At 59.3% G+C, this 57,113-nt stretch carries 49 protein-coding genes and 2 pseudogenes (2 of these 51 only partly in view); 30 read left to right on the forward strand and 21 right to left on the reverse strand.

Going from position 1 to position 57,113, the window contains the following annotated elements; translation table 11 throughout:
- From ACMDCR_RS23875 to ACMDCR_RS23895, 5 genes are all read right to left on the reverse strand, one after another.
- Window positions 1–412: the beginning of an MBL fold metallo-hydrolase gene (locus ACMDCR_RS23875; protein WP_413989019.1), read on the reverse strand. The gene continues 554 nt to the left of window position 1, outside the view; only the first 412 of its 966 coding nucleotides appear in the window; it begins with the start codon at window positions 410–412; the stop codon falls past the left edge of the window.
- Between the two features lie 277 nt (window positions 413–689).
- Entirely contained in the window at window positions 690–1,382 is a 693-nt protein-coding gene (locus tag ACMDCR_RS23880; protein WP_413989020.1) for a response regulator transcription factor, read from the reverse strand.
- The gene (locus ACMDCR_RS23885) at window positions 1,379–1,756 is read right to left on the reverse strand and encodes a response regulator transcription factor (protein WP_413989021.1); all 378 of its coding nucleotides are present in this window, start codon (window positions 1,754–1,756) and stop codon (window positions 1,379–1,381) included. The genes ACMDCR_RS23880 and ACMDCR_RS23885 overlap by 4 nt, the downstream gene beginning before the upstream one ends.
- Before the next feature lie 2 nt (window positions 1,757–1,758).
- Window positions 1,759–2,400: a response regulator transcription factor gene (locus ACMDCR_RS23890; protein WP_413989022.1), complete on the reverse strand. Its 642-nt coding sequence runs from the start codon at window positions 2,398–2,400 to the stop codon at window positions 1,759–1,761.
- Entirely contained in the window at window positions 2,397–4,805 is a 2,409-nt protein-coding gene (locus tag ACMDCR_RS23895) for an MASE1 domain-containing protein (protein WP_413993703.1), read from the reverse strand. The genes ACMDCR_RS23890 and ACMDCR_RS23895 overlap by 4 nt, the downstream gene beginning before the upstream one ends.
- A gap of 752 nt (window positions 4,806–5,557) precedes the next feature.
- Here ACMDCR_RS23895 and ACMDCR_RS23900 point away from each other — a divergent pair.
- The 3 genes from ACMDCR_RS23900 to ACMDCR_RS23910 all read left to right on the forward strand — a co-directional run bounded on the left by ACMDCR_RS23900 (window position 5,558) and on the right by ACMDCR_RS23910 (window position 9,935).
- Window positions 5,558–7,072, forward strand: a complete 1,515-nt coding sequence (locus ACMDCR_RS23900; RefSeq protein ID WP_413989023.1) for an efflux RND transporter periplasmic adaptor subunit — start codon at window positions 5,558–5,560, stop codon at window positions 7,070–7,072.
- A complete protein-coding gene (locus tag ACMDCR_RS23905) occupies window positions 7,069–8,688 on the forward strand; it encodes a DHA2 family efflux MFS transporter permease subunit (RefSeq protein ID WP_413989024.1) in 1,620 nt (539 codons plus the stop codon). Before ACMDCR_RS23900 ends, ACMDCR_RS23905 begins: the two co-directional genes overlap by 4 nt.
- A 530-nt stretch (window positions 8,689–9,218) precedes the next feature.
- Complete coding sequence (locus ACMDCR_RS23910) at window positions 9,219–9,935, forward strand: nitroreductase (RefSeq protein WP_413989025.1); 717 nt, start codon at window positions 9,219–9,221, stop codon at window positions 9,933–9,935.
- Between the two features lie 592 nt (window positions 9,936–10,527).
- Here ACMDCR_RS23910 and ACMDCR_RS23915 read toward each other — a convergent pair.
- The gene (locus tag ACMDCR_RS23915; RefSeq protein ID WP_413989026.1) at window positions 10,528–11,898 is read right to left on the reverse strand and encodes a porin; all 1,371 of its coding nucleotides are present in this window, start codon (window positions 11,896–11,898) and stop codon (window positions 10,528–10,530) included.
- A gap of 1,195 nt (window positions 11,899–13,093) precedes the next feature.
- On the opposite strand from ACMDCR_RS23915, the gene ACMDCR_RS23920 reads away from it, so the two are divergent.
- Window positions 13,094–13,756 carry a class I SAM-dependent methyltransferase gene (locus ACMDCR_RS23920; RefSeq protein ID WP_413989027.1) on the forward strand — a complete coding sequence of 221 codons (663 nt, stop codon included), beginning with the start codon at window positions 13,094–13,096 and terminating at the stop codon, window positions 13,754–13,756.
- Between the two features lie 164 nt (window positions 13,757–13,920).
- Complete coding sequence (locus ACMDCR_RS23925) at window positions 13,921–14,073, forward strand: LysR family transcriptional regulator (protein WP_413989028.1); 153 nt, start codon at window positions 13,921–13,923, stop codon at window positions 14,071–14,073.
- 108 nt (window positions 14,074–14,181) lie between these two features.
- On the opposite strand, the gene ACMDCR_RS23930 is transcribed toward ACMDCR_RS23925, so the two are convergent.
- A complete protein-coding gene (locus ACMDCR_RS23930) occupies window positions 14,182–14,517 on the reverse strand; it encodes a hypothetical protein (protein ID WP_413989029.1) in 336 nt (111 codons plus the stop codon).
- A 427-nt stretch (window positions 14,518–14,944) separates the two neighbouring features.
- Here ACMDCR_RS23930 and ACMDCR_RS23935 point away from each other — a divergent pair, with 427 nt between their 5' ends.
- From ACMDCR_RS23935 to ACMDCR_RS23965, 7 genes and pseudogenes are all read left to right on the forward strand, one after another.
- Window positions 14,945–15,973: a LacI family DNA-binding transcriptional regulator gene (locus ACMDCR_RS23935; RefSeq protein WP_413989030.1), complete on the forward strand. Its 1,029-nt coding sequence runs from the start codon at window positions 14,945–14,947 to the stop codon at window positions 15,971–15,973.
- Window positions 15,970–16,761 carry an SDR family NAD(P)-dependent oxidoreductase gene (locus tag ACMDCR_RS23940; protein ID WP_413989031.1) on the forward strand — a complete coding sequence of 264 codons (792 nt, stop codon included), beginning with the start codon at window positions 15,970–15,972 and terminating at the stop codon, window positions 16,759–16,761. Before ACMDCR_RS23935 ends, ACMDCR_RS23940 begins: the two co-directional genes overlap by 4 nt.
- A gap of 159 nt (window positions 16,762–16,920) precedes the next feature.
- A complete protein-coding gene (locus ACMDCR_RS23945; protein WP_413989032.1) occupies window positions 16,921–17,889 on the forward strand; it encodes an ABC transporter permease in 969 nt (322 codons plus the stop codon).
- Window positions 17,886–19,403 (forward strand): sugar ABC transporter ATP-binding protein, encoded by a 1,518-nt coding sequence (locus ACMDCR_RS23950; RefSeq protein WP_413989033.1) that lies wholly within the window; start codon window positions 17,886–17,888, stop codon window positions 19,401–19,403. Before ACMDCR_RS23945 ends, ACMDCR_RS23950 begins: the two co-directional genes overlap by 4 nt.
- Window positions 19,400–20,371: an ABC transporter permease gene (locus ACMDCR_RS23955; RefSeq protein WP_413989034.1), complete on the forward strand. Its 972-nt coding sequence runs from the start codon at window positions 19,400–19,402 to the stop codon at window positions 20,369–20,371. Before ACMDCR_RS23950 ends, ACMDCR_RS23955 begins: the two co-directional genes overlap by 4 nt.
- Window positions 20,372–20,427: 56 nt before the next feature.
- A complete protein-coding gene (locus ACMDCR_RS23960; RefSeq protein WP_413989035.1) occupies window positions 20,428–21,414 on the forward strand; it encodes a sugar ABC transporter substrate-binding protein in 987 nt (328 codons plus the stop codon).
- A 140-nt stretch (window positions 21,415–21,554) separates the two neighbouring features.
- A pseudogene (locus tag ACMDCR_RS23965) lies at window positions 21,555–21,815 on the forward strand (DDE-type integrase/transposase/recombinase); the annotation flags it as partial.
- 193 nt (window positions 21,816–22,008) lie between these two features.
- Here ACMDCR_RS23965 and ACMDCR_RS23970 read toward each other — a convergent pair.
- Window positions 22,009–22,776 carry a FadR/GntR family transcriptional regulator gene (locus ACMDCR_RS23970; RefSeq protein WP_413989036.1) on the reverse strand — a complete coding sequence of 256 codons (768 nt, stop codon included), beginning with the start codon at window positions 22,774–22,776 and terminating at the stop codon, window positions 22,009–22,011.
- A gap of 297 nt (window positions 22,777–23,073) precedes the next feature.
- On the opposite strand from ACMDCR_RS23970, the gene ACMDCR_RS23975 reads away from it, so the two are divergent.
- From ACMDCR_RS23975 to ACMDCR_RS24045, 15 genes are all read left to right on the forward strand, one after another.
- On the forward strand, window positions 23,074–23,937 hold the full coding sequence (locus ACMDCR_RS23975; RefSeq protein WP_413989037.1) for an ABC transporter permease: 864 nt from the start codon (window positions 23,074–23,076) through the stop codon (window positions 23,935–23,937).
- Window positions 23,938–23,941: 4 nt separating this feature from the next.
- On the forward strand, window positions 23,942–25,450 hold the full coding sequence (locus ACMDCR_RS23980; RefSeq protein ID WP_413989038.1) for a sugar ABC transporter ATP-binding protein: 1,509 nt from the start codon (window positions 23,942–23,944) through the stop codon (window positions 25,448–25,450).
- A complete protein-coding gene (locus ACMDCR_RS23985; RefSeq protein ID WP_413989039.1) occupies window positions 25,447–26,451 on the forward strand; it encodes an ABC transporter permease in 1,005 nt (334 codons plus the stop codon). Before ACMDCR_RS23980 ends, ACMDCR_RS23985 begins: the two co-directional genes overlap by 4 nt.
- Window positions 26,452–26,515: 64 nt before the next feature.
- Window positions 26,516–27,520: a sugar ABC transporter substrate-binding protein gene (locus tag ACMDCR_RS23990; RefSeq protein ID WP_413989040.1), complete on the forward strand. Its 1,005-nt coding sequence runs from the start codon at window positions 26,516–26,518 to the stop codon at window positions 27,518–27,520.
- Window positions 27,521–27,597: 77 nt separating this feature from the next.
- Window positions 27,598–28,476 carry a substrate-binding domain-containing protein gene (locus tag ACMDCR_RS23995; RefSeq protein ID WP_413989041.1) on the forward strand — a complete coding sequence of 293 codons (879 nt, stop codon included), beginning with the start codon at window positions 27,598–27,600 and terminating at the stop codon, window positions 28,474–28,476.
- A gap of 32 nt (window positions 28,477–28,508) precedes the next feature.
- Entirely contained in the window at window positions 28,509–29,624 is a 1,116-nt protein-coding gene (locus ACMDCR_RS24000) for a mandelate racemase/muconate lactonizing enzyme family protein (protein ID WP_413989042.1), read from the forward strand.
- Window positions 29,625–29,673: 49 nt separating this feature from the next.
- Window positions 29,674–30,477, forward strand: coding sequence for an SDR family NAD(P)-dependent oxidoreductase (locus ACMDCR_RS24005; protein WP_413989043.1), 804 nt, complete (start codon window positions 29,674–29,676; stop codon window positions 30,475–30,477).
- Window positions 30,478–30,494: 17 nt separating this feature from the next.
- Window positions 30,495–31,328: an amidohydrolase family protein gene (locus ACMDCR_RS24010; protein WP_413989044.1), complete on the forward strand. Its 834-nt coding sequence runs from the start codon at window positions 30,495–30,497 to the stop codon at window positions 31,326–31,328.
- 33 nt (window positions 31,329–31,361) lie between these two features.
- The gene (locus ACMDCR_RS24015) at window positions 31,362–32,360 is read left to right on the forward strand and encodes an ABC transporter permease (protein ID WP_413989045.1); all 999 of its coding nucleotides are present in this window, start codon (window positions 31,362–31,364) and stop codon (window positions 32,358–32,360) included.
- 68 nt (window positions 32,361–32,428) lie between these two features.
- On the forward strand, window positions 32,429–33,463 hold the full coding sequence (locus ACMDCR_RS24020) for a sugar ABC transporter substrate-binding protein (RefSeq protein ID WP_413989046.1): 1,035 nt from the start codon (window positions 32,429–32,431) through the stop codon (window positions 33,461–33,463).
- Window positions 33,460–34,983, forward strand: a complete 1,524-nt coding sequence (locus ACMDCR_RS24025) for a sugar ABC transporter ATP-binding protein (RefSeq protein WP_413989047.1) — start codon at window positions 33,460–33,462, stop codon at window positions 34,981–34,983. The genes ACMDCR_RS24020 and ACMDCR_RS24025 overlap by 4 nt, the downstream gene beginning before the upstream one ends.
- Before the next feature lie 1,128 nt (window positions 34,984–36,111).
- Window positions 36,112–37,698: an alpha/beta fold hydrolase gene (locus tag ACMDCR_RS24030; protein ID WP_413989048.1), complete on the forward strand. Its 1,587-nt coding sequence runs from the start codon at window positions 36,112–36,114 to the stop codon at window positions 37,696–37,698.
- A gap of 159 nt (window positions 37,699–37,857) precedes the next feature.
- Window positions 37,858–38,244, forward strand: a complete 387-nt coding sequence (locus tag ACMDCR_RS24035; protein WP_413989049.1) for a carboxymuconolactone decarboxylase family protein — start codon at window positions 37,858–37,860, stop codon at window positions 38,242–38,244.
- Window positions 38,245–38,303: 59 nt separating this feature from the next.
- Entirely contained in the window at window positions 38,304–38,666 is a 363-nt protein-coding gene (locus tag ACMDCR_RS24040) for a nuclear transport factor 2 family protein (protein ID WP_413989050.1), read from the forward strand.
- Between the two features lie 97 nt (window positions 38,667–38,763).
- Window positions 38,764–39,060 carry a putative quinol monooxygenase gene (locus ACMDCR_RS24045; protein WP_413989051.1) on the forward strand — a complete coding sequence of 99 codons (297 nt, stop codon included), beginning with the start codon at window positions 38,764–38,766 and terminating at the stop codon, window positions 39,058–39,060.
- Between the two features lie 412 nt (window positions 39,061–39,472).
- Here the strand turns inward: ACMDCR_RS24045 and ACMDCR_RS24050 are convergent.
- The 3 genes and pseudogenes from ACMDCR_RS24050 to istA all read right to left on the reverse strand — a co-directional run.
- A pseudogene (locus ACMDCR_RS24050) lies at window positions 39,473–40,165 on the reverse strand (NAD(P)/FAD-dependent oxidoreductase); the annotation flags it as partial.
- Between the two features lie 66 nt (window positions 40,166–40,231).
- Window positions 40,232–41,026, reverse strand: a complete 795-nt coding sequence (istB, locus tag ACMDCR_RS24055; protein ID WP_413989052.1) for an IS21-like element helper ATPase IstB — start codon at window positions 41,024–41,026, stop codon at window positions 40,232–40,234.
- Window positions 41,016–42,539, reverse strand: coding sequence for an IS21 family transposase (gene istA, locus ACMDCR_RS24060; protein WP_413989053.1), 1,524 nt, complete (start codon window positions 42,537–42,539; stop codon window positions 41,016–41,018). The genes istB and istA overlap by 11 nt, the downstream gene beginning before the upstream one ends.
- Before the next feature lie 51 nt (window positions 42,540–42,590).
- On the opposite strand from istA, the gene ACMDCR_RS24065 reads away from it, so the two are divergent.
- Together ACMDCR_RS24065 and ACMDCR_RS24070 are read left to right on the forward strand one after the other, a co-directional pair.
- Window positions 42,591–45,509, forward strand: coding sequence for an efflux RND transporter permease subunit (locus ACMDCR_RS24065; protein WP_413989054.1), 2,919 nt, complete (start codon window positions 42,591–42,593; stop codon window positions 45,507–45,509).
- 884 nt (window positions 45,510–46,393) lie between these two features.
- Window positions 46,394–46,744, forward strand: a complete 351-nt coding sequence (locus tag ACMDCR_RS24070) for a YciI family protein (protein WP_413989055.1) — start codon at window positions 46,394–46,396, stop codon at window positions 46,742–46,744.
- A gap of 275 nt (window positions 46,745–47,019) precedes the next feature.
- On the opposite strand, the gene ACMDCR_RS24075 is transcribed toward ACMDCR_RS24070, so the two are convergent.
- The 7 genes from ACMDCR_RS24075 to ACMDCR_RS24105 form a co-directional block, all read right to left on the reverse strand.
- Complete coding sequence (locus ACMDCR_RS24075) at window positions 47,020–48,150, reverse strand: Gfo/Idh/MocA family protein (protein ID WP_413989056.1); 1,131 nt, start codon at window positions 48,148–48,150, stop codon at window positions 47,020–47,022.
- An 81-nt stretch (window positions 48,151–48,231) separates the two neighbouring features.
- Complete coding sequence (locus ACMDCR_RS24080; protein ID WP_413993704.1) at window positions 48,232–49,050, reverse strand: sugar phosphate isomerase/epimerase family protein; 819 nt, start codon at window positions 49,048–49,050, stop codon at window positions 48,232–48,234.
- A gap of 95 nt (window positions 49,051–49,145) precedes the next feature.
- On the reverse strand, window positions 49,146–50,216 hold the full coding sequence (locus ACMDCR_RS24085) for an ABC transporter ATP-binding protein (protein ID WP_413989057.1): 1,071 nt from the start codon (window positions 50,214–50,216) through the stop codon (window positions 49,146–49,148).
- Between the two features lie 106 nt (window positions 50,217–50,322).
- Window positions 50,323–51,162, reverse strand: coding sequence for a carbohydrate ABC transporter permease (locus tag ACMDCR_RS24090; protein WP_413989058.1), 840 nt, complete (start codon window positions 51,160–51,162; stop codon window positions 50,323–50,325).
- A 13-nt stretch (window positions 51,163–51,175) separates the two neighbouring features.
- A complete protein-coding gene (locus tag ACMDCR_RS24095; RefSeq protein WP_413989059.1) occupies window positions 51,176–52,120 on the reverse strand; it encodes a carbohydrate ABC transporter permease in 945 nt (314 codons plus the stop codon).
- Window positions 52,121–52,223: 103 nt separating this feature from the next.
- Window positions 52,224–53,417, reverse strand: coding sequence for an ABC transporter substrate-binding protein (locus ACMDCR_RS24100; protein ID WP_413989060.1), 1,194 nt, complete (start codon window positions 53,415–53,417; stop codon window positions 52,224–52,226).
- Between the two features lie 376 nt (window positions 53,418–53,793).
- Window positions 53,794–54,594 (reverse strand): aldolase, encoded by an 801-nt coding sequence (locus ACMDCR_RS24105; RefSeq protein WP_413993705.1) that lies wholly within the window; start codon window positions 54,592–54,594, stop codon window positions 53,794–53,796.
- Between the two features lie 226 nt (window positions 54,595–54,820).
- Between ACMDCR_RS24105 and ACMDCR_RS24110 the strand changes: the two genes are divergently transcribed.
- Window positions 54,821–55,582 carry a DeoR/GlpR family DNA-binding transcription regulator gene (locus ACMDCR_RS24110; RefSeq protein ID WP_413989061.1) on the forward strand — a complete coding sequence of 254 codons (762 nt, stop codon included), beginning with the start codon at window positions 54,821–54,823 and terminating at the stop codon, window positions 55,580–55,582.
- A gap of 215 nt (window positions 55,583–55,797) precedes the next feature.
- Here ACMDCR_RS24110 and ACMDCR_RS24115 read toward each other — a convergent pair whose 3' ends face one another.
- The 3 genes from ACMDCR_RS24115 to ACMDCR_RS24125 all read right to left on the reverse strand — a co-directional run.
- The gene (locus tag ACMDCR_RS24115) at window positions 55,798–56,043 is read right to left on the reverse strand and encodes a ribbon-helix-helix domain-containing protein (RefSeq protein ID WP_413989062.1); all 246 of its coding nucleotides are present in this window, start codon (window positions 56,041–56,043) and stop codon (window positions 55,798–55,800) included.
- 293 nt (window positions 56,044–56,336) lie between these two features.
- A complete protein-coding gene (locus tag ACMDCR_RS24120; protein ID WP_413989063.1) occupies window positions 56,337–56,639 on the reverse strand; it encodes a hypothetical protein in 303 nt (100 codons plus the stop codon).
- 130 nt (window positions 56,640–56,769) lie between these two features.
- On the reverse strand, window positions 56,770–57,113 hold the 3' portion of the coding sequence (locus tag ACMDCR_RS24125; RefSeq protein WP_413989064.1) for an HAD family hydrolase. The gene runs 280 nt beyond the window's last position; only the last 344 of its 624 coding nucleotides appear in the window; the start codon falls outside the window, past its right edge — the gene reads right to left on this strand; the stop codon is at window positions 56,770–56,772.

Raw genomic sequence — 57,113 nt, forward strand, 5'->3', positions numbered from 1 at the left:
CGTCGGTCACGGAGGCGAGATCGATGCCGGCGGCCTCCAGTCGCGATACCACCTGCCCGGCCCGCGGGAAGTCTGGGAACTCCACGCCTAGGCCAGCATCGATTAGGATAGTTTGGTCGCCGCTATGCACCAGGACCACGTTCAGCGGCCAATCGAGCACGTCCGACGGCAGGAACATATTGTCCAGCCAGGCCGTTCGAACGGCCGGGTCGGCGTTGGTGGCCAAAACCGGGGCTGGAATTGGCATCACTCCATCGCTGACCACCAGCACTTCAATCTTGCCGACCTGCAACGCGTAGCGCGACGGGACCAGTTCGTCGGGACCGGGTCTGCCAAGGTGTGAGGTGTTGTTCATGACCATGTTGGTCTCCCGCTGACCAACCCTAAGAGGTCTGGTTTCTGCATACGACATGATGCGCTCCTGTTTCGCGTGATCGAGACGTATCGGTCACCGGCCACGTCCCGACACTATGTTGAAGCGTGTCGGCGGTCGATCAGGCGAGGGGAGAGGCAAGTCTATACCTAGGAACAGGGCGGCTTATGCCTTCAATAGATCACAGCGAAGATTTGCTGGTGAAGAGGCTGCTATGAGCAAGCTGACACTTTCGCCCACCGAACGGTGCCCAACACTCCAGGTTGACTCGAAGTTGCTCGGGGGACTCGACGTCGAAAGCCTGGACCGGGAGAACCTAGGCCTCGCTCCCCTCGCGCACATCGGCGGGCAGCGCCTCCCAGACGCGAACGAGTTCGCCGGCGGAAGTAAACTGCATCTTGCGCATGACATTGCTACGGTGGAGCTTGACAGTGATCTCGCTGATGCCGAGGTCGAAAGCGATCTGCTTGTTGAGCCGGCCGACGGCGACTTCCCGCAGCACCTGACGTTCGCGGGGAGTAAGCAAGGCGAGCTTGCCTAGCTGCTCCTTTACGAATCGCGAATGCGCCCGCTGTTTTATATCGCGCTCGATGCCCACCGCGATCGCGTCGAGCAGTATCTGGTCGCGCACCGGCTTGGTAAGGAAATCAACCGCGCCCGCCTTCATCGCTTGCACCGACATCGGAATGTCGCCATGGGCGGTGAGAAAGACGATCGGCTTGGCATCGCCACTTTCGGCTAGGCGACATTGAAGATCCAGCCCGCTCAGGCCCGGCATTCGCACATCGGAGACAACACAGCCTGGCCGATCCGGGAGCTCGGCCTCGAGCAAATCACGCGTGGAGGCGAAGCTGATCGCGTCGAGGCCCGCCGACAGGGTGAGCTCATGCAACGCCTCGCGGATACTATCATCGTCATCCACGAGGATAACCAGCGGGCGATCCGCTTCGGCCTGATTGTCCACCGGCTGGGATCGGCGGAGCACTCTACTCTCATGGCTCACGCTCATGGGGAATTCTCCTTTTTAGTCAGAGCATCGCCAATCGCCGCGAGCAACTTCTGCCCGTCGAAAGGCTTGCGGAAGAACCGGTTGTGCTTTGCCTGCGGCAGCTCGGCGATCTCGTGCCGGCCGGTGATCAGGATCACCGGCAGGTCGGGGCGTCTCTCGCTCATCACGTGCTGCAACTCGAAACCGTCCATACTGGGCATGCCGATGTCCGTGATCAAACAGTCGATCTCAGACAAGGCATTGCTATTGAGCAGGGTTCGGGCCGACGCGAATGCTCGCACGGTGTGCCCTGCTGACTCGAGAAGCTCCTCGAGCGACTCGAGCACGCGCTGGTCATCATCAACGATCACTACAAGGGATTTCGGATTGGACATTATTACGAACTTCCTGAACGCCTGGAATGAGTGATAGGAATCTGCAGTTTTTCGGCGATCCGCACCAAGTCTGCGAGCGACGCCGCCTGCATCTTCTGCATGATCTTGCTGCGGTGCATTTCAATGGTGATCTCACTGATACCGAGTTCTGCGGCAGCCTGTTTGTTCAGGAGACCGCTGACCACCAGCGGCAGCACCTCGCGCTCCCGCGGCGTAAGGACTGTCAGGCGGCGAACAAGCTCGGTCCGCTCTGCTCGCGCCAATCGTTGAACGCGGTCCTGGTCGATCGCCGCCCGAACCGCGGCGATCAGATCGTTCTCCCCAACCGGCTTGGTGAGAAAGTCGACAGCGCCACCCAGAATAGCGCGCACCGATGATGGAATGTCGCCATGCCCCGTAATGAAAACGATCGGGGGATGAACGTCCGAGGATAGCTGCTTCTGGAACTCCAGGCCGTTGATGTCGGGCAACTCGACATCGAGGATCAGGCACGCGGGAAGATCGGGCTTCGCACAGGCGATATAGTCTGCGGCTGCAGCGAACATCTCGGCCCGCCATCCCCACGACTCCAGCAGCTCGCCGACCGCTTCGCGCACTCTGGTGTCATCATCCACCACGAAGACAATTTCCTCGCGCGGGTTCATGACGCCTCGCTCGCCACCAACGGCAGTGTGAAGGCGACGGTCGCCCCGCGCGTCTCGTTGTTAGCCATCCAGAGTCGGCCCCCATGTGCTTCGATGATCGAGCGGCAGATGGCGAGCCCCATGCCCATTCCTTGCTGCTTGGTAGTGAAGAACGGCTGGAAGAGGCGCTCAGCGTCCTTGAAACCCGTTCCAGAGTCACGAACCTCGACCCGTATTGCGTCGGGACCATCGCGGCATGCGCGGATCTGGAGCATGCGGGATCCGTCAACCACCGCGTCCATCGCCTCCATCCCGTTCCGGATCAGGTTCGCGAGTACCTGTTGTACCTGGACACGATCGAGCGCGACCGCCGGCAGGTCCTGCGCAAGATCTGTTTCGATGCGGATGCTCCTTGTTGCGATCTCGTCGGCCATCAGCCGACAGACTTCACCGATCACGTGACTGACTTCTTCCGGCGACCTGGCCTGCGGCGTGCGGCGGAAGAGGGCGCGAATGCGGCTGACAACATCTGCGGCCGAGTTGGCGTCGCGGGTGATGCGCTCGGCCGTGATCTTCGCGCGTTCGAGATTAGGAGGCTCGGCGGACAGCCAACGGTGACATGCGTGGGAATTGGCGACGATCGCCGCCAGCGGTTGATTCACTTCGTGGGCAATCGAGGCGGAAAGCTCCGCCAGGCTTGCGGCCCGTGTCGCCTGGGCAAGTTGGTCGGAGGCGCGCCGCAATGCCTCTTCGGCGTGTACTTGATCGTCTATGTCATGACAGAGGCCGAACCATTGGACAATTCGTCCGCTCTCATCCCGCATGGGGTCTGCGCGGCCCGACATCCAGCGATAGACGCCATCCGCGCGACGCAGGCGGTACTTCATGGCGAAGCGCTCGCCCGTGCGGAGACAGCGACCGAAAACGTCCCACACCGCCTGCATGTCGTCCGGGTGGAAGATCGTATTGAACATCACTTCCAGTTGGCGCTTGTCCTCCAGATTCATGCCGAGAAAGTCCGCCATATGCCTGTTGGCGAGAGTGGTCTCCCCGTCAGGGGCCACGCGCCAGAGGTTGCTTGGAACCATATCCACGAGCAACGAGAGCTCCCGCTCTCGCTCGCGCAACGCCTCCTGCGCACGCATCTCATCGTCGATGTCGATGGAGACGCCGTACCATTGCGCGACTGCACCATCATCGTCATGCCGCGGCTCCACCCTGCACTCCGCCCAACGATAGGCACCATCTTTCTCACGCCAACGAAACCGCATCACGGAGGCGTTGCCAGTTTCAAAGCATTTCCGCAGCGTGCGCTGCACCTCGGGAGCGTCTTCGGGATGGATCAACTCTTGCGCCAACTTCTCGATGTCCGGCTCCTCGAGAGGTTCGAAGTTCGGGACAAGGGCGCGGAAATGGTCCTGGTATCGCTTGTTGAAGTATAAGGGCCCGCCCGTTGGTGTCGCGCTCCAGATCCGGATCGGAAGTGCGTCGAGCATCTGCTGAAGCGCCCGTTCACTTTCGCGCAATGTGAGCACCGCCAGCTGGTGCTGTCGGGATATGGCGGCCACGATGAGCGCCGAAAATGCCGAGATGGCCAGAAAGAGCTGCAGCATGATCTGCGTGTGTCTTTCGGAGTGGGGAGCGCCGACAAATTGACTGGCGCCGGATATCGTGAACAACGCCGTGATCAGAGCGAGGAGCGTCAACGCGACGGCGGCACCTCTGAACTCAAAGCGTGCTGCGGCCCAAAGGAGAGGCGGCATGATGATGAACGCGAAGGGTAGGTAACCGCTTAAGGAAAGGGCGGCGACACCGAGAAAGATCAGCCCGAGGACGCAAGCTTCCACCCATCGCGCGACCGAGAGCTGGGACTTGCTGCGCCAGTTCTGGAATACGACCAATGCCAGTGGTGCTACGATCAGGACCCCGGTGGCGTCTCCGATCCACCATAGAGGCCAGGCGGCCGTGAAAGTTTGCGATTGCATGCCAAACCATGCGAGCGTGGCACTTCCTATCGTCGCGCTTACGACGGGCGCAATTCCGCCGGCCAGTGCAACGAATGCGAGAACCTCCTGCAAGGTTTCCAGCCGAACGGGTGACCTGCAGGTCCGCTTCACGAGCCAAGCTCCGGCTGCCGCTTCGAGAGCATTGCCGACATAGATCAGGATGGCAGCGGCCAGTGGACTGTGGAACCACAAGAAATTGCTGAACAATTCAGCCAGACAGCCGCCCAAGACCCACCACGGCCAACTGTACCTGGGAGCAAGGAGAAGCACAGCGATGAAGAGCCCGCTCGGAGGCCAAATGGAAATTCCCGTTCCAGGTACGATTGCGAGCGACTGAGCGAACCCACAGCCCAAGACATAGGCTGCTAAAAAAAGCCCTAGTGCCAAGAAGTGGGGCCGGTGCGACCAGACGTTGGACAACAAAGTTCTTTCAGGATCAGTAATCGAGTCGTCGTGAGACGCGCCGAGTTCATTTGGAGCGAGAGGTCGACCAATTCCTTGCGATTCCGGTCTAGATCGGTCCAGGTCCGGGTTGAGCGCCCGCGTTGCTTCGAAGTCGGTCTTGCCAAATGAGTTGGGCGCGGTCGTCATTGGCTTCTCCTGCCGGACAAAGAAAGCCTGGAGCCTATCAGCGCCGTGTATAGCACTTGTGCTCAGAGTCAGGATCTGGGCTAGCAAGCTTAGGTCACTATCCTAGTCCTGCCGAACCGCAGCCGCACCTTATGGAAATCCATGTAATGCAAGCAGGTATGGCCAGATGCGGCACTGCTTGGCCGGCGACGCAAGTCCGGCGCAGTCGCTGCTTGTGACACGAGCACTGATTCCGGCGGCAGTCGTCCACTTCCCTGAGCGAGTGTTTCATGCAGTTCCCGCGCTCATAACCTTCTCATCTTGGGCTCCTCCCACTGAAGTCGAAACGCACCCAACGATCGGCGATGGGGACCTATACCTAGGCGTGATACCGATCATCTCATCGAAGGTTCACCCTCTGACCATCGATTGTTTCTGCAATCAATGGACGGCAGGGTTCGGCTTGGGGAATTGAAAGGAGGCGAGAATCGTTTGGGGGACTTTGTCACTCCGGTGACGTGGTCGTTTCTTCCCGGCCCCGGTTTCCCTTTTGCATGCTGTCCGCCACCGCCGGTTTCATCCCTTGCAACGGGTGTCCGAATATGTCCGAGCAAAGCAACAAGTCAGCTTCGATCAATGCGCAACCGGCTGCGGATGCAGATGCTTCGGTTGCCCCTGAGGTCAGTCCATCGCAGGCACCTCCGGACTCGAGCCCGGCGCCACAGAAGGCCGGAAAGGCTTCCTGGCAGCGAAAGCTGCTGGTGCGTGCGGTTTGTGTTGCAGTGCCGGTCGGCCTTCTCGCGTTCGGCGTCCCGTGGCTCCAGGAGATGCTGAGCACTGCCTCCACGGACGATGCATTCGTGAATGGGCATGTGACTTCTGTTGCCCCGCGCGTGGCAGGACAGATTTCCCGCGTTCTGGTGGATGATAACAACCGGGTGCACCAGGGCGATCTCCTCGCCGAGTTGGATAAGGAGCCGTACCAGGTCATCGTCTCCCAGAAGCAGGCGGCCGTCGACACCGCTCAGGCGGACCTGCAGGCGGCGACGGCCGCCGTGCGCGCGATTGAAGCGGAAGCAAGGAGCAGGCGCTGGAACCTGCAACATGCCGTGCAGGACGTGGATAACCAGGTCGCGCTTCTGCACGCGCGAGCTGCCGTGGTGGACAAGAGCAAGGCTGCGCTGGCTCTGGCGCAGATCGAGTTCGACAGGGCGCGACGACTGGTCCCCGCGGCCGACGTGTCGCGCGCGGTCTATGACCAGCGGCAGGCGCAGCTAACCGCGGCCGGCGCCGAACTAGCCCAAAGCATGGCTGAAGCACAGCAGGTCCGCGTCTCGCTCGGGTTGCCGGCGCAACCTGACGGAGGGGGCGATCTCAACCAGGTGCCGCCCGATCTCGACGAGACTTTTTCGTCCGTCCTCGAGGCACAGGCGGGGCTCATCCAGAGTGCCGCCCAGCTCGGCGTCGTGCACTCGTTCAACCAGAGCCCGAAAGCGATGCTCGACCAATTCGAAAAACTGGGCGACATCGACAAGACGTTTGACCAGTACGAAGCCAATGCCCCAGCTGTCAGCCAGGCGGAGGCAAAACTCGAAGCGGCCAAACGCGAACTCGCTCAGGCCGAGCTGAACCTGCGTTACTGCGACGTCGTCGCGGAGATCGACGGCGTTGTTACGCGCCGCAACGTCAATCCCGGCAACTATGTACAGGTCGGCCAGAACCTGATGGCGGTTCGCTCGCTCAACGAGATCTGGGTTGACGCGAACTTCAAGGAGACGCAGTTGGGCGACCTTCGCATCGGGCAACCTGTCGACCTGTACGTCGACATGTATGGCGGCAAGCGCGCCTTCAAGGGCCGGGTCGCCGGATTCACCATGGGAACTGGATCGACCCTGGCATTGCTGCCGCCCCAGAACGCCACGGGCAATTTCGTCAAGGTGGTCCAGCGACTGCCGGTTCGGATCGATCTCGTCGATTACAATGCCGACCAGACACCTCTGTTCATCGGCACATCTGTCGTCCCGTATGTTCGTATCAATGAGCCGGCCACCGGACCCGACGCCGGCAAGTTCCTCCAGTCCGCTGCAACGGCCAGCGCGCCGGGAGCAGGGCAATGACCGACACCGCCCTGTCGCCATCGTTGCCCAGTTCCCGGCCCCGCCGGGCTATCAATCCTTGGGTGGTCGCCACGGTTGTCGTGATACCAACCTTCATGGAAGTGCTCGACACCACGATTGCGGTCGTGGCGCTGCGCTATATCGCCGGCGGGCTGTCCGCCACCGTGGATGATGGCGAGTGGGTGATCACGAGCTACCTCGCCGCCAACGCGATCATCCTGCCCATCACCGGCTGGCTGATCGCCCATCTTGGACGTCGCAACTACTTCCTGCTTTCAATCGCCATATTCACCCTCGCCTCTGGGCTGTGCGGGATGGCCACGGGGCTCGGACAACTGATCCTGTTCCGTGTCCTCCAGGGTCTTGCCGGCGGCGGTCTCCAGCCGTCGAGCCAGGGTGTGCTATTGGATGCCTTCCCGGTCGAGCGGCAGGGCATGGCGATGACGCTGTTCGGCCTTGCCGCGCTGATCGCACCCGTCGTCGGTCCGACGCTCGGTGGCTGGATAACCGATAGCTATTCCTGGCGATGGGTGTTCTGGATCAATGTACCGGTTGGCCTCCTGGCCCTGGGTGCATGCGCCATCACGCTGCGGGATCCCGATTACCTCACAGAGCAGCGCACGGAGTTGCGCAAGCAACCATTCAGCTTTGACGCTGTCGGCCTGTCGCTTCTGGTTGTCGTCGTTGTCTGTTGGGAGGTGGTGCTCAGCAAGGGTCAGGAATGGGACTGGCTGGGGGACCCCTTCTGGCGCGTGCAGATGCTCGCGATCCTGTTCACCGTCGGCTTGGCCGGGTTGATCGTCTGGGAGCTGAATCATCCTAATCCAGTGGTCAATTTCCGGCCGTTGCGCGAGCGCAATTTCATCGCCTGCTGTGTCATCATCTTTTGCGCTTACGCAGTGCTGTATGCTGCCAGCACCTCGTTGCCGGCCTTGCTGCAATCGCTGTTCGGCTACGACGCATTGAGCGCCGGGCTGGTCATGTCGCCGGCCGGCTTCTTTGCCGTCATCGCCATGCCGTTCGTGGCGCGCCTGCTCGGTCGTGGAACCGACGCGCGGTGGGTGATTGCCGCGGGTCTCCTGACCATGGCCGCCGGAAACTACTGGATGTCGCAGATGAACCTGGACATCAGTCCAGGGCAGGCCATCTGGCCGCGCGTGGTGCTGATCGTCGGGCTTGCCATGTGCTTCGCCCCCGCGAATGTGGCAGCTTACCTCTATACGCCGCTCGCGTTACGCGGGGCAGCGGTTGGCCTGCTGAGCCTCCTGCGCAATGAAGGCGGCAGCGTAGGGACCTCGCTGGCCCAGACGATGCAGGAGCGCCGCGACCAGTTCCACAGCCTCCGGCTTGGCGAATGGCTCGACCCCTTCAACGCGACTGCGCGTTCGTTCCTCGAAGAGGCTTCTGGAGCATTCGTGCAGCAGACCGGCGATCCGATCGCCGCGCAGCAACTGGCCTTGCAATCGCTCGCAAACCTGCGCCAGCAACAGGCATCGTCGCTCGCCTACTTCGATGTCTTCTGGGTGCTGGCCGTCGTCATGGTCGCGCTCCTGTTCGCCGTGCTGCTGATGAAACGCTCCGTCGCGGAGAAAGGCACGCGGATTGGATCCGAATAAGGCGGGCACATATCGCTCAAGCCGTATCGCACCACCTTCGCCGAGCCGATGAGATTCGATCTAAATCTGGACGGTTATGAGAAAATTGGCTGCGGGTGCTTGCAACGCTCGTTTCTTGCGACTGGTCGTCAAGGGACTGCCAAAATCAGCCGCTATGCGAACCCAGCGGCTAGTTTTTCCATAGCCGTTGTTGCGCCCAGACGGCCAATCCGTTTCAAGGCGCCGTGACCGCCAGGCAGACATTGGCCTCGCTACCTGCGTCGTCGGTTGTCGATCCTTAGCGGTCGGCCGCCGCAAGTACCGGGCGGCCCGTCTTCCGCACACATACGCCCGAGCCACATCACTGACAACGAAGTAGCGGCGCTCCGCATTCAGATATGCTCGACGTCGGTATGGCTTGGTCTAACCATCGGTATGACTTCGTCTAACCAAATGTCCTGCACGAACAAACACCGCGCAGAATGGGACGGCCCATCTCGAATTGCTACCTTTTGATTACTGGGGACTTGGCAACAAGAAGGTGAAATATCATGGACGTGTATGAGGCGGTCACGAGCCGACGGGCGGTGCGCAAGTTCACCGACCGCACTATCCCGAAAGAGGTGCTCGAGCGCGTGCTGTTCGCTGCGACTTGGGCGCCGTCCGGATCGAACCTCCAGCCCTGGAACACCTACGTGGTGACGGGATCGCCGCTTGCCGAGCTCAAAAAGCGCGCCGGGAAACGCGTGGCCGCACGCGACCCCTGGGACGAGCGGGAGTACGAGATGTACCCAGCCGAACTGAAGTCCCCTTACCGCGAGCGCCGATCCCGTTTCGGCCATGAACGCTACAGCGCACTCGGCATTAAGGACGGGGACTGGGAGGCAAGTCAGAGAGCTGCTTCCGCGAATTGGGACTGTTTCGGTGCGCCTGCCGCCCTGTTCTGCTATATCAACCGCGACCTGGGTCTACCCCAATGGGCCGACCTCGGCATGTATCTTCAGACCATCATGCTGCTGCTGCGGGGCGAGGGGTTGCACAGTTGCACCCAGATGGCGTGGTCAGTATATCGCAAGACCGTAGCGGAGATCCTGTCACCGCCCGAAGGGCTCATCCTGTTCTGCGGCATGTCGATCGGGTACGAGGACATCACAGAGTGTTTCACCCGCACGGGCCGGGCGCCGCTCAATGAGACCGTCACGTTCGTCGACACGCCTCCGCAGCAATTGGCGCAAACAGCGCGGGATGATTTGTTGCTAGGTGTATGAAACGATGCCCCTACCCTGCGAAGGTCGATTTGTGGGATGCAAAGTTCGCTATTCCGCAATAATCAGTGCCGGGATGCTCAACCACGATCGGTGGGCCCCTACCGACAGGACGAAGAGTGGCCGGTCAGACCTGTCAATCGTCGGCAGTATGGCTTTGCCGAGGCCGACCTCGTGAAGATGGGGACAACTGAAACACATGCGAGTCTATAGACGCAAAAACCGCCCTGATGGTCAGATCAGCACGGTTAGCGACGTATGATGGAAGTGGTTGCGGGGCCCGCAACACTCGATCCTTGAGACTGGTCCAAGACATTATACCAAGGGTCGCAGCATAGGCGATTTTGGTCGATAAAGGACTGACAATGAACATCGCTACGCGAATTGGCCAGTCCGCACCGAGTGTGCCACTGGCGCGCCAATCGTGACAATGACGGATTCTGTTTATCATCGCTCGCTTGCCTCTCAAAGCCAGCCAAGCTCCCCAGGGGCCTCAGCATACAGAGGCAAGATCTGTCGCGACAATTCTCCGATAGCCGCAAGAATGGAAGGTCCCAGCTTGAGGCGGGCCCTCGATCCATAGCGATATCTCGGCCTAGAAAGTCCGTTTCAATCGAATACCAGCCTGCCAGGCACTGACAGTTGGACTGAACTTCACCGGCCCATCATTCAGGTCCCACTCGCCATGCGTGTAAGCGACCTCAGCACCGGCGGTCAGGCCTTTGACGATCGTATACGTCAGATTGCCGGCGATCGAATATTCCTTGATCTGATAGCTTGCAATACCGAGCCAGTTATCAGACTTCATACCGATATAGCTGCCGACGAGATTGGCATTCAGCACGGGCGTGATATTCCCGCCAAGCTCTGCCACAACCGACCAGCCCTTGTCCGTGTCAAAACGACCAATGGCGCCTAGGCCGCCGATAATCGTCGGGGTGACTGGATAGAGATCCGCCGGAGAGGTTCCGAAGAACGTGTTGTTGGCGCCGAGATAATCCGCGGCGCCATCCGCGTATTGGCCTTCAACAATAAAGTGCCCGCCATCAACGAAGGGCAACTTGATCAATGCCGTGCCGCCGATCGCGTAGCCCCATTTGGTATCGCTGGGCAAGTTGATACTCGCGGTCGCGCCGCCTGCCGTGAGGGTCCATGTTGCAGCCGTACGATTCTCATGCAAGGCGCCCTGAACCGCGAGGGAGCCCCAGCTCTGGTCGAAGCGCAACTGGCCGACAACGTCCGGAACTTGCTGTCCCCCTTGGACCGAACCAATCGTAATTCCCGAAACTCCTGCGGATAGGGATGTGTATGCCGTGCCCAACGGGCTGTTCACGCGATGATCGCGACCGTCCTCCACCGACAACGTGGCGCTGAAGCCGCTACCGAACTGGGCCGTGTAGGCGACAAGGTTGGTGGTATTGGTTTCCGCATAGTATGGAGCCCAGATGGTGTCGCCGTACTCGTTGTCGTAGAAGCCAAAGAACGAATGAGCGTAACCAGCCGTTAGGCCGCCGAACTGGATAAAGGCCTTGTCGACGGTGAAGGTGTTGCCGTTGTAAGTGCCGCCGCGGCCCTGAGCCGAAATCGGATGGGAGTCGGCATCGATCTGGAAATAGGAGCGCAGCAGGCCGTAATCGGTCTGAGTGCGCGCGTCGAACCAGATGCGAGCTTGAGTATTGAAGGCCGACCGATCATCGTTTCTATTGAAACCGGCTCCCGAGATTGTGGTGCCGCCGTTGACACGATAGCCACTGTCGCCTCCGAACGCGCGGTAATCGGCGCGGATTTCGCCACCGATCTTGAGGCAGGTGTCGCTGCCCGGAATATAGAAGAAGCCGGGACCGAACGTTGAGCAGACCTTCACGTATTCAACGGCCTCGCCCTTCTCCATTGGAAGATCGGCAGCATATGCCACGCCAACACCTGCCAACGCCGCAGCAGCACCAAGAAGAACGGACCTGAACAACTCAACCTCCAGTTGTGTGTTTACAGTGACAGACTATGTGTTTCAAGCGCACCAAACACACAGATCTTAATCTGTTTAAGTTGGTGCTTTTGAAGCAGACTCCATGTGTCTTGCATGCACTACATTGTCCAAAATCCGGGAGACTGCAACGATGGAAGGGTGCGTAAACTATTCACCCTTCGGTTTGCCACCTTGGTGTCACAGAAAAGCCACAGGCTTCACGACAGCGGTGCCGTCCTCCATGACCAGAGGAGCCGAGCAGGCAATGCGAGGTTGCGGTTTCGATGTCCCGTCAGCTCAGCGTAAAGCGTGTCGAGAGTTGAAAGTTACAAGGACTGAGACGAGCTGAATGGTGCCCAGTAGGTACTTGCGAGCGGCTCTGTCGCAAACTGGATATCAACAATTGGCGCGGCTTGAGGTGACGCGGCCCCCTTCGTGGCGATCTGCGCCAATATGTTGCGGAGGTCGCGTGTCGATCGAGCCAGATGACCTCCCACTGAGAATTTCCTCCATCACAGATTAGAGTCTGGCCTGAGGTTGATCCGCCCCGCTCCCGCTATTCCTCTGATGCAGATTTTCTCGGCAGAGATCCGCGCCTAAGATAGACCCTGAGCACAAAAACCCGCAGTTCGGATGAGAGAGCACCTCTACAAGCCTCCGGACCCAGCGGACAAGATAGCGGCGCTACGGGGCGCAATGTTGCACCCCACTTCATGATTGGCCCTCTCTTTCCTGTCTGCGCCGCGATCAAGTCCGGCGGAAGGATTTCACTGGGATGTTTGCGCATAGACGGGATTGTCGCCAGCGGCTCGAGTCACGATGGCAAGCCGGCTAGGCGGCAATCGCATCCGCCATGGTCCAATAGTCAGATCGACGGCCAAATCTGGAAGCTCAAGCTCGTCGGACGCGAAAGCTTCAGGTGAATATAACTCGACCTGCATCACGCCAAATTAATCGACCTAAAGTGAATGGGCTTCAGCAAATATGCGTCCCGGGCATACTCAATGGAAATACGAGGTCGCTTCGCAAGGTAAATCGCCCTCAAGCAGAAATCTAGTACTCCTCGCGTACAATCGGTACCTAAAATTGATAAGAAAGCGTAATTGAGTATGGGTTTGCCTTCGCCCAGAAGGCCTGCTTGCTCGGCTTCCTCACCCAATTTATATACAAATGTGGAGTATCGATAGGAACGCGCATGAGCTTTCTAACAAAACACTTTATCGGAAATGCCCAAGATATTCTTGCGGTCGGCTGCATTCCCTTCGACTGGAGATTTCTTCAGACTGAGTTTCTGTCTGATCACCGATTGAAGGGCAGACAATTCCTTTGCGATTTGCTTCCTAAGGGTGGCATTGGCGCCGAGCTTGGCGTTTTCACGGGATTGTTCTCGACTATTCTGCTTGAGCGGGCCAAACCTAAGTCCGCCTATTTTGTTGACCCTTGGTGGCTGATCTTCGGAAAGTACTATCCCGATTGGGGCATCTATACTGCTAACGGCAGATTATCGACGAGTCGCGCCCACAGTGTAGCCTCGCGACGTATCGAAAAGTATGCGCAAGGTGCAAACGTGTCCGTGCTTGTCGACTATTCTGTGCCGTTTCTTGAGCGGCTTCCCGACGACCATCTCGACTGGGTCTATGTGGACTCTTCTCACTCCTACGACGGCACGGCCGAGGAACTCAACGTGCTGAAGCGCAAAGTAAAATCGGGAGGCATTGTTGCCGGTGATGATTGGCACGACGCTCTCGACCATCCCCACAGCGGGGTAGCCGTCGCGGTTGGTGAAGCAATCGGCACGGGCGCCTTCGAAATGATTGGCACATTTCCTGCGCTGCAATGGGCTATTCGTCGGCTCTAACCTCGCATCGTGCACTTCAACTGAGGCGTCTTCCCAGTTTCGGAGGAACTGGGTCTTCGTCACTTTTGGTGCTCACGCGCTCGCAAGGGCTCGGGGCCGGAACGCCAATAGGAAGCGCTTGTGCATCTTCAGCCGATTGAGCCTTGTTCATAATGGCCGCATGTATGGTTAACGTAAGAACGCTCGACCTGAATCTGCTCCGGACCTTCGACGCGCTGATGGAGGATGGCAGCGTGCGGCGGGCCGGACTGCGATTGGGTGTGACCCAGTCTGCCATCAGCCACGATCTGTCCGAATTGGAGCGCCTGGCCGAGTAAAGGTTGGTAAGCTTGTGTAGGGAAACGCAATGGGCCACGCCGGCTAGGTTTGGCCGCCGTTACGTATGGCGTAATGGGCACTTGGCTACTTAGCTGCAAAGTTCATTATCAGACATCGGGACCGTCGAGTATCCCAGCCCTGCGAAGTCCCTTTAATATTCCTTCGAAGTCCTTCAGGTTCTTGGAGGGCAAATTGCCGGCTCGATCGGCAAACGAATATCGGGGATCGATCGCCTTCAGTTCGCCCCAGACGCGCCGCGCCTCCTCAGCATAACCAAGATTGCCGAGGGCCGCGGCAAGATGAGCCCGGCTCATATCGTTTTCCGGCACGAGCAGGATCCGCTTGCGTAGGATTGCGGCGGCGGTTTCGCGGTCGCCCGCAACCGTATGGGCGACGCCAAGATGATGCAGATACAATTGCAAGAAATAGGGATCGAGCCACATGGCTCGTTCCAGATCCTAGACAGCGGCTCTGGGAAGCCCCAAGCAAATATTAAGAGTGGCGCGGTGCGATAAGGCCGGTTGGAAGTTGGGGTTATGGCGGCGCTACTCACAAACCCAGCTCGGATCATTCGCTTAAGTTGTAAGCGGTCAAAGTGTGCATTGCCGGTCGGTCCACGCCCCTGCATGGGGGCCTCATTCCGCTGCATAAGCAATTAAATCCGTCAGAGGCCGGTTCAACCGGACGGCCCGGCATAAGAAATGATGCCAACTTCGGTCCGGCATATCTCGACATCGCGAACATCGAGCACAGCATGGTTGGAAGGCTTTCACGTAAATCATAAGCTTGCCTCCCCATTGACATTCCACGGAAAGGCATCAAACTACCTCGTATAACGTTTCATAATCTCGGTGAGCGCGAACAAAAAGCATGCACGGTAAACCGACGATGAATGAGGTGGCGCTTGAAGCCGGCGTTTCTCTTGGCACGGTGTCCAAGGTTCTGAACGGCAACGTTACTGTGGCCGAGCAATTACGGGAGAGGGTACTCGCTGCCTGCCGCAAGCTTAACTATCAACGCAATCAGATTGCGGCCAGCTTACGGAGCCGTCAAACCCATACAATTGGCATAATTATTCCCGACATTCTCAATACTTTTTACGCTGCCCTCGTGGAGAAACTCGAAAATCTAGCCTCCTCGGGTGGATATACCGTGATAATTGTTACTACTGGGGAGAATGCCGAGCGAGCGCATGCTCGTATCGACCTGTTGCGTGAACGTCAGGTTGACGGGATGATCGTCATACCGGCTTTGGACGGCTCCCGGAATCTGGAATCCGTGGTCGGATCCAACATGCCGTGCGTCATCGTCGATCGTGTCTCCGCAGACGACTCCTACCCAAGTGTTGCAACCGACAACGTCGATGCAGCCTATCAGGGGACCAAGTATCTACTCTCGCTGGGACACAGGCATATCGCCCTCGCAGCGAACTCCCCTCGCCTGTGGAATACCCATGAACGCATCGCGGGATTTGAGCAGGCGATGCGCGATGCGAATGCCAAGGCCGATGTCAGAATCGTCGGGATGACCGTGGAGGAGGCGCAAGTCTCGCTTGCCAGCCTCTTTCGGGAGGCTGAGAGGCCCACCGCCCTATTCACGGCCAACAACCTGGTCACGCTTGGCGCTATACGCGCACAACTTGAATGCCGGCTGAACATTCCAGGCGAAATGTCCCTGCTTGCCTTCGATGATTTCGAGTGGCTGAAATTTCTGCAGCCTTCAGTGAGCGCGATACAGCAGCCGGTCGATCAAATCGCGGTCGAGGCTTGGCGGCTGATGTTCGGCCAACTCAGCAAAAGGCCGATTGCCACCCGGCATGTCCGCGCCGGTGCCCAGTTGATGATCCGCCAATCGACCGTCGCGCGCGCCGCGGCCATTCGGAAAGTGGGGTCGGCATGATGGAATTCAGCGGGAAGGGCATTGTCATTACGGGCGGTGGCAGAGGGATCGGTCTCGCTTGTGCGCATTTGATGGCAGAACGGGGTGGAGCGGTCGTACTGCTTGGCAACAATGCTGAAACGTTACAGGATGCCGAGGCAGACCTGCGCGATCGGGGATACGTTGCGACCGCGATTGTTGCTGACGTCAGTGTGGAAGAGGAGGTCGCCTCCGCCATGCAACAAGCGGCCGAAGTTCTCGGTACCATCGACGCACTCGTCAATAACGCCGCCGTTCAGCCCTACGGCACGGTAGCAACCATGCGCCCGGCCGAATGGGATTGCGTCATCGGGGTCAATCTGCGCGGAGCCTACCTCGCCTGCCATCACGCTTTGCCGCACATGCTGGCTCAAAATCGCGGCTCAATCGTCAACATCGCGTCCGTGCAGGCCCTCGCCAACCAAACTCGTGTTGCCGCATATGCAACCTCGAAGGCGGGCATGCTGGCGCTCACCCGATCGTTGGCTGTGGATTTCGGCGGTTCGGGAATACGCGCCAACGCTGTTTGCCCTGGCTGTATCGATGCGCCCATGACGCGCTTTTCGGCAAGCGAAACAGCGCCGGGATGTGAAGAGGAGATAATCCGGCGGTGGGGCAAAGCTCAACCCCTCGGGCGGGTAGGACGACCTGAGGAAGTAGCGGAGGTCGTCGCCTTCCTTGCCAGCGATCGAGCCAGCTTTTGCACAGGAGCCGAGTACAAGGTCGACGGCGGCCTGATGGCGACTCTGGGTGTAGCGCTGCCGGACTGAAGAAGGTTTCGCTCGCAGGTTATCGAAAGCAAGCCTGACTACTTTATCGCCGCGGATGTAACGTTTCATAATTGAGGGCACTCGAACTCAGGGCTGCTCGAAGGGAGGAGAGAGTCTCCATGAAGACGCGCCGGCTATCGCACTCGTGGAGGACTGGCGATGACCACGATCGATGACGTCCCCGCGCCGGCAAGGTTCGGGTTGTCGAGGCAATTGGTGATCTCGGCCACAGTCCTGGCTGTGCTCCTTATTATTCTTGGTTTCTATGCACCTAACTTCTTTCGATACAACAACCTGATGAACGTTCTGCTGCAGTCGTCCTTGTTAGGGCTGCTGGCGATAGGCATGGCCGTCGTGATGATTGTCGGCGGTATCGATCTGTCTTTGCCTGCCAACATGGCTATGGGCGCCGTATTCGGTGCCTTCTATATGAAGGTCACGGGCGATTGGACGATCGGCGTCCCCATCATGATCGCGACCGGTATGGCCGTCGGTCTGATCAATGGCTGCGCCGTCGCCTATCTCAGGATGATTCCATTCGTGGTGACCCTGGCCATGATGACAGTCATCTCGGGTGCCACCGTCTGGCTGACCAACTCGCTGAGCATCTCGCAGCTTCCGCCAGCCTTTGTTGCGCTTTTCGATGCCCGCCCGCTCTTCCGAGTGCCATTGACCGTGGTCTATGTGGCGATCCTTTCGATCGTTGTAAGCGTGCTGATGCGTTCCTCAATCATCGGGCGCTGGGCTTATGCGGTCGGCATCAACGATCGGGCTGCGCGGGTCGCTCGCGTTCCGATCAAGAATGTTGTTCTCGCAAGCTATGTGTTCGCCGGAACCATGGCCGGTCTGACGGCCGTGCTGCTCACAGCCCGACTTGGATCGGCTTCAGCCAACATGGGCAATGACGGCGTGGTTCTCGATATCGTTTCTGCCTGCGTGCTCGGTGGAATCAGCATCTATGGCGGCTCAGGCCGCGTCTGGGGCGCATTGCTGGGTGCCATACTGATCACGGTACTCTCGAATGCAATGAACCTCATCGGCGTGTCCTTCTATCTGAGCCTCGTCATCAAGGGGGCGGTCATCATCGGCTTCGTCGCAGCCGATCGGCGCAAGGAGACCCGGCAATGACCGCAAGCCCGGTCGTCCTACGCATGGACGGGATTTCCAAGGCCTTTGCCGGCACTGCTGCCCTGCGAAACGCGTTTCTCGAAGCTCGCAGCGGGGAAGCGCTGGCATTGATGGGAGCGAATGGCGCCGGCAAATCGACACTCATGAATGTGCTCGGCGGAGTGCTTTCTCCAGACAGCGGCAAGATTTCCATCAATGGTAGGGAAATCGCGTTTCGATCCCCGCGGGACGCGGCCTCTCATGGCATCACTTTTGTCCATCAGGAGTTGACGATGTTCCCGACCATGACGGTCGCGGAAAACATCTTCATTGATGATCTGCCTTCTTCCGGCCCGCTTACCAGCGTGGGAGAGATGGCCCGTCAATCGCAATCCCTGCTCGCACGTCTGGGAGCCGCCATATCGCCCCATGATCGCGTGGAACAACTCAGCATCGGCGACCGCCAGCTTGTCGAGATCGCCAGGGCGCTGCGGCACCGGGCCCGCATCATCATCTTCGACGAGCCGACATCGTCTCTGACAGCCCCGGAACGCCAACGTCTTTTCGACGTCATTCGGGGCCTCAAATCGGATGGCGTGGTCATCATCTATATTACGCACTTCCTCGACGAGATCTTCTCGGTCTGCGAACGCGTGACCGTCATGCGGAACGGCGAGACGGCCTGGACCTCGTCAATGTCGGAGGTTGATCCGGCAAAGGTCGTCCACCTGATGCTCGGCGTGACCGAAAATGAAGGAAGAATTCGTCACCCCAAAACTTCAATATCCTCACCCCTGCTATCGGTGGAAGGGTTGAGTCGAGCAGGGGTCCTGCATGCGGTCAGTTTCGACATTCGCCCCGGCGAGATCGTCGGCCTGTGGGGTCTCCTGGGCTCAGGGCGTACCGAACTTCTAAGGGCACTGATCGGTCTCGATCCCATCGATGATGGCTCCTTGCGCTGGGACAATGGCGACGGCGCCGTTCCGGTCGTGCCCGCGCAATTGCATGCCCATGTCGGCATCGTCACCGAAGACCGGCGGGGAGAAGGCCTCCATCTCCCCCTCTCGGTCGCCGAAAATGTTGCGCTGCCCAATTTGTCCTCCCTGCTCAATCGTTGGAAGCTGGTCGATCGCGGGCGCCAGAATTCATTGGCCGACTCCATGATCCGCCGCCTGCGCATCAAGGTTTCTGGACGCCAGCAGGGGGTTGGAACCCTGAGCGGGGGAAATCAGCAGAAGGTCGTCTTTGGACGCTGGCTAGCGACATCTCCCCGCCTCTTCCTGCTCGATGAGCCGACTCGCGGCCTCGATGTGAGCGCCAAGACGGAAATCATGCGGCTAGTCGTCGAACTGGCCGAGCAGCAGTGCAGCGTGCTCCTGGTCTCCTCCGAACTGGAAGAACTGATGCGGGTCTGCGACCGCTATCTCATCATCAGCCGTGGCCGGATTATCGGGCAGTTGCCCGGTTCAGCCGATACGCACGCCCTCATGCAGTCCATCGCCATGCTCGGCGAGGAAGCAAAGGTGGCATCATGACCGCAAGCCAGAAGATCCTCGACATCCTGAGACGGCACGGCTTCCTGATTGTCCTGTCCGCAACCTTCCTCTTTTTTTCGCTGGCCACCGCCCATTTCCTCGAGGTCGGGAACATACTCAACATTCTTCACACCATGTCGCCTCTGGCGACCACGGCTTGTGGCCTTGCTCTGGTGGTCATCACTGGAAGGCTCGACATCTCGATCGGTTCGACCGCTTTCCTGTCATGCGCGATAGGCGCCCTGGCTATGCAGAGTTATGGCCTGGACCCCCTTCTCGCCGGTCTTCTGGTCATTTGTTTTGGGGCGCTCCTCGGGGCCGTCAACGGCATGATCGTCGTCATGCTGGGTGTGAACTCCCTGATCGCGACGCTTGGCACCATGATCATCTATCGGGGCATGGCCCTTGCTCTCACGGATGCCCTGCTGTTGCAACTGCCGGAGCCCATCCGCGTGCTCGGCAATGCCAGGCTCGGTCCAGTCCCGACGGATATCTTCATCATGCTTGCCATCGTGGCGCTGATACATGTGCTCCATGCCAGAACAGCGTTCGGGCGCCAGCTCGTTGCCATGGGTAATGACATCGTCGCTGCGCGCAAGGTCGGGCTTCCCGTGGACCGGACCGGTTTCCTCAGTTTCGTCCTCTCGGGGACACTGGCTTCAGCTGGCGGCATCATGACCACTGTGCAGAACGGCGCCGTCAGCCCGTTTCTCGGAAGCGGCCTGGAATTCACGGCCCTGGCGGTGGTCGTCGTTGGCGGCATCAGTCTTCTCGGCGGCCGCGGCACGATCCTTTTCGGCATTATCCCCGGTGCGTTCATCTTCGAGATGATCCGCAACGGCCTCACCAATCTCGACGCCGACCCCTATTCGTACCGGCTTGTGGGCGGCGCCGTGATCTTCGCAGCGATGTATGCGGATGCGTTGAAGAGCAGCGGGCTCTCCAGGAAGAGAGCCTCGGACGCCTAGAATCCATGCCGGAAGACCACAAGCTATCACCAACATAACAGCGGAGGAACCACATTATGAAACGTTACATCATCAGTGCCTGCCTTATCGCCGCGCTCGGCGGCGCCACGGCCGCTCACGCCGGACCGCTGAAAGTCGGCTTTTCCCTGGACACCAAGGAATCCTCGCTGGAAACGGCCTGGGAGTATTTCCTGAAGTCGGAAGGTGAGAAACAAGGCAAGGCGGCCGGCTACGACATTCAGTGGACAATCAATGTCGCCAACGCTGATCCAGCCCGTCAAGCCGCGAACATCGACGATCTAATCACTGCCGGCGAGGATATCATCATCGCTCGTGCCTTCGATTCAGGCGCCATCGGCACCTCCATCAAGGCGGCGAACGACGCTGGCATTCCCTTCATCACTTTCGATCGCGGTTCCACCAGCGGAAAGCCGACCGCCCATGTCGGCGGCGACAGCTACGACCAGGCCAGGACAACCGGCGAAGCCTTCGCTGAGATACTCAAGAAGGCAGGCGTCCACGGCAAATGCATCGAGCTCCAGGGCATGCTCACCGATATCAACGCCGTCAATCGCAGCAAAGCCTGGAACGAGGTCGGCAAACAGACCGGCCAGTACGAAACAATCATTCAGGTTCCAACCAATTGGAATCCGGAACTTTTTCTCTCCGGCCTGACCAACGCCCTAACGGCCAAGCCCGAAGCCAATTGTGTCTTCGCAGCCAGCGATTTCGCCTTCCCTTCCATTCAGGCCGCCCTCGAGAAGTCAGACCGTTGGGCGCCGACGGGGCAGCCCAAACACATCTGGCTCGCGACCAATGACCTGCTGTCAGCTGCCGTGAAGCCCATGGAGGATGGCTATATCGACGTCTCAACGACTTGGGATGCCTACCTCCAGGCCAAGGAGGCGGTACGGGTCATTATCGCCATTGCGAAAAAGGAAGATCCCAAATGCGGTCCTGACGGTTGCCTTGCCAAGGGGCGGGTCGTCACGCCTGCGACCATCAAGGACACACAGAACCTCTGGTCCCGAGACTTCAAGTAACTCAGAAACGGCTCCGGGAAAATGCTGGCGTCGCCCCAGCTGGCGCCAGCAGCCACGGCGATTCGAATCCGAATATAGGCGGTAGTGAAACGAGTCGGGCAGCACATATCGGGCCAGAGCTGCGCCCGGCAGGATGAAGGCCGGAAGTGATCATCACCGAGCAGCTTCGGTCCCATGGTGCCGCTGTGCGAGAACGTGGGCTTTCAGTCCGGTGCAAGCAAGGTTGGCGCCAGAACAATCGGGCCGAGTATTGGCATCAGCCGACCCGACGACGCGAGCGTACAATGCAGCGGTTCAAATCCCCGGGATCAGCGCAACGATTTCTGTCCGCTCATGCTGCAGTCCACAACACTTTCAACGTCGAACGTCCCCTCGTCTCTCCCGGACCTCTGAAGCAATGACGAGCCACAGCTCTGCAGCAGCGGCGTCCCTCGACTGCGATCTCGACGTGAAATCGGCCGCTGGTCTGCCCGTGCCGCGGCTCCGACGAGTTCCGTGACAATGCCTCGCGATTTCCAGGAACGCCCGGCCCTAAGCAGGTGTCGAACGAGACCGTAACCAAGCGCGCGTCGACACCCGCAGCTCTGAAGACTCCTATTCGTCTCCAAGGCCTCGTGAGAAGGCAAACAACACCGCATCGAGGTGGTTTTTCATCGCAGCCCGTGCACCCTCTTCGTCCCGGTCTGCTATCGCATCGAAAATTCGATGATGCTCTTGCATTGTCTTTGTGGGCCGGTCGGGACCTGCGAACAGTTCCTCGAACTTGTCGAACAGCGGCCGGGAAAGATTGTCCCACAATGACGCAACCACGAAGGCATAAGCGGCGTTACCGCCGGCCTTCGCGATCTCGACATGAAAGTTGCGATCGCCATTGCGGTAGTGCGGTGCCCTCACCGATTCCGCGTCTGCCTGCAGCTCCATCGCCTCGTGCATCCGTTGGAGATTGGCTGCGGTCCGGTTTGCCGCTGCAAGCCCCGCTGTTTTGAGTTCGACGTGAAGACGTGCCTCCATCAGCTGGATTGGACCGATATCCCACTCTTCCATCCCAGCGGCGAGGCCGGCGGGATCCGGTTGCGGCATCGCTTCAAGAATCTGCACTCCATGGCCGACACGGATCGAGACCTTGCCGCTGACCTCCAGAGCGATCAGCGCCTCTCGCACCGAAGTCCTGCTGACTCCAAGCTGTTGTGCCAATTCGCGTTCGGCCGGCAGGAGGGTCCCGATTGGGAAAAGACCTTGATCGATCCTGTCGCTGATCAGATCGGCGATCTGGCGATAAAGGCGGACCGGCTCGAGCTGGGGCAAGCGGGCCTCCGCGGCTTTCTCGGGAAACGCCAGACGGGATTGGGGCAATCTTTTCATGGTGCCTTCGAGGGTGACGGGTGCATCGACAGCCGGATCATGTCGGTGCCGACGGACCAACATATCGATGTTGACGTGGTTTGCAAAGCGGCCTATTAGTCCAAATGTCCAGTGGCTGGACCAATTAACAAAATTGACCCTGGACTGGGATGCTGACAGCACCTTGGGACCAAGAGAACCGATCTGCTGAGATCATCTAGCGAGTGGAACGCAGTGCAAATTGTCGTCGGGCAATCATTCATAAGTATGCGATCGCTTTTGCTTTGCGCATTGCTGGGCACGATTGTCGTTGTTCTGATGCTGTTTGCCCCGAATTTCTTCAAGATCCAAAACACGATCAACATCATAGTCCAGGCGTCGACGTTGGGCATTCTCGCCATCGGCATGGCCTTCGTGATGATCGGTGGCGGTATCGATCTTTCGATGCCGGCCAACATGGCACTGGCGGCCGTCCTCGGCGCGATGTGTATGGCGGCTGGATTCAATCCCCTTCTCGGCACCCTGGTGATGATCGTTTCGGGGATCGCGATCGGCCTGCTGAATGGCTTCGCCGTCGCCTATCTGCGCATGATTCCCTTCGTGGTGACGCTGGCCATGCTCACCGTGGTCACCGGCGTGACAATCTGGGCGACCAATTCGGTGAGCGTCGCCGTCAATTCCGACGCTTTCTACGATGTGTTCCTGGCGAGCCTGTATCGGATCCCCGTTTCCGTCGCCGTGCTCATCGTGTGCGGCACGATCGCGACCGCGATCATGTCAGCCACGATCTATGGTCGATGGCTCTATGCGGTCGGGATCAACCGCGAAGCGGCCCGCGTGGCGCGGGTGCCGATCCAGGTCGTCATGTGCGCAAGCTACGCCTTTGCCGGCCTGATGGCTGGGCTGACCGCCGTGCTCCTGACCGCTCGCCTCGGCTCGGCCTCCGCCGCGATGGGCAGCGACGGCGTGGTTCTCGACACCATCAGCGCCTGCGTCGTTGGCGGCATCAGCATCTATGGCGGCGTCGGGCGCCCGCTCGGGGCGATCATCGGGGCAATCCTGATCACGCTGATCAGCAATGCCCTGAACATGCTCGGCGTTTCCTACTATTTCAGCCTGATGATCAAGGGCGCGGTGATCGTCCTCTTCATCTTCGCCGACAACTACGCCAAGGCGAGGTGAGAACATGGCCGCTGATCTCATTCTCGACGGCGTCACTAAGGCTTTTCCCGGTGTACAGGCCCTGAACGGTGTCCACCTGGAGGCTTTTCGTGGGCAAGCCTTGGCACTGATGGGAGCCAATGGAGCCGGCAAGAGCACCCTGATGAATGTGCTCGGGGGCATCACCCGGATGGACGCCGGCACCATCTCGATCGACGGCTCCCCGATCGAGATCAACTCGCCGCGTGACGCCAGGGCCCACGGCATCGCCTTTGTCCAGCAGGAGCTGAACGTCGTGCCGTCCATGACGGTGGCCGAGAATATCCTGATCTCCAAATTCCCGATCAGGGCCGGATTGATCGACGGGAAGGCCATGCGCCACCGTGCGGCGGCCCTCCTTGAACGGCTCAACTGCCCCTTCAGTGTCGATGAGACGGCCGAAAACCTCAGCATGGGCGATCGGCAGATGGTCGAGATCGCCGGCGCCCTGGCGCGTGAGCCGAAGATTCTCATTTTCGACGAACCGACTTCGTCGCTGACGAGCCGCGAAAAGCGCAAGCTCTTCGAGGTGATCCTTTCGCTCAAGCAGCAAGGTGTGGTGATCATCTATGTGACGCATTTTCTCGATGAGATTTTCGAGATTTGCGAGCGCGTCACCGTGCTTCGCAACGGCGCAACGGTCGGCACCAGGACGATGGGCGAGGTCACGCCCCTCGAGATCGTCCACATGATGCTGGGGCAAAACCATTCGCAGGAGCGCCTGTCCGAGTCGCGCTCTGCCAGCAACAAATCCCTCTTGACGGTATCCGGCCTCAATCGCGAGGGAGTACTGGCAGATGTGAGTCTTCAAATTCGCGAGGGCGAGATCGTCGGTCTGTGGGGCCTTCTGGGCTCCGGGCGCACCGAGCTTGTTCGCGCCATAACGGGGCTCGATCCGATCGACGCCGGCGAACTGCGCTTCGATGCCGGCGGCGGGCTCAAAACCGTCACACCCGTGCAACTCCATGGCCAGGTCGGACTGGTGACCGAGGATCGCCGCGGTGAAGGGCTGCTCCTACCCCAATCGGTGCGTCAGAACCTATCGCTCGCCAGCCTGGGCACCCTGCTCAATCGCTTCTTCATGATCGATCGCCGTCGTGAGCAGAACTTGGCCAAGGATTTGATCGAGCGGCTGGGCATCAAGGTTTCCAGCCCCGCTCAGCGCGTCAGCACCTTGAGCGGCGGCAACCAGCAGAAGGTGGTGTTCGGCCGCTGGCTGGCGACCGGACCCCGGCTCTTCATCCTCGACGAGCCGACGCGCGGGCTCGACGTCGGCGCCAAGAACGAGATCCTCAAGCTAGCGATCGAGCTTGCCCGCTCAGGCGTCTCGATCCTGATGATCAGCTCCGAAATCGAAGAACTCATGCGCGTGTGCGACCGCTATCTGGTGATGTCGCGCGGACGGATCGTCGAGGAACTATCCGGCTCCAGCTCCAAGTCGCAATTGGTCGATGCCGTATCCGGGAAAGCACCGCTGGAGGCATTGGCATCATGACGAGAACCGGCACTCCAGCAAGCCCTACGACCGGATCGGCGCGCCTGCGTCATCTTGCGCGACGCTACGGCTTTCACGTCGTCATCCTCGCCATCTTTGTGTTCTTCAGCCTGGCGACCCAGCATTTCCACGAGATTAGCAACCTGATCTCCCTCGTCCATGCGATGTCGCCTCTCATGGTCATCGCCAGTGGGCTCGCTTTGGTGGTGATCGCCGGCCAGCTCGATATCTCCGTGGGGTCGGCGGCCTTCCTGTCTTCGACCGTCGGCGCGATCCTGATGGTGCGCTACGGCGTCAACCCGCTGCTGGCCTGCCTGGCCATATTGGCCGTGGGGGCACTGCTCGGCGCGATCAACGGCTTCATCGTGGTGATCATGGGCGTCAACCCGCTCATCGCCACGCTCGGCACCATGATCGCCTTCCGTGGCGCGGCCCTGCAACTCACCGCGGCGCGCACCATCGATCTGCCCGATGGGGTCCTGCGGGTCAACGACCTCAGCATCGCCTCCATCCCCATCGACGTTTTTCTGGCGCTGGCGATCGTCATCGCCATGCACCTGCTGCACCGCTCGACGACCTTCGGACGCCACATCACCGCCATCGGCAATGGCGCGGAACTTGCTCAGCGCATCGGCCTACCCGTTCGTCGCCTCGTCTTCCGCAACTTCGTCCTGTGTGGCTTTCTCGCCAGCGTTGGTGGGTTGATGAGCACGCTGCAGATCGGTTCGGTGACCGCCTACATGGGCATCGGGCTCGAATTCAATGCGGTGGCAGCCGTCGTGGTCGGCGGCATCAGCCTGTTCGGCGGCCGCGGTTCGATCCTGCAGGGCGTGATCCTTGGCGCCCTCGCCTTCGAGATGATCCGCAACGGCCTCAACCATCTGGGCGCCAATCCCTATGCCTACAGGTTGGTCAGCGGCACCGTCATCTTCGTCGCCATGTATGCGGACGCTCTCAAGCCTTCGCTCAGGAAGCCCGGCTCGATCCTGGAAAGAACCTGACCGATCAACCCAAGACAAGAGGCGTGAAGACACGCCCGCTCGCACCAGAACAAGGGAGACCATCATGTTTTCAAGAAAGCGCACCGGCCTCGCAGCAGCGGCCATCCTGACCGCCTCACTCTTTTGCTCCAGCGCAGCCCTGGCGAAGGATTTCGTCGTCGGCCTGTCCTGGGACACCAAGGACACGCTGGTCCAGGCCTGGGAGGATTATTTCCAGTCCGAGAGCGTCACGATGGGCGACGCGGCGGGGGTTCACTTCAAGTGGATCATCAACGTTGCCAACAACGATCCGGCTCAGCAGGCCTCCAACATCGAGGATCTGATCAACCAGGGCGTCGACGTCATCGTTGCACGCGCCAAGGATGGCACCGCGATCGGCGCTTCGATCCGGGCGGCCAAGGCCGCCGACATTCCCTTCGTAACCTTCGACCGGGAATCCTCCACCATCAAGCCCACTGCGCATGTCGGCGCCGACAGCTATGCCCATGCCAAGCTCGCGGCAACCGCCCTGGTCGACGACCTCAAGAAGCACGACGCCAAGGCCAAGTGCGTCGAACTGCTGGGGTCGCAGGTCGATACCAATGCGGTCAACTTCTCCAAGGCCTGGAATGACGTCACCAAGGATAGTGGCGTCGTCGAAAACCTGATGCAGGTTCCAACCGAATGGAATCCGGAACTGTTTCTCTCCGGCACGACCAATGCCTTCAAGGCACATCCGGAAGCCAATTGCCTGTTCGTCGCCAGTGACTTTGCCCTGTCGGCGGTGAAATCGGCCCTGGACAAGATCGGTCGCTGGAAGCCCCAGGGAGATCCCAATCATGTGTGGATCGCCTCGGTCGGGCTGATGCCGTCAGCGGTGAAGGCGATGGAAGGCGGCTATCTCGACGACTCCGCCCTTTGGGACACCTATGGCCATGCACGCGAACTCGACCGCGTCCTGATCGCCATCGCCAAGGGGGAAGATCCGGGCTGTGGCGACAAAGGTTGCCTCGTCAACGGCCGCATCGGCACGCCCGCGACAATCAACTCGATGGATAACATCTGGTCCAAAAAATATAACGACCAGTGACGAGCCCGCCCTTCGTGTGAGGCCCCGAAGAAGCCTGCCCTCTTCCGGGTTCCCCTGAGAAGCAACGGAGCGGAGCCATGAATTCAGCTCAGACCAAACTCAGATTGCGCCTGCTCACCATAGCGGTGAATGAGGAATTCTTCACCGTGGTGCGCAAGGGCATGAACGACGCCGCCAGCGCCATGAATGTCGCGGCGGATCTTGCTGGCACGCCAGGCGTCGATCCCGGCGAGCTCGTCCGCCTGACACGCGAGGCTATCGCCGATGGTGTCGATGGCATCGGTCTTAACATCTGCGACGCCGATGCCTTCACCGCGGTGATCGCCGAGGCCAGGACCAAGTCCATCCCGGTCGTCGCCTTCAACATCGACGCATCCAGGGGCAGGAGCGGCAATCTCAGTTCGATCGCGCAGGAGTTCCATAGCGCCGGCGAGGCGCTCGGCCGCCGCGCCGCTGCGGCGATTCCGAAAGGCGCCAACGTCATCATCACCGTCCATGACGAGGGGGTCAGCGCCCTGGAAGAGCGCCTGGCCGGCGTCCAGGCCGGGTTGCAGTATCAAGCCATCAACTGGCAGCGCCTGTGCACGGGCCAGAATCCTGAGAAAGGCGCCGAACTGCTGCGTGATGCGATCGCACGCTTCCCGGTGCAGGCGCTCCTCGGCACCGGCCAGGCCGATACCGAGGCGTGTGGCCTGGCGGCAAAATCCCTCGCGCCCGCCCAGCCCTATGTCGCCGGCTTCGACCTGTCGCCGGGTATCGTCGAACTCATGGCGGAGGGATACATCGACTGCACCGTCGACCAGCAACCCTATGCCCAGGGCTTCTATCCCGTCGTCCAGCTCGCGCTTTATCTACGCTACGGACTGCTGCCCTCCTCTCTCGACGCCGGCGCCGCGTTCATCGACCGCGCCAATCTCGAAGCCATTCGACACCTCAGCCGCCAGTCCATTCGCTGAGCCCCCTTCTCGAACGTTGTCTGAGACCTGACATGAAGATCAAATCGGTCGAGCCTTTCATCCTGCACGCTCCGCTCAACACAGATTCCATCTCGGACTCCACCCACACCATCAGCCATTGGGGTGTCGTCGGCACCAAGATCGTCACCGAAGATGGGCTGGAGGGCTACGGTTTCACCGGCACGCATGCCCATCTGCCCTCCGATCGGCTCATCACCTCCTGCATCTCGGAATGCTATGCGTCGATGCTGATCGGGGAAGACGCGCAAGACGGCGATCGGCTCTGGGCAAAATTGGCGCGCTATCCGGCCGTGCAGTGGGTCGGCCGGGCCGGCGTGACCCATATCGCCCTGGCGGCCATCGACATTGCGCTGTGGGATCTGCGCGCCAAGCGGGCGGGCTTGCCGTTGTGGAAGTTGCTCGGCGGCGCCACGGTTGACAGGCTCGAGGCCTACAACACCGATATCGGTTGGCTCTCCATCCCCAAGGACAGGCTGGTCGAGGGAAGCCTGCGCTCCGTCGAGCATGAGGGCTTCCGGCGCCTCAAGCTCAAGGTCGGTCATGCCGATCCGATGATCGACATCGGCCGCATCGAGGCGGTTCGCAACGCCGTGGGGTCTAGTGTCACCATCGCAATCGACGGCAACGGCAAATGGGATCTGCCGACCTGCCAGCGCTTCTGCGCCCAAGCCGAAGCCCTGGACATCTTCTGGTTCGAGGAGCCGATGTGGTATGACGACATTGCCTCTCACGTCGCACTGGCGCGCTCGACCTGGATACCGATCGCCCTGGGGGAGCAGCTCTACACGGCGGAGGCCTTCAACGCCTTCATCGCCTCGGGCGCCGTCCACTATGTCCAGCCCGACGTAACCCGCCTCGCCGGCATCACCGAATACATCCAGGTCGCCCATACCGCCCATTCGAGCCGATTGCCGGTGGTGGCGCATGTCGGCGACATGGGCCAGGTGCATGTCCATCTCTCCTACTGGCATCCGGCGACCCCGATGCTGGAATATATTCCCTGGATCAAGGACTGCTTTGCCGAGCCCATCCGCATCGAGGATGGCCATTATGTCCGCCCGCAAATGCCGGGCGCCGGCTGCACGCTCACCAAAGACGCCATCGCCGCCTATTCCAGGCCGTGCTGAGAACCACGCCGCGTCGCCGGCGAGCGTGCAAAAAACCTATGAGATCCACATGAAGTTACCATCGATTGATCGAGAATTCGAAGGCAGGACCGCCTTCGTCGTGGGCGGTAGCTCCGGCATTGGCCTTGCGTCCGCAACGCTGCTGGCCGACCGCGGCGCGAACGTCACCATCATTGGTCACGCGGAGGACACGCTTGCCATCGCTGACCAACTTTCGGCTGATGGCAAGCGCAAGGTGATCGGTTTCCATGGCGATGCCAGCCAGGCCGACTTCGTCCGCTCGGCGATCGTCGGCACGGTCACCCAGTTCGGCGCGCTCGACATCCTGATGTGCTCGGCCGCCATTCATCCCCTCGGCGACGTCGTCGAGACCGACGAGGCGACCTGGGACCGGGCCTTCGCCGTCAACGTCAAGTCGATGTACCTGACCTGCCATTACGGCGTGCCGCATCTGATCGAACGCGGCGGCGGTTCGATCATCACGGTGTCATCGGTCCAGGCGACCTCGAACACCCCCAATGTCTGCGCCTATGCGACCACCAAGGGCGCCATTGTCACCTTCACCCACACGCTCGCGGTTGATCTCGCCAAGCACAAGATCCGGGCCAATACGATCTGCCCCGGCTCGATCATCACGCCGATGCAGGAGCATTTCGCCAGGGGCAATGGCGAGGGTAAGAGCGTGGAGGAGATGTACAAGATCTTCGCGCGCCCGGTGCCGCTGCAGCGGCTCGGTGAGGCCTGGGAGATCGCCGAACTGGCCGCCTTCCTGGCCAGCCCCCGTTCCGGCTTCTGTACCGGGTCCCAATTCACCGCGGATGGTGGCCTGCTTGCAGGCCTTCGCATCTTTTAATCCGTTTGGAGGCGACCATGCGGCGCATCGACTGCCACATGCATTTCTGGACCCTGGCAATGGAGTCGTATTACTCGCTCTGGATGTCGCCCGACCTCAAGGTGCTCTACGGCGATTACGGCCCACGCGACGCCAAACCCTTGATGGCGGCGAACGAAGTCGAGGGCATTGTGCTGGTGTCGGCGGCCTCCTCGATCCATGAGACGGCTTATCTGCTGGGTCTGGCCGACTCCCATGATTTCATCCGCGGCGTCGTCGCCTGGGTCGATATGCTCGACAAGAACGCCGCGAATGACCTGCGAGGCTGGGCCCGGTTCCGCAAGCTCAAGGGTATCCGGCCCTATCTCCAGGATCTGCCGGAGGATGACTGGATCCTGAAGAGGGAACTGGATCCGGTCATCGCCGCGATGCTCGACCTCGGTCTGCGCTTTGATGCCCTCATCAAGCCGCGCCACATCCTCAACACCGTCAAGTTCATCGAGCGCCATCCGACCTTACCGGTGATCGTCGACCACATGGCCAAGCCCGCGATTCGCGACGGCGCTTTCGAACCGTGGCGGCGTGACATGGAAGAATTCCGCGACCTGAAGCACGTCCACTGCAAGATCTCGGGCATCCTGACCGAAGATGGGCCGGATTGGTCGCCCGAACGGCTCAGGCCTTACTTTGAAGCCATCATCGACATCTTTGGTCCCGACAGGCTAGTCTTCGGCAGCGACTGGCCGGTGGTCAATCTTGTCGCCGATTACGGGCGTTGGGTCGCAACGCTCGACAGCGCCCTGGCCGACCTGACCCGAGCCGATCAGCAGAAGATCTGGGCCGATAATGGCGGGCGTTTCTATGGCCTCTGACACACCGCCTGGACAAGGAAATCGGATTTGACGATGGCACCTTCGCAGGATCGGGGGGCGGCGGGCCCCAAGCGGCGCGGTATCGCCAGCCTCGCCTTTGACGAACTCGGCATAGCACTCGCCGTGCTGCTGTTCTTCGTCGTGGGGGCGTTCAGCAGTCCCTATTTTCTCACCCTCAGCAATCTGACCGGCATCCTGCAGAACGTCACTTTCCTTGGCTTTCTGAGCATCGGTGTCGGATTGACCTTAATGGCCGGCGAGATCGACATTTCGGTTGGCTCGGTATTCGGACTTTCATCGATCGTCACCGCGTTACTGCTCAAATCCGACTATCCTGTTGTCGCCGCGATTGCCGCAGGCTTGGCGGTCGGCCTGGTCTGCGGCCTCATCAACGGCATCGTCGCCGAGCTCATCAAGGTCCCCGTCGTGGTCATCACGCTGGCAACGCTCGGCATCTATCGGGCACTGGCGCTCGTGCTCGCCAATGGCTCGCCGGTGGGTGGCCTGCCGGATATTCCCGCTTTCTTCGACTGGTTCGGACAGGGCGGCGTCGGCCAGGTTTCCTATATCACGATGCTGTTCCTCGCCTTGGCCGCGATCGTCGAGATCATGCTGCGCTGGACGTCCTCCGGCTTCCGGCTGCTGGCCATCGGCAGCAACCCACACGCGGCCCATCTGATCGGCTTTCGCGTCGAGCGAACGCGCATCCTGCTGCTCGCCTTTTCCGGAGTGATGGCGGCCATATCCGGCGTTTGCGCCGTCGCCTATCTGCAGACGGCGGGCCCGACCGGCGGTACCGGCTACGAGCTTTCCGTTCTTGCCGCCACGATCATCGGCGGCGTCAAGCTGAGCGGCGGCCGCGGCTCGATCCTTGGTGTGCTGCTGGGCCTTTGCGTCATTGGGGTCATCCAGAACCTGATCGTGCTCTGGGGCATCTCGCCGAACTGGTCGCAGGGCGTCTCGGGATTGGTATTGATCGCAGCGATGGCGCTGACCTGGCTGACGACACGGGAAGGCGTCAACCCACGCTGACGAGATACGCCATCGACAAAGCCAAACAAGACAGGCCCACCCCACGGGCCGATCAGGAGGAGGGTGACATGACTGAGCACGATCAATCGAACAGCTTCGACCGGCGCCAATTCGGCAAGCTTTTGGGGCTCGCCGGTGCGATGGGCACCGCAGCGGCGATCGGGACGCCGGCATTGGCGCAACAGGGCGACGACTGGAAGAGCTGGGTCAACAAATTCTATGGCAAGCCAATCAAGATGGCGGTGTCCTGTGCCGGTACCACCAACCCGTACTTTGCGCCCGTCAAGGCCGGTGCAGAGGATGCAGGCGCGCAGCTCGGCATCGAGATGCAATGGGGCGGTGTTCCCGATGGCAACACCATCAACCAGATCGCTCAATTCGAGCAACTGGTAAACACCGGATTTCAGGCGATCGTGGTCGTGGCATTCGAGCCCGATGCCTGGATTGCACCGATCAAAAAGGCGATGAAGGCGGGCGTGCTTGTCCTCACCGCCAACAATGATACGCCCAAGAGTGGCCGGGAACTGTATTTCGGCCAAGACCTCGTCGCCGCCGCGGTCGCGCAGGGCGAGTTGATCGCCAAGCTCGCCGGCGGCAAGGGCAAGGTCGCCATGACCAATTGCGCGCCGGGATCGCTGGCCCTCGACCTTCGTGTCCAGGGTGCCAAGCAGGGCGTGCAACAGGGTGGCATGGAGGCCGTCGGCGTCTACAACACCAATCCCGCCGACATGGCGAGCGAACTCGGTACCATCCAGGATATCTTGAAGGCTCATCCGGATCTGGCGGCGATGATGCCGCTCTGTGGCCCCGACACCGCCGCTGCCGGCCTGGTGCGCAAGAACCAGGGCAAGAATATCCCCATCGTCGGCACCGACCTGCTCTATCAGACGCTGCAGCTGATCAAGGATGGCTACATCGATGCGACGATCGGACAGCAGCCTTATCTCCAGGGCTACCTGCCGATCACCTACGCCTACCAGCGCGTCGTCCTTGGCGCGCCCAAGCTCGATCTGCCGGGCGGCAATTTCTATCTCGCCAACGAAATCGTCACCAAGGACAATGTCGACCAATATCTGATCCGTGAAGAACGGTTCCGCGGATGATCGGCAACCCTGGCGCCACGCTGCTCAGCGCACGAAACATCAGCAAGCAGTTCGGTGAATTCCGTGCATTGAACGACGTCTCCCTCGAAGTGAAGGCCGGTGAGGTGCACGGGCTTCTCGGTGCCAATGGCGCCGGGAAGTCGACGTTGATCGGCGTCCTGTCGGGCGCCATCCATCCAGAGAGTGGGAGCGTGAATATTGTCGGGCGCGCGATTGCTCCAGGTTCTCTCTCTGCTGCCCGGCAGGCCGGCCTCTCGGTGGTCCATCAAGAACTAATGCTCTTTCCGGATCGGACGGTGGAAGAAAACATCTTCGCCGGCTCATTGCCCGCCGCGCCGTTCAGCTTGGTCAACGCCCGCGCCCGCCGACGCAAGGTGGAGGCGACGCTCGACCGTGTTGGTGCGGCGCTCGATCTGCGGCGGCGTGTCGACGAGCTTCCGCTTTCCCATCGCCAGTTGGTGGAGATCGCTCGGGCTCTTTGTTCCGGCGGCCGCGTGCTTGTCCTCGACGAACCGACATCGGCGCTATCGCTGCCCGAAGCCCAGGGCCTGTTTTCGGCGATCCGTTCCATCGTGGCGGAAGACGCGGCAGTCATTTTCGTCTCGCATCGTCTCGACGAAGTCTTTGCCATCACGGACGGCATCACGGTACTCCGGGATGGCCGTGTTGCGGGAAGCTGGCGTACGGCCGAAGTCGATATTCCCGCGATCACCCGCGCCATGGTCGGCGAGGCTGCCGAGGCCCTGAGGCCTGTTCGCAGGGTCGTGCCACCTGGCAAAGTGATTATGGCGGTCAAGGGATCGTCCGCGGGTCTGTCGTCGATCGATCTTTCGTTGCGCGCCGGCGAAATCGTCGGTCTCGCTGGACTGGAAGGCTCAGGTGTCTCGACGGTGCTGGAAATTCTGGGTGGTGTCGAACGCATCGAAGGACAAATCGAAGTCGAAGGCGCGCAGGTCCACTTCCGCCATCCGGGTGAGGCCATCAGCCGTGGCGTAGTCTTTATGCCGCCTGATCGCAAGAAAAGCGGCCTGTGGCTCGACAGCAGCACGGCCTTCAACATCAACACGGCCTCGGTTTTCCGCATGCCGGCCTTCCGATGGCTCAACCGCGCAAGGATGGAGCGGGAGGCATCCGCACGCATGACAGAGGTCGGCGTACGCATCAGTGCCCTTCGTGAGTTCGCGGGACGCTTGTCCGGCGGCAACCAGCAACGGATCCTGCTTGGCCGCTGCCTTGACCTGCGTCCAAAGATTTTGCTCCTGAGCGATTTCACTCGCGGTGTCGATGTCAAGGCGAAGGCCGCGATCCATCAATTGGTCCGCGAACTCGCGGATGAGGGCATGGCGATCTGTCTGACCTCTTCGGACCTGGAAGAGCTGCTCGATATTGCCGACCGGATCATCTGCATGCGCGGCGGGCGCTTGGTCGCGGACGTGCCGAGTTCGAGCCTTGATAAGCATACGTTGCTGACACTGGCATCGATTGCCTCCGAGGACCGACCCCGTTCCGGTACAAACTGAGCGCCTCAATGACCTCTGAAGAGGGCATGGGCAAGACGGGTAATAATCTATTCGTTAGAAGTTGCAGCGCCTCCCATCCTATTTCAAATCGACCAACGGCAGGGCCACAGCAACCTTTGCTTTCGACGAGGACACAGATCAGGCTACGGTTGAGGGCCTGGCTCAGGATATCGACAATTCCGCATATCTCGCGGTCGGCCATTGGGGGCAAGCTCTACGCCAATTTAAAGATGACGGTCTGGAACGAAGGCACCGTCTCGGCCCATGACATTGATCGCGCGGCCAGCCTGCTGTCGTGCATAACAGCCAACCAACGCTCGGTAACCATCTCAAACGAACCATAAACTCCGTTATGCGAATCCCTGCCCGGGTCTTGGCGGATCGAAAGCCCAACATAAAGCGAGGGTGGGTGTCATCTCCGTCGACGTCACGAGTTGGCCCTTCTCAGAGGTTGGGAAAGTCCGCTCAGAGGAGAGCTGACAGCGGCCGAGTGCGTCTTGGCAATATGGCGGTGTCGGGAGTGTCGACGTCACGTTATGTCGGGACGGTCGCGGTGAGATGAATTCGTCCTCTTATGGGGATCAAGCGGCGACGCCTGCCGCGGCTCTCCACTGCGCCATGGCGTTCAGTCGATGGAGGTGGGTGCTAAGAGCGACACGGCGCGGACGAGGCGGGACGAAGAGATTGCGGACCGCGGAGAAGACGGTGATGATGTTGCGCTGTACATAATTAGGTCTTCGTCACTTTTGGTGCTTGTCGGAAACGAGAATTCGCCGGAGGTCACCGATGACATTAGGCAAATCGAACTGCGCTCACAATCTTACGTTGTGCTCATTTCAGTCACGAAAAGACTTTCAGAATTCTAGAGGGTTATCAGACCGTTAGGCTCCCGAAAGGGTTTCGATCACCACACAAATCGAGGAAGACTCGCCCAAGATCGCGAGTGACACCGAGCGCATTTCGACACGCCAGAGGTCGCACCACACGCCTGCAGCATCGCCGCCGCCCGACGTGCAGCCGAAGTGCAGACGAGCAGCCCAATCGCTATCGTCTAAATGTTCGTGGTCGTGATGTCAGCGCCCGGCTCGTCTGTTACGCTGCCGACAAGCGCAAGTCTTGCTATAGTGTATGGCTAATCAAGCAACATGGGCCGTCGTCGTGCGCACGGTTGAGACGCGATACGCCAGAAATGGCGGGACGAGGATCGCCTATCGAGTCGTGGGTCAGGGTTCGCTCGACCTCGTGCTGGTATCTGGCTTCCCCTCTAATCTCGATATTTTGGACGAAAATCCCGGCTATGCCCGTCTCGTCAAACGACTATCCGTCTTCGGCCGGTTGATCTTGTTCGATATGCGCGGGACAGGGCTGAGCGACCGCAATGCGCTGGAGCGTCCTGGCTTTGGCGCACGCGCGGAGGACATTCGGACAGTGATCGATGCCGCCGGTTGCGGACGAGCTATCCTGATCGGCGCGTCCGAAGGCGCGGCCTTGTCCGTGCTGTTCGCGGCCAATAACCCGGAGAGAGTGCGCGCGCTCGTGCTGTTCGGCGGCTATACGCATTCCCAGAATACGGTGATGGACTCCAAGAGACTTCGCACCTTCATCGAGTCGATCGAAGCATCGTGGGGCAACGGCTCAATGGTTCATCTGCTGGTGCCGGGCCGCGCCGACGATCGCCATTTTGCCAACTGGTGGGCACGCTTCGAGCGCCTGTCAGCAAGTCCGACCGACGCTGCCGCGTTGATACGCGTGAACGCTGAGATCGATATTCGCGACAGGCTCTCCGATGTGCGGACCCCGACTCTTGTCATTCATCGGATCGAGGACTTCTTTGCGGGCGTGGACGGCAGTCGCCGTCTCGCACGCGGGATAACCGGCGCGCGTCTGGCCGAGCTTCCCGGCCGCGACCATCCGATCTGGACCGGCGATGTCGACCGCGTCGCCGATCTCATCGAAGAATTCCTCACTGGCCAACGTCCGGTCGCCGACGGCAACCGCGTGCTCGCCGTTCTTCTCATCGTGCGCGTCGCCAACAAATCCGACCGTTCCGCGAACGGCATTGAGGAACGGCTTCTGGACGAGCGCCTGGAACGCCTCCGCGAAGCGGTTCCGGCTGTGACGGAACGCCATGGTGGCCTCGCGGAATGGTCTTCTGCAGAAAGAATCGTCGCCCGCTTCGACGGGCCAACGCGCGTCGTTGCCGGCGCGATCGCGTTGCGCGAGACCGCAACCTCACTTGGTTTCCCCATCGCACAGGCGATCCATATCGGCGAAATCGACATCGCGCTTCAGCCGTTGTCCGGTAGCGTGCTCGATATAGCCGACTGCATTGCCGCTGCCGCCCGCCCCGCCGAAATCCTGCTGTCACGGCAAGCCAGCGATCTGGTTTCGGGCTCCGGGCTGCAATTTGTCGATCGCGGAATACTTGCGGTGGAGAACGGCCCCGACGGCGTGCCGATCGTGGTTCTCGTGACCGAACGACATCTCGAGCCTGTACAACGCATGGCTCGTCCGACCGATGCCAGGGCCCTCAGCGCGCGCGAGCGTGAAGTGCTGTCGCTGATCGCCGATGGCGAAAGCAATGTCGGTATCGCCCTACGTCTGGGCCTCAGCGAACACACGGTGAAGCGGCACGTCGCCAATATCTTGTTGAAGCTTGATATGCCCACTCGAGCCGCAGCGGCGGCGCTGGTCGCGCGCCAGCCAGAGCTCTGAGACGCTGGCTCGAACGAGCCATGAACAGCATGGCGCTTTCGATGGAAGCAGCGTGCGCGCTGCTTTGATACGGTTGACTTCGTGCTTTGGTGTCGTCGCAGGGCGTCGTCACCGAAATGCGAAAAGGATGCCATAATGCCGGGACTTACGAGAACCATCATGAAGCGTGCGCTCGTCGTCGGTTTCCGCGCACTGATACCAGCTATGCCGGCAGCGATGGCGCAGGATAGGTCGGCCGAGTCGGCCCATGCGGATATCGTGGTGACACTCGGCTCGTTGCCAGAAACGTTCAGCGCCTTCCCTGATTCCGGGATCGCCGCTGCCTGGGCCGAATTCAAGTCGATCCAGCTCAACCTGCGCACCGCACTCGTCTACTTCCGCGCCAAGCTAGCAAAGCTCAGCAGGGCCACGGACGAAGAGGTTCGCGGGCCCCTCGCCATGTCGGCCATCGTGCGGCACTGGTCGACGGTGCTGAACGGAATGCAGGCCGAACCAGGGACATTCGGGCAGCAGATCGACGCCGTGTTCGTCCATGCCACCAAGTGACCGACTGCCTCGCCGGCCGAAGGCAGGCGGGAGCGCAACTCAACTGGAGGACCAGGGAAATGCAGGACAAGATCAAGCCAGTCACCAGCACCGGGATCAAGCGCGCGATCGAGACACGGGACGGTCGGACTCTCGCCAGCTTCTACGCCGATCACGCCGTGGCGCGCATCGTCGACCGCAACAATCCCCCCAGCCGACCGCGCGAGATCAAGGGACGGGCCGCGATCGGCGCGTTCTGGGACGATATCTGCGGACGGGCTATGACGCACCGTGTGGAAGTCACCATCGCTGAGGACGACCAGATGGCCTTCACCCAAGCCTGCGCCTATCCGGACGGGGCAAAGGTCTTGTGCATGTCGGTGGTCCGACTGGAGAACGGACTGATCGCCGACCAGACCATCGTCCAGGCCTGGGACGAATAGCGCCGCGCGGACCTTCGTCATTTCGCGAAGAGACCGCGCTGGGCTTCGGCCCGGCCGGCCGCAAGCCGTCCCGCCAAGCGAGATAGGGAGCAAAATCATGACCGCATTCAACGCTGTACGTTTTCGGGTCAAGCCGGGTCGAGAGCAGGACTTCCTTGATGCCCACAAGATGGTCGGGTCCCACTGGCCCAACCTACGGCACGCCAACATCATCAAGACCGGGGAACGCACTTATTGCATCATTGCTGAATGGACCGATATGGCGGCGCTAGACGCTGCGCGAGCGACTATGATAGCGACGCTCGATGCCTTCCGCGACACGCTCGAAGACCTTGGCAGTGGCCTTGGCCTCACTGACCCAGTATCGGGCGAGGTCGTACTGGCGCTTAAATAGCCGCGCTGTTTCCCCACATCTAGGGGTTTTGCTCGGCAGGCTTGATAGCCTGTTAGTACGGGCGGAGGCGCTTAAGGTGCTGTCTCGCATGCCTACCAGGGGCCAGAACAAGATTTGCTCCGCCAGACACGCTAAGCGAATTATTCAAGTATTTCGGCTGATTGAGTGGATCAAGCGTTTCTGGTTATCGTGTCTGAGGAAGCAAATTTTGTTCCGACCCCATGGCGGTTACTGGTCGACAGGGGATTATTCATAACAGGCGTTATGCGAATCCCCCTGCCCGGCTGTGAATATGTCATAGATTTACGGCGCCGCTGCCTGCCCAAATCAGCTTTTTTTCCTGAAGCGCGCCAGAATCAGACTGGTACCGGTTTCAGCTCGTTTGACACACCGAAGTAAAGCAATTCTCTGGCTACGATAGATGATGCACCTTCGGCATACCGAATACTGGTGTAGGTATGCCCTCCATACGGGCTTTCAACTGCAAGGCCAAATATTGTGAGTAGTGGCGAGACTGATGCAGGTTACCGCCATGGAACCAAAGCGAATCCTGTCGAGTCGGTTTCCACATGTTACGCGGCTCGCCTTCCCAGGGGCCTGGGTCCTTGGTGGTGCCCGACCCCAGGCCCCAGACTTTCCCTACGGTATCGGCGACCTCTTGCGAGATCAACCGGGCGGCCCAGCCGTTCATCGAGCCATAGCCAGTGGCATAGACGATGAGATCGGCCCGCAGTTCCTCACCGCTGCTCAAGACGACACCATCTGGAGTGATCTCCCGAATGGCCCCGCTTCTGAGCTTGACGTCCCCGTTGGCGATGAGCTCTGAAGCGCCGACGTCGATATAATAACCTGAGCCACGTCGCATATATTTGAGGAAAAGGCCGGATTCATCGTCGCCAAAATCGAGCATGAAGCCCACTTTCTCAAGACGCGCCAGGAGATCCGCATCGGCCGCCTTGATTGCGGCAGTCACAGGCCTAAAAATCTCAGGCATCAACTTATAGGGCATCGAAGCATTGAGGAGATCGGCTTTCTCGGTCGTGATGCCCTGGTCGAGCGCCTCCTCCGAGTAGAGCCGGCTGGTGCCAAACTTGAACAGAGTGTTGATTTCCGTTGAGAAGTGACCCGGGATTTCCATTGAGAACTGACCCGCCCCGATGATGTTTGTGTGTCAGGCTGAGGTCAAGTTTCGTGCCTTCTCCTTTGCTGGCTTTGGACTTTTCGCAGAGCTGTTTTTGAAGCGGAAGCTGTCGTTTCCGGTCTCCAGGATATGGCAGTGATGGGTGAGGCGATCGAGGAGCGCAGTGGTCATCTTGGCATCGCCGAAGACGGAAGCCCATTCGCTGAACCCGAGATTGGTGGTGATGACAACGCTGGTGCGCTCATAGAGTTTGGAGAGCAGGTGGAAGAGCAACGCGCCACCCGAGGCACTGAAGGGCAGGTATCCTAATTCGTCGAGGATAACGAGGTCGGAGTGGACGAGGCGACCGGCAATCTGACCGGCCTTTCCCTGGAGCTTTTCCTGCTCGAGAGCATTGACGAGTTCGACGGTTGAGAAGAAGCGAACGCGTTTATGATGATGTTCGATCGCCTGAACGCCGAGTGCGGTGGCGATGTGGGTCTTGCCCGTACCGGGGCCGCCGATCAGGACGATATTATGAGCGTCCTCGAGGAACTCACAGCGATGGAGCTGGCGCACGAGAGCCTCGTTGACCTCGCTGGAAGTAAAGTCAAAGCCGCTGAGGTCTCGGTAGGCTGGAAAGCGGGCGATTTTGAGCTGATAGGCCGTTGATCGAACTTCGCGTTCGGCTGTCTCGGCCTTGAGGAGTTGCGCCAGGATCGGCATGGCGGCCTCGAAGGCCGGGGAGCCCTGTTCGGTCAATTCGCCGATGGCCTGGGCCATGCCGTGCATCTTGAGGCTGCGCAGCATGATGACGAGAGCGCCGCTTGCCGGATTATGACGCATGGCGAGCCTCCCGGCGCAGGGCCTCATAACGTTCGACATTGGCCTTGGGCTCAGTGGTCAGAACCAGAGCCTGGGGAGCGTCCACGGTTGGTGGGGTGATCGGCTTGCCGTCGATCAGGCGATGCAGCAGGTTGAGGATATGGGTCTTGGTCGGAACACCTGCACTCAATGCCAGTTCGACGGCCGTCAGCACGACCTGTTCGTCATGCTGAAGCACGAGCCCCAGGATCTCGACCATCTCGCGGTCGCCGCCTGGCGTTTTGAGCAAGCGGTGTTGCAACGATCGGAAGGCATCCGGCAAATCGGCAAAGGGGGCACCGTTGCGCAGGGCTCCTGGTTTGCGCTGGATGACCGCCAGATAATGGCGCCAATCATAGATCGTCTGGCCCTGTTGGGAATGGGACCGGACAAAGACCCGCCGATGCTCGCAGATAGCCTGGCCCTCGGCTGCGACGACGATGCGGTCTGGATAGAGCCTGACGCTGACCGGTCGATTGGCGAAGGAAGCTGGAACGCTGTAGCGGTTACGTTCCAGATGGATCAGGCAGGTCGGTGAGACGCGCTTGGTGTATTCGACAAAACCATCGAAGGGGCGTTGGACCGGCATCAGATGACGGATCTCCTCGTTCCAGACATCGGCGACGGTTCCGGATTGGACGCCGTGCGGGGTCAAGGACCATAGGTCCCGGCAGCGTGTCTCAAGCCAGTCGTTCAGCGCCTCCAGGGACGGGACGTTCGGCATGGGCTGCCACAGCCGATGCCGGGCATCCTGGACGTTCTTCTCGATCTGTCCCTTCTCCCAACCTGAGGCGGGATTGCAGAACTCGGCCTCGAACAAGAAGTGGCTGACCATTGCCGAGAAGCGGATGTTGACCTGGCGATCCTTGCCACGGCCGACTTTGTCGACCGCCGTGCGCATGTTGTCGTAAATCCCTCGGCGCGGCACGCCGCCCAGGACACGGAAGGCGTGATTGTGGGCATCGAACAGCATCTCGTGGCTTTGCTGGAGATAGGCCCGCAGCGTGAAGGCGCGGCTGCACGACAGCTTGAAGTGGGCAACCTGCAGCTTGGTTCGCTCGCCGCCGATGATGGCCCAGTCTTCGGACCAGTCGAACTGGAACGCCTCGCCCGACACGAAGGCCAGCGGCACGAAGGTGCCACGACCGCTGGTGCGCTGCTCATGCTGGCGGGCTGCCTTCCATTCGCGCGCGAAGGCCGCCACCCGATTGTAGGAGCCTCCGTAACCAAGGACTGTCAGATCGGCATGCAACTGTTTGATCGTGCGCTTGTGCTTGCGGCTCTTGCCGGCTTCCACCCGCAGCATCGCCGACAGCTTGTCCACATAAGGATCAAGCTTGCTGGGCCGATCGGGAACAGCGAACCGAGGCTCAATCCGCTCGGCGCGCAAATACTTGCGAACTGTGTTCCTCGATAGCCCAGTGCGTCGGCATATCTCCCGGATCGGCAAATGGTCCCGGTAGTGCCAGCGTCGAATGACGCTCAATAACTCCATGTTGATCACTCCGTCGTCCCCTGCGCTAGCCGCACAGGGGGAGCTTCGAACATGGGTCAATTCTCGATGGAAAAATCCCCTCCGACTGGGTCACTTCTCAGTGGAAATCAACATGCTGCCCAAGATGTCCAGGCGGCTATCAACGCCGCGGCCGGCAATCTGCCGAAGAACCTTCCGAGCCCACCAACCTATGAGAAGACCAATCCGGCAGATTTCACCCTTCTGACGCTGGCCCTATCCTCTGATCTTGTTCCGCTCACTGAGCTAGATCACTACGCTGAGGACTTTATCGCCCAGCAGCTCTCTCAGATAACGGGCGTGGGTCTGGTGGACTTCCACGGTCCGCAGCGCCCCTCTGTGCGGGTGCGCCTCGATCCGGACCGGCTGGCGGCCCGCGGGCTCACCCTTGAGGACATCAGAAGCATCATCGGTTCCCAGACCGTCAACGCCCCAAAGGGCTCCCTGAATGGCGCTGATCGCGCGGTCGTCCTCGACGCGACCGACCAGATCATCGACGTGCGATCCTACCAGTCGATGGTCGTCGCTTATCGGAACGGGGCGCCGATCCGGCTGCAGGACTTAGGCACCATTGTCACCGGGCCGCTCGATTCTCACCAGGCTGCGTGGCTCCAATCCCGGCACGCCGTAATGATCGATATCCATAAGCAACCGGGCTACAACGTCGTGGAAACGATCCAACGCATCAAAGACCGGCTGCCGGCGCTCGAGGCAGGGTTACCCGCCGCGGCGACTCTTGCTGTGGTCGGTGACCGTACTCAGACGATCCATGCGTCGGTAAATGATGTTCAGATCACCATGCTGATCACCATCGCTCTTGTCGTGCTTGTGATCTTTGCGTTCTTGAGGAACCTTTGGGCGACCCTCATACCGAGCATTACTATCCCTCTGTCTCTGCTCGGCACCTTCTGTGCGATGTACCTGCTCGGAGACAGCCTCGACAACCTATCGCTGATGGGGCTAACGATTGCGGCCGGTTTCGTCGTCGACGATGCCATCGTGGTGATCGAAAACATCATTCGCCATGTCGAAGCTGGAAAACCCAAACTCCAGGCAGCGATTGACGGCTCGCGTGAGGTTGGCTTCACAATCATCTCTATGACCGTGTCCCTCATCGCGGTGTTCATCCCCATCCTGCTGATGAGCGGCATTGTCGGTCGCCTGTTCCGAGAATTCGCGGTCACAGTCAGCGTCGCCATCCTGATGTCGGGACTAGTCTCTCTTACCGTCACGCCGATGCTCTGCGGGTGGTTGATCCATCATGAGCACAACCAGCCGCATGGCCGACTTTATCGTTGGTCGGAGCGTGCCTTCGACGCGGTCGCCCGGGGCTACGGCGCCTGTCTCGATGTCGTGCTGCACTTCCGCTTCATCACCTTGATGGTGACATTGCTGACCCTGGCCACGACGCTCTGGCTTTATACGCAGGTGCCAAAGGGTTTCCTGCCGCAACAAGATACTGGCTTCATTCAGGGCCGGGCGCAGGCCGCCACCGACATCTCCTTCAGCGCTATGTCGGCGAAGATGCAGCGGCTTGGCAAGATTATCATGGCCGATCCCGAAGTCGACAATGTCGCCTATTGGATCAATCCAAGCCCCTCCTCGGCTGTGGGGCAGCTGCAGATCAATCTCAAGCAATTCAGTGAGCGCAAATCGACAGCGGCCCAGGTGATGGCCCGTGTGAAGAAGGCAACGGCTGGTATTGAGGGCCTGACGCTCGGTATGCAGGTAAGGCAAGATATCCAGGTCGGTGGGCGTCCCTCTGCAGCGCAATATCAGTATACACTGCAGGATGGCGACACGACTGAATTGGCGAAATGGTCGGACGCCATGCAAAAAGCCATGTCGAAGCTCCCGCAGATCCAGGACGTAACGTCCGACCTGCAAGCGGCAGCCACCAGCGCCACGTTGCTCATCGACCGGGCAACGGCCTCGCGGCTGGGCGTGAGCGTGCAGGCGATCGATGACGTGATCTACGACGCCTTTGGCCAGCGGCAAGTGGCAACCCTGTTCACGCAGGTCAGCCAATATCATGTCGTCGAGGAACTCGAACCGTCCTTCCAATTCTCGACGGGCGCCCTGGATCATCTCTTCGTGCGCTCTGCCACCACCGGGACTTTGGTGCCGCTCCGCATGCTGGCGTCCGTCAAGAACGGGGTTAAGCCCGTCACAATCAACCACCAGGGATCCCTCCCGGCGACAACACTGTCCTTCAACCTAACACCGGGTACCTCGCTCGGCATGGCTGTCAACGCCGTACATGCTACCGAGTTGCAGGTCGGCATGCCGATCACGGTGGCAACCACGTTCCAGGGCACTGCACAGGCCTTTCAAGACTCGCTAAGCAGCCAGCCTTGGCTGATCCTGGCGGCCGTGATCGCCGTCTACATCGTCCTCGGCATTCTGTACGAGAGCGTCATCCATCCCCTGACCATCATTTCGACACTGCCGTCGGCAGGGCTAGGGGCCCTCCTGGCCTTGCTCCTGAGCGGCCAGGATCTCTCGATCATGGGCATGATCGGCATCATCCTACTAATCGGCATCGTCAAGAAGAACGCCATCATGATGATCGATTTCGCTCTGGACGCGGAACGTACCCAAGGCCTCGCGCCGGCTGCGGCCATTCGTCAGGCCTGTCTGCTGCGCTTTCGTCCAATCATGATGACGACTTTCGCTGCGCTCTTCGGAGCGCTGCCGCTGGCTTTGGGGAGCGGCCCAGGCTCTGAACTGCGTGTTCCCTTGGGCATCGCCATCGTGGGCGGGCTGGTGATCTCGCAGGTCCTGACCTTATTCACGACGCCGGTGGTCTACCTCACCTTCGCAGGAGTGGCTTCTCCGCGCCGACAGCAGAGCCAGATATCCATGCCTAGACTTACCCCGGTGCAACAACCAGTCCCGGAGCCTCAGTCCCAGGAGGGAAGAGGGCAGGAGCGGCATGTTAATGCTCTATAGAGAGGAGCTTTGAGCAATCAGGCTTGTCTACTGCTTGCAATACGGACCCTATACTTGAGGATTGCAACCAACACTTAGGGTCATGGAGGACATAGCGCAGCGCCGCGATGTCGTCTCACATGTGTGCGCGCAAAATCAAATTTCGGTCCTGGAAGAGGCTCCAGAGCAGTGTCGTGCCTTCGCACATCGAGGTTCGGGTGGCTGAAACTTTCGAGCAAGGCAATGTTGAGATCGGTCGCAACAACGCCGCCGAACGGCCCCACTCGCTTACAGAGCCAAGTTGCCACTTAAACACCACCGGCGCCGATCGCGAGGCATCTTGACGCTTCTCCAACGCCGAGTGACGCCAACCTTCGCCGCGTCATAGGATCCAGCAATTGGTCACGGAATGCCAATCGACGCTTGGCCCGGTCCCAGGAGTTATCCGTGACTCGGCGCCACCATTCAATTGCCACGGGTGTTATCATGATCCCTCGTCGTGACGGCGGTGAGAAGCATAATGCGAGGTGCACTGCCACCTTCCGAGGCAGAGCGCGTGGCCATAAGCCCCGTTATGCGAATTACCCTGAGACGCGAACGTTGGGGCGAACGTGAGATGGCAGCAGCTCACACTGACAACTGTGAAGATCGCCAAGACCGCGGCAAATCCGTACTTGGGGTACGCCTCTGAACGATATATGGCCGAACCACTGTTCACCTTCTGCAAATCGCCCATGACTCAAAAGCCAGAAAATTTTGTCACCCGGCATTTGCAAAAAATGTCGCAAGTACAGCGGATAACCCGTCCTTCGATTGCCGCACCGCGAATGTGCGCTTGCGGCGCCTAATGTCGCGCCTGCGCAGAACCTTGGTGTCGGCAGGTTGCAACGTGAACGGAGCTGACAATGCAGTATGTGTGTTTGGTTTATGCAGAGGACGATGCCTTCCGGACGTTGGGACCGGCGGGACAAAAGATATTGGACGCCGACTCTCTAGCCTATGATCAGGAACTTGAGCGCCTTGGACATCTGGTGCTTGCCCACGCTTTGCGTTCCGAACGCGACAGCAAAGTGGTGCGTCGGCGCCAGAAGAAGAAACTGGTGATCGATGGTCCATTTGCTGAGACCAAGGAGCAATTGGTCGGCTTCATCGTTATCGAAGCAACGGGGATGGACGAAGCCGTTGCGATCGCCGGAGATATTCCAATGGCCGGCATTGGCACGATCGTAGTGCGAGAAACTTTAAACTTCGCCTGACTATCACGCAGTCACTGATCAATCGCCGTCGAGCTCCTCGGCAAGGATTGAGCAAGCGGCTGCACCCTGGCCTGTCGGGGAGGCATACAGGAAATTCCAGGTCCGGATCGCATGGAAGGCATAGCAAGGTGGACATGGCACGAACGGGTACGCATAAGGGAATGCGGCATTGTCAACTTAACCAGTCCCGTAAAGAAACTTGGCAAGACCCGCGCGCCAATTGCCAGCGATGTTAACGCGCGTCGTTCTGGAACCTCGAAATAATCGGCGGGTTGTCAAGCAAGGTAGCTTCGCACCTCTTGCTCGGTGAGCGCTTCAGGCTGCTGCACGTTGCCAGCGATAATCTCGGCGTTTCCGGTTTCGCTCGCACGCAAAATGGCGTGCAGGACTTCAAGCACGTGGAGAGCCAATTCGCCCGATGCCCGCGGCTTGCGACCCTGGGCAATCGCCCGGGCCATGTCGGCTAAACCAAGCATCCGATAATTGGCGCGATTGGGCGATTCAATCGGCCAATTGAACTGGCCGAGAAGTTCGCCAGCCGTGTGACTTTCCTGCCATTCCATGCCCTGATCCGACAGTGCGACGATCCCACCAAATGTGTCAGGGTCCGGCAGCCGCAGGGAGCCTTGCGTGCCGTGCAACTCAATTGGCTCATTCGAATGTCGAAATACGTCCCATGAAGCGCCGAGGGTGACGAGCGCACCGTTTTGGAACTCGAGTAACGAAAGCACCGAGGTCTCCGTGTCAACGGCAATTGGCGAACCATTCATAGGGCCCTCAGCCTTGACGGTACGAGAATCGCGACCTTTCTTCGCCATTCCCAGCACTCGGCGCACGGGGCCCATTAGGTTGACCAGCATGGTAAGATAATATGGCCCCATATCCAGGAGCGGGCCACCGCCGCGCTGGAAATGAAAATATGGGTTGGGATGGTGATATTCGGGACCGGGCGACATGACATAGGCGGTTCCCAGCACGATTTTGCCGATGACGCCGACGTCAATTTGGCGACGTAGCAATCTTCCGGCCGGGCCCAGGAACGTATCAGGAGCGCATCCGAGTGCGAGCCCCTTCGCATTCGCAATCTCGACCAACGCGCGGCCCTGATCAAGCGTAAAGCACAGCGGCTTTTCCGTGTAGACGTGTTTTCCGGCCTCAAGAGCTCGCATCGAAATTTCAAAATGCGCCGCCGGGATGGTGAGGTTGAGCACCGCATCAATATTGGCGTCGCGCAGGAGAGTGTCGACATCGAAGGCGCGCAAGCCGAACTGGTCTGCGCGCTGCCTTGCGAAATCAGCATTCACATCGGCACATGCGGTGATTTCCACTTCGCGAAAGAGGGGAGCGTTGCGCAGATACTGCAGAGAGACGTTGCCGCTTCCGATAATGCCGATTCTGAATTTCATTATTGCTACCTACAAGAGCGCGGACCACCAAGTGGGACCACCAGTTTGTGCGCAGAAAAGGATGATCGAAGCGCGTAGCCACTAAAACCCCATGGTTCGCAGGGTCTCGCGGTTTATCCGCACGGCTGCCGCAGGATCACCGCCCGCCTCGTTTGATTCTTCCTCGACAACGATCCAGCCGTTGAAATGGGGCGCATCCCGGACGGAGCCGATTGTCGACGGCACATCGCACTCGCCTGCGCCGAGCATGGCCCAATTGCCGCCGGAGTCGACGTCCTTGAGATGCACGTAGCGAATGCGGTCCTTGAAAGCCGCGAGGGTATCGGCGAGGTCCTGACCGCCGCGAAGGATATGGCCTGTATCGGGCACCCAGCCCACGCCAGGGTCCAGACGCGCGAATATGTCGTCATAATCCTCACGCGTGAAGAGCAGCGTTCTGTGGTGCGAGGAGGGGTGAATGGCGACGGAGACGCCTGCCTCTTTCCCCAGATCCCATGTGCGATTGTAGCATTCGGCAGCAACGTCGAACATCTCGTCGCGGGGGCGATCGCTGACCGCCGTCGCCGAGCCGAGGGAGACCAAGGTCCCGGGAAAATGGGCGGCGAAATCGATACTCTGCTTGGCAAAGTCGAGGTCTGACGCCACCTTCTCTCGCTGCGTAAATCCGCTACTCGAGCCAATAGCAAATGATACGAAGGCCAGGCCTTCATCTTTCAGCAACTCGGCGAATGCAACCGGTCGTGCGCCATAGTCGCCGATCATCCGATCGGTGATCTCCAGGCCATCGTACCCGCCGGCTGCGATGGCACGTACAAGATCTCGGGCATCGCCAGTCCAGCCCTTGCCGAGCATTTCCCATGTGAAAGTCTGGCAACCAATCCGCAATTCTGATCTGGGCATGCAAGTATCCTGACTAGTCCACGCCAGCCTTGCTGCGCCGACCGCAAGCACTGGCATCTTGAGATGTAAGGAAGGAGCGAGCCTGGCGGCTCGGTTCAAAGGCTTTCGAGACGGCGTCCGCTCGCAGCGTCAAAAAGATTGACGCTTTCAAGTTGCGGCGTGACGCGAATTGAATTTCCCGGCTGCAATTTCACGCGTTCGCGAAAGGTCGACACGATCTCGGTCTTGCTCGCTCGTGAAAGGATTTGCGTCTCGGATCCCGTTGGCTCGACGACTTCGACTTCGGCAAGAAGTCCCCCGTCGGATATGATATCGAAATGCTCGGGGCGAATCCCGTACACGATCTGCTGCCCATCTTGCACCGAGAATTGCGGAGGAAGTGGCAGCTCTAGTCCGTCTTCCGTGTGGACCAGATTGGACGCTTTGGATACCTTGCCCTTGATGAAATTCATTGCAGGTGAGCCGATAAAGCCCGCTACAAAGAGATTATCCGGCTGATCATAGACGGCAAGGGGCGTGCCGACTTGCTCGATTTTACCCGCATTCATGACCACAATTTTGTCGGCCATGGTCATGGCCTCGACCTGGTCGTGGGTCACGTAGACGGTGGTTGTTTTCAGCTTTAGATGTAGCGCACGGATCTCCGTGCGCATCTGGACGCGAAGCTTCGCATCAAGGTTGGACAGGGGCTCGTCGAAAAGAAAAACTTTGGGGTTCCTGACGATCGCTCGCCCCATGGCGACGCGTTGGCGCTGCCCTCCGGAAAGCTCCCGCGGATAGCGTGCGAGCAGCTTTTGCAGGTCCAGGATTTCAGCAGCGCGGGCCACCCGCTGGTCGATTTCCGATTTCGGGCGCTTCATCAGCCTGAGGGCAAAGCTCATATTCTGAGCGACTGTCATGTGCGGATAGAGCGCATAGCTTTGGAATACCATGGCAATATCACGCTCCTTCGGCGTGGCATCGTTGACGACATCGCTATCGATGGCGATTTCGCCAGTGGTGATCTCCTCTAGGCCGGCGATCATTCTCAGAAGCGTCGATTTTCCGCATCCGGATGGGCCGACGAGAACAGCGAACTCTCCGTCTTCAATCTCGACCGAGAGTCCTGGAATTATCTCAAGGTGCCCGTAGGATTTGCTGACATCCCTGATCGAAACATTCGCCATATTGGCCTCTTGTTGTTCTGCAGCGCCTAGCGCATTTTACTGATCTTGCCTGAATTGGCTCATGAAACTCTTCCGCGGGTAAATATCCGGCAGCCTTGGAATCACATCAGGCCTTCACGGAGCCCGCCGTCATTCCGACCAGGAAGTAGCGCTGAGCGAACAAATAAAGAGCGAGCAAAGGGAGCGAACCGAGCACACTCATGGCCATCATCTCGCTCCATTCGAATGCATGCTGCCCCATTAGAAGCTGAATGCCGACGGGCACGGTTCGCAGCTCGTTCGACTTCGTCAAAGTTAGCGCGAAGAGGAACTCGTTCCAGGCAAGCAGGAAGGAATAGACTGCCGTGGCGACGATCCCTGGCAGCGAGATCGGCACGATAACCCGCCAAAGCGCCGTCCAACTCGTCCCGCCGTCGACTCGCACCGCTTCATCCAGCTCTCGGGGGAGCGTATTGAAGTACCCCGTCATGAGCAGAACAGCATAGGGCAGCGTGAAGACGAGATAGGTGACGATGAGCGCCCAGTATGTGTTGAACATGCCGAGCGTAACCACCATACCGAAATAGGGGATGACTAGAGTGATCGGCGGTACGGTCTGCGTGCTGATGATCAGGATGTTGAACAGGTTTTTGCCAGGATAGCGAAAGCGGCTGAAACTGTAGGCCGTGATGATAGAGATCAGCACTGTCAATGCCGTGACGACGCCGGCCACGAGGTAGCTGTTGATGAAATAGCGCAGCTTGGCCGGGGTTTCGAAAATCGTCACATAGGCGTCCAATGTGAACGTCTTCGGGATGATGGTCGGTGGGATCGCAAATATTTCAAGGTTTGGTTTAAATGAACAGGAGATCATCCACAGAATAGGAAAGCCCGCAAAAATCAAACCAACGATCAGCCCCAAATAGGTCAGTACGGTCGCTCTGATTTTCCTGGTGCGTCGCTTCATGACTGTGATCTCCTCAGCGAAGCTTCTGATGCTTGATGTAGAAATATGTAATGCTGACAGAGATGAGAAGAATTGTAATTGCACTCGCGGACGCCAAAGAAAATTGGTACCTCGTAAACGCAAGTTTATATGTATAGGTACTCAACATTTCTGTTGAAAAAATCGGGCCGCCACCAGTAGTCATCCAAATTAGAGGAAATACCTGGGAGGTCCAGATTAGATCCAATAGGGCGATATTGGTCACCACCGGACGGATCTGCGGAATGGTGATGTGCAGGAACTTAGCAAATACATTGGCGCCATCAACTTCACCGGCCTCATAAAGCTCCTTCGGAATACCCTGCAAGGCAGCCAAAATGGTCACCATATAAAGCGGGTAGCCCGCCCAGATATTTACGAAGGTGAGAGCGTGTATCGCTGTGTTGGTCGATGAAAACCATTCGATCTTTGTTGAGATCAGGTGAGCCGCCGAGAGAAGGCTGTTCACGATGCCTTCCGGCTCAAGCATCAGGCGCCAAACCACCGCCACAATGACAGCAGTGAAAAGCCAGGGCAGGATATAGAGAATTCGAAATATGCTGCGGATTGTCGGGTCAATCCGGTCGGAATTAAGCAGCAGAGCGAAGGCCAGGCCGAGCAACAGATGAAAGACAACGCTCATGAGCGTAAAGTAGAGAGTATGGCCCGCAGCCTGCCAAAAAAGGGAATCCTGAATAAGGTTGGCGTAGTTCGTCAGGCCTGCAAAGCTTGGCTGTTTTGTTACGATGGATCCGATTTCGAAGGAGTATCGGATAACGGTTGCGATGGGTACAAGCATCAGGATGCATATGAGGACCGATGCAGGCAGAATATAAAGGTAGGGATCGAGCCGGTTCTTCATCCTCAGCCATGTTCTCCGTCGCCGCAGAGTGGGCCGCTGAGGCTGGGAGAGCTTAAGGTTTTCGGCGTTCGCATTCATTGAGATGACCAACTCCGATTGCAGAACGTTGGACGAAGACTGGGCGGCCACGGACCCGCGACGCAGTAAGGAGCCCACGTCGCGGCGTTTGAGGCAAGCTGGTTCAGAAGTTGGGGACCCAAGCCTTCTGCGCCGCCGCGGCAGCGTCCGCGGGCGACTCCTGTCCCGCGAGCATCTTCTGAAGCTCTGTGTCGAGGCTCCTCATGAGTTCATCCGCGACAGGCAGGCCCGTAAACTCGTTCACAAGATGGCCTGTCTTGAAGATCTCGAACGCCTTCTTGAACATCGGATCCGAGTCGACGAAGTTGGGCTTGGCGTTGACATTGCCCGGGAATGCGTTGGCGAGCGAAACGAGCTTGCCGTTGACTTCCGGACTCATCAGGTACGAGACGAGCTTCCAAGCCTCTTCCTTGTGCTGGCTGCTGTCGGAAATGCCGACGCCCCACGCGGCATACGGAATGCCTCTTGGACCATTATAGCCATCGACCGCCGGCAAGGCACCCAGATCGAAAGTCAGCTGTGGATTGCGCTGCCGGATCAGGGTCACATGGGCAAGACTGTCGATCATCATGCCGACGCGGCCGTTGACGAATTCCTCGACCTTGTCTTGCTCCACTTTGGAAGCCGTGCCAGGCGAAACGACGCCGGCATCGTTGAGAGACTTCACAAAGTCGAAGGCTCCCACGACATCAGGATTTGTCAGATCGGGCTTCCCGTCCTTCATCATGCTCTTGCCGGAAGCCCAGGCCCAAGACATGACGTCGTTTTTCACCCCCCAGGGCGTTTGCATCGACAGGGGGATGACCCAGCCATACTGATTTTTGGTTGCGTCTGTCAGCTTCTTGGCTGCATCCGCGAACTCGGTGCGCGTCGTCGGGATGGCGCTGACGCCGGCAGCCTTGGCGAGGGTTTGGTTGATGTAGGTCACATAGATGAAGGACGCGACCGGGAACATCACGCTCTTCCCGTCGACTTTGACGATGTCGGCAAGTTGTGCGGGATCGAAATTATTCTTCTGCATCATGGGCGCCATGTCGGCGAGCGCGCCCTGCTTGGTTAGGCCGTTGACCCAATCGCCATCCAGCCCAAGCACATCGCTCAAGGTTCCCGAGGTAGCTCCGATGACAGTTTGATCCTTGGTGTTTGCGTAGGGCGCGCTGATGAGCGTCACCTTGATGCCGGGATTGGCCTTCTCGAAGTCGTCCATGATGGCGCGCAGAGCGCCTTTCGGCAGCTCGGGTTCCCACCACTGACTGAATTCGATGGTCGTGTCGGCAAGGGCCGACGTCACAAACATTAAAGTGCCCGCGACCGCGCACGCGAAGCTCGCTAACCTACGCATAATATTCTCCTCCCAATGATTCAGATTGAGGCACGAGTCGACGCTGCGTGCCTTTGTTTACCGTTTAGAGGCAACTTCCATGTCTTCGTCTCAAATACCTCCTCATCGTGATGGCCCAGGACACGAAAAGTAAGCGTTTATTTGATGACTCCAAACTCAACCATGTCCAACTTAATGGTATGCATAATAATTCTTGCGTGGCAGGAATTGCTTCGATTTTCAGTTCGGAAGTATTCACACCAGTAAGAAACATACGCTTGAGGTGCCGCGGTTTCGTCGCTTACCTCTGAACCGTGCCACATCCCGGAGGGTCGTCATGTCCGCGCGCGGTTCAACTCTTTGCCTTCATAATTGCTGCCTCTGCATCCAAGCCATCATGAATGACCGCCTTGAATGCTCGGCCGGCCATGGTCGTATCGCCGTGTCCCCAAAGATTGCGCCCGACCACTGCACCTTTGGCGCCTGCCCGCAGCGCCTCGGCGGTCTGGACCAAAGCTTCCTGCAGGTTCTCGGTTTTCGGACCGCCAGCTATAACGATGGGCACTGGGCACGAGGCGATCGTCTCGCGGAATGAGGCAAAGTCGCCTGTGTAGCCCACCTTGATGACATCAACGCCGGTTTCCAACCCGATACGCACCGCATAGGCAATCTCGTCGGGGGTGAAAACGATCTTGGCGCCGTCGGTAAAATCGCGTGGGTAGATGTGGGCAATGATCGGCATCTCGTAGCGCGCCGCGGCCGAAACGGAATCCGTGAGCCAGCGTATGTAATGACCTTCAGTAGTGCCGCGCACCGGGATGGCAACAGCAAGTGCATCGGCCCCATAGCGCACGGCGTCCTCGGGTGTCGCAATCAGCTGGCTTATGCGATCATCAGCCGTGAAGCATCCCCCTTGAATGATAAGCCCGGCCTTGCCGGCATATTGGGGCCACAGATGCCTTGCAGCGCCCGGCTGTATGCTCACCGAATTGGGTTGAGCCAGCATAACCCGCTCGAGCGCCGCGGGGAGGTCCGCAAGGCCGCCCTGCCTGACGTTGCCATAGCCGACGAAGTGGTCCACGGCGGCACCGAACAGATTGCCGGACGGGTGCGCGAACAGGCGAGACAGACGAATTGAGGTGCCGAGACCCATCGAATGACCTTTTTTGAACTGCAACACGGGTAATCTCACGAAAGCTATCCGAAGCAAAACACAAAGTAAACCTTTCGAAACCTTTCGTTTTGAATCACCTCTGACGCTCGCAACGCAAAAAAACGTGGTGCATCGCACAATTTTGGCCGAGCTTGGGCCGTTGACGGGTTCTGGAACTTTCGTTATTCGAAAGTCTATGAATCAGCGCTCATTCAAGAGACTAGACATGCTCGCCGAGAACCGAAGGCAGCAGATCATGTTGGAGGTTCAGCGCACGGGTCAGGTTCGCACCACTGATATGGCCAATCTCTTCCAGGTTTCCGAAGTGACGATACGCTCCGATCTTTTGGAGCTCGAGCGGCTGGGTCAGATAACGCGCATCCACGGCGGTGCGCTGGCGCTCAACACGGACTCTCCAGTGGCTGCCTTCGACAAGCGGATGCGCCTTAACTTCGAAGCAAAACAGAGAATTGCGCGGTTCGCAGCCAGGTTTATCGTCAACGACCAGTCGATTGTCATGGATGGCGGGTCAACGCTACTGCAGCTCGCCCTACACGTGCCGCCGATGACAAATTTGGTCGTAGCGACGCCCGCCCTGAATATCGCCCAGCAACTGATGCTGCGCCCTGGCATTGATGTTCATATGATCGGCGGCAGAGTGAATGTCGCGACGGTCAGCACGATTGGGTCCGATATTGAGCAAGGCGTCGACGGGTTTCGGGCACATCAAGCCTTTGTAAGCGCCCAGGCTATCGACCGAGCGCTCGACATTGTCGATTCTTCCCACGACGTTGCTAGAACGAAACGCAATCTCGTCCGTCTCGCTCGGCGCGTGGTCCTTTTGGCGGACTCCAGCAAATGGGATCAGGATGCTTCGTCGAAGGCATTCTCAATGTCAAAAGTGAAGATCGTCGTGACTGACGACAAGCTTTCTCGTGATGTTCGGCATCGATTGGAAGATTACGATCTCGAGGTTTACTGTGTTTAGAAATAAGTGGCATAAGGTCTATAAAGGCTCAAATGCTCCGTTCCAGATTTGCTCTTTAGCAGGCACCGCCTTACTGGCTATATCCAATTGTTGACACTGACAACCGATCACGATGCGTGCACGCAGCATCACAGATGACGTGTTGCGTTAGCGGAGCAATTTACAATAAACTGGAGGCCCTCTGACCTGGGGATCGCAGGGTCATCGTGGTTGTTTCAGTTGGATTCTGATGCGCCATCCTTGCCGAGGTAGACGTTGAGAACAAAGACACGCAGGACCGATGAGAGATTGATGTTCGTGCGCGAACGATCAAGCCGACTGACCAGCTCTTGAAGGCTAATTCCGCGCACGCGCGAAATGTCTTTGAGCGCCCGCCAGAACTCGTCTTCCAGCGAAACGCTTGACTTGCGTCCATTCAATATGACAGAGCGTACGCGCGTTTTGCCGGGTTTTTTCATCATACTCTGCCGTGCGTCAGATCACCCATGAAGCCACAATTTCTATGCCAATTGTAGGCCGGACAAGATTTGCCTCGCTCGACTCGCTAAGCAGGAGCTAATGCAGACGAGATGATCTCCTTGGGTGTGAATCGGCGTGGGGTTTGGGCGCCGATCGGCATCTTATGTCATTGATATTGTTGTGGCGACTGGGGTTACGCGACGATGCCGATGCACACTCGATGTCGTCAAAGCCTGCGCTTCGTGGATCGATCACGTATTTCCTGCGCAGCCCTGACCGACACGGGGCGTGCGACCTAAGCCAGCGCAAACCTGACCGCCGAGATCGACCAATATACCGTGGACTGGTTGATTGCGGCATGGACAGGAGACGATTGCATTTTGCTCATAATGCCGGCAGCGGTACGATTCCCATCCTCAACACTCGCCCAAATCAGCATGTGGACAACGACCGCATCTTCACGCTCGCATATATGACGTGAGATGAACCCCGTCCGCGTCTTCAGCAAGACGCTGATGTCTTCATTGGCTGCAATAAAGGCCGCCATATCGACCCCATCGGCGAGGCGGAATGTCGTGATCTCGACGGCTTCGGGCATGATGACCTCCTTCCGTTTGGACTAGATGACGTAGCCGCTGCTGACCTCGATGGATTGGGCATTGATCCAGCGATCATGGCGGCGACAAAGCAGACTTCGCCACTTGCTAGTGGACTTCATCAAGAGCCTTCTATGGCCTAACTGCGGGCAAGATCCCATAATGCAGGAGCAGGTCAGTCAGGGCGGTCATCGAAGTGTGACGATGGGCGAGTAATCCCACAGCCTCAGCTCCAGCGACATTGGCGACACTATCGTCGATAAACAAAGTGGCCGCAGCCTGCACTTGGTGACGCGCGATGCATCGGCGGTAGATTTCGGGGTCGGGTTTGCGTGCGCCAAATTCCGCCGAGACATTAAAAGCGCTACCGAAGATCGCGGGAACGGCCGGAAATATGGTCGCGATCTCCCTCGCGACCAGGAAGTTATTATTGGTCAGCGCGGCGATACGTACAGTCTGTCTCACTTGCTGCGCCA

It is taken from the genome of Labrys okinawensis, assembly GCF_047345005.1.
Taxonomy (GTDB): domain Bacteria; phylum Pseudomonadota; class Alphaproteobacteria; order Rhizobiales; family Labraceae; genus Labrys; species Labrys okinawensis.

What these genes read in the sequence shown, in the direction of transcription:
- ACMDCR_RS23990 (WP_413989040.1), top strand. Translation starts at nt 26,516, where the DNA reads ATGTTTTCAAGAAAGCGCACCGGCCTCGCAGCAGCGGCCATCCTGACC.
- ACMDCR_RS24075 (WP_413989056.1), bottom strand. Translation starts at nt 48,150, where the DNA reads ATGAAATTCAGAATCGGCATTATCGGAAGCGGCAACGTCTCTCTGCAG.
- ACMDCR_RS23950 (WP_413989033.1), top strand. Translation starts at nt 17,886, where the DNA reads ATGACCGCAAGCCCGGTCGTCCTACGCATGGACGGGATTTCCAAGGCC.
- ACMDCR_RS23945 (WP_413989032.1), top strand. Translation starts at nt 16,921, where the DNA reads ATGACCACGATCGATGACGTCCCCGCGCCGGCAAGGTTCGGGTTGTCG.
- ACMDCR_RS24110 (WP_413989061.1), top strand. Translation starts at nt 54,821, where the DNA reads ATGCTCGCCGAGAACCGAAGGCAGCAGATCATGTTGGAGGTTCAGCGC.
- ACMDCR_RS24005 (WP_413989043.1), top strand. Translation starts at nt 29,674, where the DNA reads ATGAAGTTACCATCGATTGATCGAGAATTCGAAGGCAGGACCGCCTTC.
- ACMDCR_RS24080 (WP_413993704.1), bottom strand. Translation starts at nt 49,050, where the DNA reads ATGCCCAGATCAGAATTGCGGATTGGTTGCCAGACTTTCACATGGGAA.
- ACMDCR_RS23955 (WP_413989034.1), top strand. Translation starts at nt 19,400, where the DNA reads ATGACCGCAAGCCAGAAGATCCTCGACATCCTGAGACGGCACGGCTTC.
- ACMDCR_RS24040 (WP_413989050.1), top strand. Translation starts at nt 38,304, where the DNA reads ATGCAGGACAAGATCAAGCCAGTCACCAGCACCGGGATCAAGCGCGCG.
- ACMDCR_RS23900 (WP_413989023.1), top strand. Translation starts at nt 5,558, where the DNA reads ATGTCCGAGCAAAGCAACAAGTCAGCTTCGATCAATGCGCAACCGGCT.
- ACMDCR_RS24015 (WP_413989045.1), top strand. Translation starts at nt 31,362, where the DNA reads ATGGCACCTTCGCAGGATCGGGGGGCGGCGGGCCCCAAGCGGCGCGGT.
- ACMDCR_RS23925 (WP_413989028.1), top strand. Translation starts at nt 13,921, where the DNA reads ATGGTTAACGTAAGAACGCTCGACCTGAATCTGCTCCGGACCTTCGAC.
- ACMDCR_RS23930 (WP_413989029.1), bottom strand. Translation starts at nt 14,517, where the DNA reads ATGTGGCTCGATCCCTATTTCTTGCAATTGTATCTGCATCATCTTGGC.
- ACMDCR_RS23935 (WP_413989030.1), top strand. Translation starts at nt 14,945, where the DNA reads ATGCACGGTAAACCGACGATGAATGAGGTGGCGCTTGAAGCCGGCGTT.
- ACMDCR_RS23985 (WP_413989039.1), top strand. Translation starts at nt 25,447, where the DNA reads ATGACGAGAACCGGCACTCCAGCAAGCCCTACGACCGGATCGGCGCGC.
- ACMDCR_RS24115 (WP_413989062.1), bottom strand. Translation starts at nt 56,043, where the DNA reads ATGATGAAAAAACCCGGCAAAACGCGCGTACGCTCTGTCATATTGAAT.
- ACMDCR_RS23995 (WP_413989041.1), top strand. Translation starts at nt 27,598, where the DNA reads ATGAATTCAGCTCAGACCAAACTCAGATTGCGCCTGCTCACCATAGCG.
- ACMDCR_RS23905 (WP_413989024.1), top strand. Translation starts at nt 7,069, where the DNA reads ATGACCGACACCGCCCTGTCGCCATCGTTGCCCAGTTCCCGGCCCCGC.
- ACMDCR_RS23940 (WP_413989031.1), top strand. Translation starts at nt 15,970, where the DNA reads ATGATGGAATTCAGCGGGAAGGGCATTGTCATTACGGGCGGTGGCAGA.
- ACMDCR_RS23975 (WP_413989037.1), top strand. Translation starts at nt 23,074, where the DNA reads ATGCTGTTTGCCCCGAATTTCTTCAAGATCCAAAACACGATCAACATC.
- ACMDCR_RS24090 (WP_413989058.1), bottom strand. Translation starts at nt 51,162, where the DNA reads ATGAAGCGACGCACCAGGAAAATCAGAGCGACCGTACTGACCTATTTG.
- ACMDCR_RS24105 (WP_413993705.1), bottom strand. Translation starts at nt 54,594, where the DNA reads ATGGGTCTCGGCACCTCAATTCGTCTGTCTCGCCTGTTCGCGCACCCG.
- ACMDCR_RS23885 (WP_413989021.1), bottom strand. Translation starts at nt 1,756, where the DNA reads ATGTCCAATCCGAAATCCCTTGTAGTGATCGTTGATGATGACCAGCGC.
- ACMDCR_RS24070 (WP_413989055.1), top strand. Translation starts at nt 46,394, where the DNA reads ATGCAGTATGTGTGTTTGGTTTATGCAGAGGACGATGCCTTCCGGACG.
- ACMDCR_RS24020 (WP_413989046.1), top strand. Translation starts at nt 32,429, where the DNA reads ATGACTGAGCACGATCAATCGAACAGCTTCGACCGGCGCCAATTCGGC.
- ACMDCR_RS24025 (WP_413989047.1), top strand. Translation starts at nt 33,460, where the DNA reads ATGATCGGCAACCCTGGCGCCACGCTGCTCAGCGCACGAAACATCAGC.
- ACMDCR_RS24010 (WP_413989044.1), top strand. Translation starts at nt 30,495, where the DNA reads ATGCGGCGCATCGACTGCCACATGCATTTCTGGACCCTGGCAATGGAG.
- ACMDCR_RS24030 (WP_413989048.1), top strand. Translation starts at nt 36,112, where the DNA reads ATGGCTAATCAAGCAACATGGGCCGTCGTCGTGCGCACGGTTGAGACG.
- ACMDCR_RS24065 (WP_413989054.1), top strand. Translation starts at nt 42,591, where the DNA reads ATGGGTCAATTCTCGATGGAAAAATCCCCTCCGACTGGGTCACTTCTC.
- istA (WP_413989053.1), bottom strand. Translation starts at nt 42,539, where the DNA reads ATGGAGTTATTGAGCGTCATTCGACGCTGGCACTACCGGGACCATTTG.
- ACMDCR_RS23910 (WP_413989025.1), top strand. Translation starts at nt 9,219, where the DNA reads ATGGACGTGTATGAGGCGGTCACGAGCCGACGGGCGGTGCGCAAGTTC.
- ACMDCR_RS24035 (WP_413989049.1), top strand. Translation starts at nt 37,858, where the DNA reads ATGAAGCGTGCGCTCGTCGTCGGTTTCCGCGCACTGATACCAGCTATG.
- istB (WP_413989052.1), bottom strand. Translation starts at nt 41,026, where the DNA reads ATGCGTCATAATCCGGCAAGCGGCGCTCTCGTCATCATGCTGCGCAGC.
- ACMDCR_RS24100 (WP_413989060.1), bottom strand. Translation starts at nt 53,417, where the DNA reads ATGTTTGTGACGTCGGCCCTTGCCGACACGACCATCGAATTCAGTCAG.
- ACMDCR_RS23880 (WP_413989020.1), bottom strand. Translation starts at nt 1,382, where the DNA reads ATGAGCGTGAGCCATGAGAGTAGAGTGCTCCGCCGATCCCAGCCGGTG.
- ACMDCR_RS24085 (WP_413989057.1), bottom strand. Translation starts at nt 50,216, where the DNA reads ATGGCGAATGTTTCGATCAGGGATGTCAGCAAATCCTACGGGCACCTT.
- ACMDCR_RS24000 (WP_413989042.1), top strand. Translation starts at nt 28,509, where the DNA reads ATGAAGATCAAATCGGTCGAGCCTTTCATCCTGCACGCTCCGCTCAAC.
- ACMDCR_RS24095 (WP_413989059.1), bottom strand. Translation starts at nt 52,120, where the DNA reads ATGAATGCGAACGCCGAAAACCTTAAGCTCTCCCAGCCTCAGCGGCCC.
- ACMDCR_RS24045 (WP_413989051.1), top strand. Translation starts at nt 38,764, where the DNA reads ATGACCGCATTCAACGCTGTACGTTTTCGGGTCAAGCCGGGTCGAGAG.
- ACMDCR_RS23980 (WP_413989038.1), top strand. Translation starts at nt 23,942, where the DNA reads ATGGCCGCTGATCTCATTCTCGACGGCGTCACTAAGGCTTTTCCCGGT.
- ACMDCR_RS23960 (WP_413989035.1), top strand. Translation starts at nt 20,428, where the DNA reads ATGAAACGTTACATCATCAGTGCCTGCCTTATCGCCGCGCTCGGCGGC.
- ACMDCR_RS24120 (WP_413989063.1), bottom strand. Translation starts at nt 56,639, where the DNA reads ATGCCCGAAGCCGTCGAGATCACGACATTCCGCCTCGCCGATGGGGTC.
- ACMDCR_RS23920 (WP_413989027.1), top strand. Translation starts at nt 13,094, where the DNA reads ATGAGCTTTCTAACAAAACACTTTATCGGAAATGCCCAAGATATTCTT.
- ACMDCR_RS23970 (WP_413989036.1), bottom strand. Translation starts at nt 22,776, where the DNA reads ATGAAAAGATTGCCCCAATCCCGTCTGGCGTTTCCCGAGAAAGCCGCG.
- ACMDCR_RS23890 (WP_413989022.1), bottom strand. Translation starts at nt 2,400, where the DNA reads ATGAACCCGCGCGAGGAAATTGTCTTCGTGGTGGATGATGACACCAGA.